Consider the following 57671-nt stretch of genomic DNA (forward strand, 5'->3'; position numbering starts at 1 on the left):
AGTTTTACCTTCGCCACCGCCATGAGGGTGATCTACAGGATTCATTGCTACACCTCTAACATGCGGTCTCCAACCGAGCCATCTATTTCTACCTGCTTTGCCTAAATTAATATTTTTTTGATCCGGGTTAGATATACTACCTATAGTAGCTTTACAATCTAAAGGTACTAACCTAAATTCACCTGATCTTAATTTAATCTGAGCATACCCTGAATCTTTACCTACTAGATCTACTGAAGTACCTGCAGATCTTGCAATTTGGCCACCCTTACCGACTTTCATTTCAACATTATGTAAAGTAGTACCGATAGGAATAAATTTTAAAGGTAAACAATTTCCTATTTTTATATCAGCATCTTGACTTGATATTACTTTATCACCTACAGATAATTTTTGCGGTGCTAGAATATAAGAATATTCCCCGTCTTCATATTTTATTAAAGCAATAAAAGCAGTTCTATTAGGGTCATACTCTATTCTTTCGACAATAGCAGAAATATCTATTTTATTTCTTTTAAAATCAATAACACGATATAATTTTTTATGTCCTCCACCTCTGTGCCAAGAAGTAATTCTACCTTGATTATTTCGTCCACCGGTTTTAGATATACCTTTGGTCAAAGATTTTAAAGGTCTGCCTTTCCATAAACTAGTTTTATCAACTTGAACTAACTCTCTAAGAGAAGGAGTAATTGGATTAAAGTTTTTTAAAGCCATTTTATTTAATTCCTCCGACAAAATCGATATTATGGTCTTTTTCTAATGTAACAATAGCTTTCTTTCTATTGATTTGAGTCCCTATAATTCCTTTAAATCTTTTCTTCTTACCTTTAACGTTTAAAATATTCACTTTTTTTACTTTTACTTTAAATATTTCTTCCACAGCCTTTTTAACTGTAAGTTTTTCAGCAAATTTATCTACATAAAAAGCATATTTATTTTGTTCCGAAAGGGTTGTAGTTTTTTCTGTAATAATAGGTTTTCTAATTAAATCGTAGTATTTACAAGAACTCATCTTAACCTCTCTTCTAAAACGCTCACTGCTTCTTGTGATAATAAGACATATTCATGTCGTATTATATCATAAACATTTGCTCCTATTTGCGGAACAATCATAGTATTATAAATATTTTTTGCAGCTAAAGAAAAATTAATATCTACTTCATTTCCGTCTATTACAAAGAAACTTTTTCCTTGAAACTTGTTTAATATATTTACAAGAGCAGAAGTTTTAGGCTTATCTAGCTTTAAAGAATCTATTACTAATAATTTTCCTTCAGCGAATTTCTCGGATAAAGCATGAATTAAACCAAGTTTTCGTACTTTTTTAGGTAATTTTGTTGCATGACTACGTACTCTAGGTCCGTGAGCTACACCACCACCACGCATCTGTACCGATCTAATGGAGCCTTGTCTTGCATTACCTGTACCTTTTTGCTTAAAAGGTTTTTTTGTAGTTCCTGATACTTCTGATACTGTTTTAGTTTTGTGGTTACCGGACATTGCTTTAGCTCTCTGCCAATCAATAACCTGCTTTATTATATCATCTCTGATAAATTCAACAGCAAATATATCTTCATTTAAGCTAATCCCACCAACTTCTTCATTAGCAAGACTTAATATTTTAGTTTTCATCTTTATTTAACCTTATACAGTCTTATATAAAACTTTTATATAAATAATATTGCATGGCGTTTTGTTAATTTAATAATCTTTAACCTCAACAAACATGTCTAAATATCTATTATACAGTTATTGAAACCTTTTTTATTGCATCTTTTACTGAAAGATACGAATTTTTGTGACCGGGTATACTACCCTGAATCATAATAAGCTTACGCTCTTTATCAACGGCAAATATTTTCAAATTTTGAATAGTAACTTGGTTACATCCCATATGACCGGCCATTTTTTTGCCTTTGAAAACCTTTCCTGGATCTTGTCTTTGTCCTGTAGAACCGTGCGAACGATGGGATATAGAAACACCGTGAGAAGCTTCAAGACCTCTAAAATTATGTCTTTTCATACTACCGGCAAACCCTTTACCTATAGTAGTTGCCGTTATATCCACAAATTGTCCTGCCGTAAAATGATCTACTTCTAGACTTGCTGCTATATCAATAAAATTCTCTTCAGAAATTCTAAATTCTTTTAATTTAGTTTTAGGAGATATTTTAGCATTAGCAAAAACTTGTTTCATAGGTTTGGTTACTCTAGATATTTTTTTATCTTTTACACCTATAACCAAAGCATTATATCCATGTTTTTCTAGAGTTTTATGCCCTACTACTTGACAATCATCAACTTTTACTAATGTTAAAGAAATTCTTTCTCCTTTATCATTAAAAACACTAGTCATCCCAATTTTTTGAGCAATTATACCGGTTCTCATTTATTCCCCACTCTCTAATTCAATTACTACATCGACACCTGCTGCTAAATCAACTTTACTTAAAGCATCAACAACCGCCGGATTCGGATCATCTATAACTAATAATCTTTTATGCTTTCTAATTTCAAATTGCTCTCTTGACTTCTTATGTACATGAGGAGACCTATTTACGGTAAATCTTTCAATTTTTCTAGGTAAAGGAATAGGACCATTAATGTTAGCAAATGTTCTTTTAACAGCACTAACTATCTCTTTTGTAGCTTGATCAAGACTACGATGATCAAATGATTTTAAACGAATTTTGATTTTATTTTTCATTCAGTAAACCTAATATTTAAACAGCAAGATGTTTTTAGACATATTCCCAAACTTCACTTTTAGAGGTAATTTGTACGTCGAGCCGGTATTCGAATCCTCACGTACTTTTATGTACACTGCGATTCTGCGTTCCGTGTCTTCTTCAAATTCCTCTCTATAAGCCGGTTCAGAAAGATGTCTATTACATCTTAAAATATAAATACCTATTATTAAAAAATAATAGGTATCTATAAAATTAATTATTTATTTTAGTTACTACGCCGGCCCCCACTGTTCTACCACCTTCACGTATAGAGAATTTTAACCCTTCCTGCATAGCAATCGGTTTAATTAATTCCACTGTAAAAGTAGCATTATCTCCAGGCATAACCATCTGCTTACCAGCAGGCAATTTTATTGTACCAGTAACGTCTGTTGTTCTAAAATAGAACTGCGGACGATAGTCATTAGTAAATGGGGTATGACGCCCACCTTCTTCTTTACTAAGCACATACACTTCAGCTTCAAACTTATCATGCGGTTTTATGCTACCAGGTTTTGCGAGAACTTGTCCTCTTTCAACTTCTTCTCTTTTTGTACCGCGTAGTAATATACCGACATTATCTCCGGCTTGTCCTTCATCAAGTAATTTTCTGAACATTTCTACACCGGTACAGGTAGTTTTGTGCGTATCTTTTAGACCGACTATTTCAATTTCCTCACCTACCTTAATTATTCCTGACTCTACTCTACCGGTTACAACAGTACCTCTTCCTGAAATAGAGAACACATCTTCTATCGGCATTAAGAAAGGTTTATCCGTAGCTCTTACAGGCTGCGGTATATAGCTATCTACTGCATCCATTAACTCATTAATAGCTTTTTCACCTTCAGGCTTTCCTTCTAAAGCTTGAAGTGCAGAACCTTTAATAATAGGTATTTCATCACCTAGGAAACCATATTTTGATAATAATTCCCTTACTTCCATCTCTACTAGTTCTAATAGATCAGGATCATCCACCATATCTACTTTATTTAAGAATACTACCATAGCAGGTACACCTACCTGTTTTGCTAGTAATATATGCTCTCTAGTTTGCGGCATAGGACCATCAGCAGCAGAAACTACTAATATTGCACCGTCCATCTGAGCGGCACCGGTTATCATGTTCTTTACATAGTCAGCGTGTCCCGGACAATCTACGTGTGCATAGTGTCTATTTTTAGTCTCATATTCTACGTGTGCAGTAGAAATAGTTATACCTCTTTCTTTTTCTTCAGGAGCAGCATCAATTTGATCATACGCTGTAGCTTTTGCTCCACCTGTCTTAGCAAGTACTATAGTTATTGCTGCCGTTAAGGAAGTTTTACCGTGATCTACGTGACCGATCGTACCTATATTAACGTGCGGTTTAGTTCGTTCAAATTTTGCTTTTGCCATATTATTACTCTCTACAATTTTTTAGGTTTAATACAAGTTAATTTTTTATAAGTGCATTTTTTTGCTAAATTTATTTGTTACCACTATCTCTGGAGCGGGTGATGGGAATCGAACCCACACAGCCAGCTTGGAAGGCTGGAACTCTACCATTGAGCTACACCCGCATTGTGGCACTGTTAATAAAATAATTTCAAAGCTATTTTGTTAACAATGCTATATCAATTTTATTCAGACTTATAAATATACACAATTATGTTTTATTTTTAAATAAAATTAAACATATATACATGAAATCTTTTAAAATAAAATGATATGCTTCCCTGAACCATTTAAGTGGTGGAGGGAGAAGGATTTGAACCTTCGAACGCTTACGCGGGCAGATTTACAGTCTGCTGCCATTGACCACTCGGCCACCCCTCCTAAAGAACTTTACTGTATTAAATAGACTAATTCACTGTAAAATACAATATATAATTAGTATTAGGACTTAATAAAACTTCCTGCCGAACCATCAAATAAACAAATAGCAGCTTGCACATTTATTTAGTTGTAACTTTCTATAATAAATAGTAATTTCTGTCAAGAACAAATTACTGACGGTTTTCAATAAGATGCAAAATAAAAAACTTGATTCTAAAAATTGTTATTATATGTATGGGAAACATCCTGTATTTTCTGCTCTAAATAATCCAAAACGTCAAATTGAAAATATTTTATGCACTAGAGAAATTTTTGATACAAACAAAAAATCAATAGGTACTAGATCTTATGAAATTGTTAATAACGATATTTTATCTAAATTACTGGAAAACCAAACACATCAAGGAATAGCTGCAAAAGTTAGACCAATTTTTTCTTACAATCTAGAGGACATAGATATAAAAAACCCAAAATGTAAAATTGCGATTCTTGATCAAATAACAGATACACAAAATATTGGAGCAATTATTCGTAGTGCCGCTGCTTTTGATATAAATGCTATAATATTACCTCAAGATAATTCTCCGAATGAAAGCGGCGGCATTGCTAAAGCGGCTTGCGGTACTTTAGAATTAATACCTATAATTAAAGTTACTAACTTACGCTCATGTATGAATTATCTTAAAAAACACGGCTTTTGGATTATAGGCCTAACAGGTTCTGCAAATGACTACTTTACCGATAAATTAATTTCCGACAAAATAGCATTAGTATTTGGCTCAGAAGATAAAGGCATGCGAAGATTAGTTGAAGAAACATGTGATTATTTAGCCAAAATCCCTATTTCTAAGAGAGTAGAAAGTCTTAATGTATCAAATGCCGCTTCTATAATTTTTCATTCATTACATAAATAATATTTTTAATAAATCAAATATTGTTTTTTATTTACTTCGATATAAATATTTAGTCTACTAAAATTAAAGTCATAAACTTTTATTATATAAATTAATTTGAGAGAAAAGTCATGAAAAGGGGACCAAATGAACAAATTATCGAGAGTTTTGAAAAGCAATTAGACATATTTATAAATGAACTTACAGAAGAAGAGATAACAACGGCTATATTAAACAATTTTTTTGATAAAGTGATAAATAACCTCAAGAATGAAAGATTAATTAATAATACTATATTTGATATATATAAAGCAGTAATTACTAAACCTATATATTCCGATTATATAGAATCTTCCGAACCTAAATATAATGAACATTGGCAAAAATTTTATAGTTTTAATCGTAATCTTATGATAGAAAGCACATTAGTATTTATTGCTAAGAATCTAAAAAAAGCTTCTTTAACAGACAAATTATATTACAACTTTGCTAAATTAGCCGAGCAATTAGACTTGAATGCAGTAAGTGATCATTTTATGAAAAAAATAGATAATTATATAACATTTAACAATTTATGAAAAATTACAGAACCGAAAGCGATTCTTTTGGAGAAATTCAAATAGAAGAAAAATTTTATTGGGGGGCTCAAACTCAAAGATCTTTAGAAAATTTTAAAATAGGCAAGCAAAAAATGCCTGAAATTTTAATTCGTGCTCTTGCTATTTTAAAAAAATGTACAGCACAGGTTAATTATGAGCTTGGTGATTTAGAAGCTAAAATAGCTACAAGTATCGATAAAGCCACGGATAGAATCTTAGAAGGCGAATTTGAGGATAATTTTCCTTTAGTAGTTTGGCAAACAGGTTCAGGTACACAAACAAACATGAATATGAACGAGGTTATTGCCTCTATTGCTAATGAAGAATTAACAAGCAAGAAAGGCGGCAAATCTCCAGTACATCCTAACGATCACGTTAATAAAGGACAATCATCCAACGACTCTTTTCCAACCGCTATGCATATAGCAACCGTACTTGCAACTAAACAGCAACTTATACCGGCTTTGAATAATTTATTTACCTCTTTGCAAGACAAGTCAAAAGATTGGGATAAAATCATAAAAATAGGACGTACCCACTTGCAGGATGCAACTCCTTTAACTCTTAAACAGGAATTCTCCGGATATATTGCACAAATAGAGTATGCTTTAGAACGCATAGAAGATGCACTAAAAAAAGTTTATCTACTTGCTCAAGGTGGAACAGCAGTCGGCACAGGTATTAACTCAAAAATAGGCTTTGATATAAAATTTGCTGAGAAAGTGGCAGAGTTTACTAAACAACCCTTTAAGACGGCTCCTAATAAATTTGAAAGTCTAGCTGCCCACGACGCACTAGTAGAATTTTCAGGAACTCTTAATACTATAGCAGTTAGCTTAATGAAAATAGCAAATGATATAAGACTGCTCGGCTCCGGTCCAAGGTGCGGTCTTGGTGAGCTGCATTTACCTGAGAATGAACCTGGTTCTTCGATTATGCCCGGTAAAGTAAACCCTACACAAGTCGAAGCTTTAACAATGGTGTGCAGTCAGGTGATGGGAAATCATGTTACGGTTACTATTGCCGGCTCAAACGGACATCTTGAACTTAACGTATTTAAACCCGTAATAATATACAATATCCTACAATCTATAGAGCTGTTATCCGATAGCGTAAATAGCTTTGTTACTCACTGTGTTAAAGGATTAGAACCCAATATAACACGCATTAATGATTTACGTGATAAATCGCTAATGCTTGTTACAGCTCTTAATCCGCATATCGGCTATGATAATGCCGCAAAAATTGCTAAAGAAGCACATAAGCACAGGATCACTTTAAAAGAAGCAGCTAAAAAACTCAATCTTTTATCCGAAGAAGAGTTTGATAAAATAGTAGTACCTGAAAAAATGGTTGGTCAATCCTAGATTTTAGATAAAGATATTAGTTTAAACTATTAATATTACTGCACAAAATCTTATAAATAGGATAATATTAAATTAATCTATTTATTATATTATCTATTTAATATTATCCTAATGTGAAACAAAATTTATCTAATCAAATTAACCTACTCGAAGCAAAAACTCATTTCTTAAACCTCATACAACGTGTGCAAGACGGAGAGCAAATTACCATTTGTAAGCATAATACGCCGGTTGCAAAAATTATACCTATAACTCAAAAGCCTAAAATGGATAATATAGTAGAAAAATTCGCTGAATTTAGTAAGGGTAAAACATTAGCTCCTTATACTATTAAAGAGCTTAGAGATGAAGGTAGAAGATGAATAACCGCTCTTTTATATTAGACTGCTAATTATTGTATGAAGCATGGAGCTACAGTACCATATCTTTGGAAACTTGAAATAACTAATACACTATTAGTATCAGAAAAACGTAATAGATTACATATAGCAGATACAGTTAAATTTATAGATTTATATAATTCTATCCCCCTTAATATATCAAATTTTAATTTTTCCATACATGAAATTATACAAACCGCAAGAGCCAACAATCTTACTGCATATGATACAACTTATTTATTAACTGCCATGCATTAAGGACTTCCTATGGCCACTAACGATAAAGCATCCCTAATTCAAGTTAATTCACTATAAAAGAAAATAATCCACATTTTTCATAAAAAGTTTATGGAAATTTCTAAATCTTTTATTATACTTAAACATTAATTATATAAAATAAAAGATTATCATGGTTTTAAATATAAAAGCTCCTGAAAATATAGTATTAAAGCCGACCATTACGGTTTTCGGCGTTGGGGGTGCAGGTAGTAATGCAGTAAATAATATGATTAGTGCTAATCTGCAAGGTGCTAATTTTGTAGTAGCTAATACTGATGCACAATCGCTTGAACATTCTTTATGCACCAACAAAATACAACTCGGTGTTTCTACGACTAGAGGTCTTGGGGCAGGAGCTTCTCCTGAGGTTGGAGCACTTGCTGCTCAAGAATCAGAAAGCGAAATTCGTAGTTACCTAGAAAATAGCAATATGGTATTTATTACGGCAGGTATGGGCGGTGGTACAGGTACCGGTTCTGCACCGGTTATTGCACGCATTGCTAAAGAACTAGGCATCCTTACGGTTGGGGTAGTAACTAAACCTTTCCATTTTGAAGGCGGTCATCGTATGAAAACTGCCGATAAAGGACTTATTGAATTACAGCAATTCGTTGATACTTTAATTGTAATACCGAACCAAAATCTATTCCGTATTGCTAATGAACAAACGACGTTTGCCGATGCTTTCAAAATGGCAGATGACGTATTGCATGCCGGCGTTAGAGGAGTAACGGATTTAATGATTATGCCGGGACTTATTAATCTTGATTTTGCTGATATTAAAGCAGTAATGAGCGAAATGGGTAAAGCAATGATGGGCACGGGTGAAGCTAGTGGCGAAGATAGAGCTATTAAAGCGGCAGAATCTGCAATTTCAAATCCGCTGCTAGATCATAGCTCAATGTGCGGTGCAAGAGGTGTATTAATCAATATTACCGGTGGTTCCGACATGACCTTATTTGAAGTTGACAACGCTGCTAATAGAATTAGAGAAGAAGTAGATAACCTTGATGCTAATATTATTTTCGGTTCAACATTTAATCCGGAACTAAAAGGAATTATCAGAGTATCGGTTGTTGCTACCGGTATTGATGCCGATAAAGTACCGACATATAAACCCGCAATAGCTGAAACTACCAATACAGTTCCTGAAGAAACTTATTCAGGAATTTCTTCTAATGAAGCTATAGCACAACCTACACAAATAGAAGAAATTCCTGATTTTAACAGCTACAGTACCGAAAATATTGAAATTACCGACTCTCCAATGAATCAAAATTTTATCGGAAATGAAAAAGAGCTAGGGTTACATGCAAATACTTTCAACAAATCTGAAGATGACTCACCAAAACCATCATTTTTAGGAAAAATATGGGGTTCTCTGCGTGCTTCAAATAATCAAACTTTAGAACGCAAAAACGTTGTTGTTAGTACTCTAGATCAAGATAATAAAGAATCTGATATTTATGAAATACCGGCTTTTTTAAGAAAGAAACGGGATTAGAATATGAATATAATTTCAGAACAGAATAAAAAAGAATTATTAGAAATAACTGAAAATTTTCCTGCAGATATTGCATCACTAATAAATTATATAAATAAAACATTTAAATGTCACATTCATGATTTATCTTTATCGGATCAAAAAGATTTAAAGTTTTTTATAGCAAAAAGCTTTGCAAATCAAATTGATGTTTGTAAAACTAAAGAACATGCTCAAAATTTTTTACAAGAGATATTGGAAGATAAGCCTGTATATAGTTTAGACATTGACGGAGCAACATACTATGCCGAATTAGATTTTACCGAATTAAAAAATAATATGCTGAATACAAGATTTAGCGGGACCTCTCTTGATTTTAATTTAATAGAAACACTACCTAACTTTTCTAGTGATAAACAAAAATATAAGGCTGAACTAGTTTTTACAGAATTAAAACAAAATAATTTTGCAAATATAAAATATATATTTGGAAAAACAGCAATATAACTCTCAAAGTATTCTTATTTCAAATATACAAAATAATCACAATAATTACATATTATTTCCTAAAATTATAAACCTTGAAGAACAAGTTACCATAGATGTATTAAATAATTTATTATTATTAGGTGCTTATAATAAATGTAATTTTTTTGAATCCAATAACGGATCAGAAATATATTTTAGATTACCTAATAATGAAAGGTTGAAAGTAGAATTACAAGCTACAAAAGATGCAATGAAAGATTGTAATCGTGTTTGGTTTGGCGGTAAGCTGGAAACAAAAACTTTAGAAGGTTGGGGATATAATTATTATGTAATCGATCAAGTTAGCGATCACCCTGCTAGTACAATGATGGTATGCCCAAACGTAAAAGCAACCATACAACCGGTTAGTGTATTTTTAGGCGATGAAACATTTTTAAGATATAATAGCAAACTACCTATCGTAGTATCTGCTCCAAAAGATGTTGAACTACATTACGTTATTTGGGCATCAAAATGATATAATCAATTCTGCAAAGGAAGAATAGCTTCTTTAACGTGAGCGTTCACGGGTTTTTCACTGTCACCCTGTGGCTTGACCACGGGGTCTAGAAAAAATAACTTCAACATTGTTATCTACACTACATGTTTAACAAAATAAACATATAAAAATAAATTTTTCTATGTTTTACTGGATCCCATGAATAAATCACGGGATGACAGAGAGGAATAATAAGCCACTCAACACCCGTGAACGGTCACTCTTTAACACCAATATAAACATTGCCCCGTTAAATCCAAAAAATCTTTTTGAACATCGAAGTAGTTCTCTTTTAAACTTGTATAGTAAAAGGATTTACATTGGCCATTGCTTAGAAAAAGTTATTTTATATTCGATGTCATTCCCGCTTTTGCGGGAATGACATCGAAACTTTAGATTAACTCTTTTTAGTCAATGCCTAAATTACTCAAAATCTTCCTCTACAGCTTCAACCTCTTGCACTTCCGGTACAAAATGTTTAAGCATGGACTCAATACCGTTTTTTAAGGTAATAGTGGAACTAGGACATCCAAGGCATGCACCACGAAGTGCTAATTTAACTATACCGTTTTCAAAGCCTTTATATATTATATCACCGCCGTCTTGTGCAACAGATGGACGCACCCTAGTTTCAATAATCTCTACGATTTGCTTCTCTATTTCTGAAAGCCCATCAAGGCTATGATTTACATTATCTGCTTTGGTGCTTTCTTCAAATACCGGAAATCCTGCAACAAAATGATCCATAATAACCATTAAAATTTCAGGCTTTATAACTTGCCAATTACCTTCAGCTTGTTTAGTTACTGTTATAAAATCACTACCAAAAAATACTGATTTTACATTATTAATATGAAATAGCGATTCTGCAAGTTTGCTTCTTCCTTTTACTTCAGCAAGCTCACTAAAAAATACCGGCTGATCACTACTTATTTCCTGCCCCGGGAAAAATTTTATTGCATCAGGGTTGGGAGTATCCTCAGTTTGAATAAACATAATTAAAGCACACTAATAAATTTGTTGATTATTATAAATTGATAGTACTACTTTTACAATATATTTGTATTTATCTTGGGCATTGTTGCATGGCTCTCAAAAGCCGTATATGTCATTCCTGCGGAAGCAGGAATCCAGTACTGCCTATCCCCATTATTGCGAGAAAGCATTTATACCGACGAAGCAATCTCATGAAATTTAAGAGAGATTGCCACGTCGCTACGTTCCTCGCAATGACAAGTATAAATATTTTTTTAGATTCCCGCTTTTAGCTAGGAATAACATAAGGCGGTAAATATCTAATTAATATATAAGCAGGTATAAAACAAAATCCTGCTACAATAAAGAAATAAGTCCAACCTAAATAAGTAGCTGCATAACCTGAAATACTACCAAACAATATGGTACTAATATGAGCAATAGAAGTAATTAAAGCAATTTGGGTTATACAATATTTAGAACTACAGCATCTTAATTGGTAAGAAAAAAACAGCGACATAGTTAAGCCATTGGTAAATTCTTGAAAAAAGACCGCTATATACAGACTTGTAATATCTCGATTATAAAAATAGAGAAATAAAAAAGATAGGCTAGATAAAGCATGATATATTAATGCTCTTTTAAGCAAATAAGAATATTCATATTTTCGGCACAAAAACCCGCCTATAAAACCTCCAAGGATTGCAGCACACATACCGAAAGCTTTATAGCCAAGCGCTAAGTCCTTTTTCGTATAACCGATATCGAGATAAAACATATTCGGCATAATTGAAAGAAAATTATCTTGAAGACGATATAGAAGCATAAAACTAACAATTATTAGCCATTTAGGTTTCTTGATAAAGTCATAAAAAGCATGCCAAAATCTATCAAAATCATTAATAATTATCTTATCTTTAAATTTAAGCGGATAGAATATAATTAATAGTAATGACGGTATACATAAAATTGCCATAACACGATAAACATCTTGCCAAGATATGATAGTAGATAAATATAACGCTCCTAAACCTGCTATAAGTATACCTATTCTAAAGCCTGTAGTACAGGCTGCTTCACTTATGCCCCAATTTTTATTTGTAATCAGTAACATCTGTGATGATTGAAGTAACATATCATAAATGGAAGAAAAAAATGCCACAGCTACTAAGCATAAAACAAATGGTATAAAATGAGTGTTAGGGTTAAAACTTGTCAGAACATATATACAAAAAATACAACTAACCAAAGCAATAATTAAACAATATTTATATCCTCGCTTACTTAAAGGAGCAAAACTTACTTTGTCAAGTAAAGGACCCCATAAAAATTTAAATATATGAATAAAATTAACTAAACTAAAAAGCCCGATAGTGATTTTATCAAAACCGGATTCTCGAAGCCAAAAAGAAAGAGTTGAACTGGTAAGTAAATAAATTAAACCTCCGGGAAAAGAAATTATTAATATAAAGAAAATATTAGATATATATTGAAATCGTGAAAAATTTAAACTTATGAACTTATCCTCCTTTTTTATATTTGTCATCCCACGACTTGACCGGCGTTGCTGCATAGATCAATTCCACTTCTGTCATCCCGCGACTTGATCGCGGGATCCAGTTTAAAATACTAATAATATTAGTATTTTAAGTTGTTTTTTGGACCCCGTGGTCAAGCCCACGGGGGGTGACAATGTAATAACCACCCACGCGATCAAAGATCACTCACAATGACGTAAATCTAAACTACGATACTTTCTTTCTTTTATTACCGTAGCTGTTACCGTCAAAGGTTCTTTTACGGCTACTATCAAAAGAATTAAACTTTTTACCGTCACCGCCGGCTCTTTTACCGAATGATCTTTTACGATTATTTTTATCACTTCTAAACTCACTACGTGGCGTAGATTCTCCTTTATTTACTAGACGATCGATTGCACGCCATCTAATAACATCACCAGGAGAAATAAAAGACAACGCATGTCCGGTAGCCCCTGCTCTACCCGTTCTACCTATTCTATGTAAATAATCTTCAGGACACATAGGTAAATCATAATTAATAACATGCTGTGTATGAGGAATATCAAGCCCACGAGCCGCTACATCAGTTGCTACCATTATTCTATGGTTTGACTTACGAAATGATAAAATTACTCTTTCACGTTGATGCTGACTTAAATCACCGTGTATAGATTCTGCTTTATGATTTTCATATTTCAACATTTTAGCTAGTTGATCGGCAGAGCGTTTAGTTTTCACAAAAATAATTACCGATCCTTCCCTATTACCAAGTTGTTTAGTTAATTCACTAAATTTTTCTTTATCAGAAATATGTAATGATTCCTGTTTTATTTCTGCAGCTGCTTTATTAGTAGCACCTACCGTAATACGTACCGGATTGTTTAGATATTTTTGAGAAAGAGCAATAATATGTTTTGGCATAGTAGCGGAAAACATTAAAACTTGTCTTTTTTCCGGTAAAAATTTATTGATTTCTTCTAACTGTTCTTTCATCCCCATATCAAGCATTCTATCCATTTCGTCAAGTACAGTTATACCTATGCGATCAATTTTTAGACTTCCCCTATTTAAGTGATCGATAATACGCCCCGGCGTACCGATAATCACTTTCGGATTCTTTTTTAATTGCATAAATTGTTTAGGCATCGGTTCACCGCCTATCAAAACTGCACTATTAATTTTATAGGATGTAGTTACTTTATTTAAAGTACTGTGTATTTGTGTTGCTAGTTCTCTAGTCGGAACAAGAATTAAAGCAGTAGTTTTATTTTTAATAAATGAATCAATTAACGGCAATAAATAAGCGAGAGTTTTTCCTGAACCTGTTTGGCTAGAGGCGAGTATGTCCGACCCCGCTATTGCAACCGGAATCGATTGCTTTTGTATTTCAGTCGGCTCAGTGATATTCATTGTCTCAAGAGCAATAATTAATTCTTCAGATAAATTAAAATTTTTCATTATATAATCCAATATAGTTTTAAATCAAAATATGCACATTATTGATTAGACCTCTTACATAGCCCATTTCTAAAGATAATTAAGACATCGACTCTATCCTCTCATCCTCACGCACTTAACTATAGTACGCTTGCGTAAAGTAGAAATCTCTTAATTCCTTTTATAAGACAAATTATGCAAAAGGTCTATTGTATAATTTATTATACTTAAATTATATAGGTTATTATAAGACAAAAACAAAATATTTACTATTTTGATAAAAACGACTAGGCTACCCTAAATTATAAACAATTTTGGATAGCTTCTTTTGGTATTATAAAATTTATTTAATTCTGAGGTTAACAGCATAGGCTTTTCCTTGCTTTTCTTCAAGATCAAAAATTACATCTTGTCCTTCTTCAAGGCTATGTAAACCTGCTGCGTCTACGGCTGATTTGTGTACAAACACATCTTTGCCGCCATTTTCCTGTTCAATAAATCCAAAATTCTTCGTAGAATTATACCACTTAACTTTACCTACTATATTTGTAGCCATAAAAACCTTTATTAGATAGAAATTACTTATTTGAACTTAACACACGCTTATAATAACTAAAACTTAAATTTTACTTTAAGCCTTACTTAAATATAAGAGCCGATAAAATTCATTATGCAAAACTACCTTACCTTGCGGCATTTGTCAATAAACATGTCAATAACATGCAAAAGAAAGTATTACTTTCTGAAACTAATCTATCATATTATTACTATTTTGTCACTATTTAAGTTAATTATCTAATAAATTAATGAGTAAACTAACTATTTTAAAGGTGTTTAATAACTTTTTCATATCAGACTAATATATTAACGATAAAAGTACTTGCTTTTTTGTATTTTTTTTATTAACCTATCACCGTGAATTAAATAGTATACAATATACTATACACTGATCTTGCCCGCGTGATGGAATGGTAGACATAACAGACTTAAAATCTGTGGAGCGTAAGCTCTTGCCGGTTCAAGTCCGGCCGCGGGTACCATTAAAATTAAAACGTACAAGGCTCAACTTTCAGCTATAATCCTAAAGGATTTAATAAAGACCCAATATTATCAAAACTTGGGTTACCTTTGCTAGATAACACTTTTTAATAATTAGTTTATAGAGTATAATTAACATTTTAATAAGTTGTAAATGTTAATATGTATTATAAATGATAATATCGTTAATCAATATAACCCAAAACTTACTGTATAGTATAAAAATAAGATTAAATCCTAATGACCCTAAAGTTTATTATGATAAAGGTAGAACATTAGAAAAGTTAGGAAAGTATAAGGCAGCTCTTAAATGGTTTAATAAGGCTCTTGAATTAGATCCTAGCAACACTGAAGCATACATGGAACATGGCGCGAGGCTGATGTTCTTTAATTTAAATTCAGCACTTCCTAACAAGAATGAACTAGCACTTGAAGCATTTGAGAAAACAATAGAATTAAATCCAAAACATTTTCATGCATATCTTAATAAAGGTATGGTATTAGTTAAGCTAAAAAAATATGACTTGGCTTTAGATGCTTACTCAAAAGCAATAGAGTTAAACCCTACTCATCCTTATGCTTATCATAATAAAGCACAAATTTTAAGGCAACTAAAACAATATGATTTAGCATTAGAGTTTTTTGATAAAGCAATAGAATTAGCCTCTAATAATCCTACACCTCATATTGATAAAGGTGTTACACTATTTAATTGGAAAAAATATAACTTAGCCCTCAAATCATTTAATAAAGCGTTAGAATTGGACCCTGATAATCCAGATGCAAGTACTAGAAAACAATTACTATTAGATATGCAGAAATAATTTATATACTAAAAAGATCCTTAACGTAAATCATGAGTATTACCAATAGTTACAAACTATCCGACATAGCTAAAACATTAGGATTAACTACTCATAGGATTCAGCAATTAGTAAAAAACGATATATTACCAAAGCCCATTAATAGCAATTATGATTTAGCGGTATATATTAGAACTTATGAGAAGTATTTACAATAGTAGAATCTAGGCAAAAACAATTCCGGTAGGAATGGTAAGTACTAGATTAACAAACAAAAAGGATATTTTACAACAACAATCCTTAAAAATACGCAGCTTAAAAAATTAGGACAAGGCAGAGTTTAAGGTTCTCTGTATTATATTCCATGCTATTCAAAACAATTAGCTAATTCTGATAAATTTTGTTGCATAATAAAAGTATAGTTTATTTGTGTTCTAAAGTTTGTTGTAGTTACTAAACAGTCCTACTTACGGGTGCAGAACTTGAGCGTGACGCATCAAGTGAAGTAGTAAAAAGAATCAGCTATAATGCTGTGTTGCGTGGTCACTTAAAACAAACAGAAAAACCGAACATTTCTATCAAACACCCTGAATCTTTTGCCGTTGCTAGGAAATAATCAACTAGCTTTTCTTGCTACTTCCATAGTACGAATACGATGTTTAATATGAGACCACTCGTTACGTTCTGCAACCTCTAAATCATAATGCGATTGTAGGTTAATCCACATTTGAGCCGAGGTTTGAAAATACTTACCGAGTCGCAATGCCATATCAGCAGTAATTGATTTTCTACCGTGTACTATTGCATGGATACGGCTAGGCGGTACATCAATATCACGAGCTAACCTGTTTTGACTTATATTTAAAGGCTTCATGAATTCTTCTTCTAATACCTCACCAGGCGTTACAAGATCTAGTAATTGGTGCATATAACCTCCTTAATGGTAATCAACAATTTCAACATTATGGGCGTTTCCGTCATGCCAAGTAAAACATATACACCATTGATCGTTAATACGAATACTATGCTGATCTACTCTATCACCTTTTAATGATTTAAGATTATTACCAGGAGGAGAACATAAATTATTAATAGCCGAATTTAATAACTTAAGCTTTCTTTGAGCTTGACGAGAGACTGCACTAAAACATTTTGTAAATTTATTATAAAATAACTTTTCAGTATCAGAACAAGCAAAAGATACAATTATGTTTTAGTATTATTTTAATAGTATTAACAAAAATATAATGCTTCAAATTTTATGTCTTTTTCAAGAAGATTTATACGAGTTTTTAGATATAGAAGAATTACCGGTATTGTTATTTAGCCATAGCTATAATCCTGAGGTATTAGTAAGAATTAGCACGAGTATTATGAGCGAACCCGATGGATGAGTTAATGCTATTTAATTAATCTCTACTAGACGAGCATTTACATAAAACTGTAGGATCAAGTTCAATTGCTTTATTATAAGACTCAAGAACTAAATTGTATTTACCTAAATAGTATAAAGCAATACCTTTATTGTTATATGCTTTAGAATAACCAGGATTTAACTTAATGGCTTCATTGCAAGCCTCAAGAGCTAATGCATATTTACCTAGTAAATAGAAAAAACCGTATTTTTGAGTAAGATAGATTTATTAAATATATAATTATTACAATTAACAATTATATTTATTGACTTCTTTTAATTCCCCCTATAAATTACTTCTCTCAAATGATAATTAAACTCTATCATTAATATATAAGCTAATTTTAAAGAGTTAAAATATGAAAAATAAAGAAGAAGGAATTTTAACCTCTGAGTCTTATATTGATGAAGAGGAAGAAAAGAAATTAAAAGCTCAAAATGCAAGGAAAGAGCTTAAGTTAATACTAATAACTCTTGGAATAGTTTTGACTAGTTTTTTAACTTTCTGTTATTTCTTTTTTAATTATGCAGAAGAAGAAGCAGAGTATAAATTACAGCAAGAACAAGAAGCCAAAGCAACTAATAAAACAGAATGATAGTAGCTAAAATACCAAAAGTTAAAATTATTAATACTTCTTTAGGATTTAAAAATTATTTATTATTGCAACTTTTTAATTTTTACTTTAATTGTAATCAACTATTATTAACAAAAATAAGAAATAACTTTTATGGAAGATTTAAGCTCTTGGAAGGAAAAGTTTGAAGTTTGCGTTTACACTAAAAAGCTGATTGATAAACTCGAATATTTAAACACTAAAGTAAAAAATCCTGTTGATATAGAGGAAGTCAAAAAAGGTATCTACTACGCTCATAAATATCATGGTTCGCAAATGCGTCAATCAGGCGATCCTTACTATTCTCATCCGATTGAGGTGGCGATTATGGTAGCAGAATTTGTAGCAAATGAAGCTAGTAAACTTTTTACCCATGTTATAATGCAAGCGGCATTGTTACACGATACAATTGAGGATACAGAACTTACTAAAGAAATAATTACCGAAACTTTTGGGATAGAAGTAGCAAAACACGTAGAAGGGTTAACTAGGGTTAAGCCTTATGGAAAAATTAGTGCAGCAGAAAGCTTAGACTTATTAATAAAGGATATTAATGAAAGTGCATTAATAATTAAATTCTTTGATCGCATGCATAATATGCAAACTATAAGTGCTAAATCACCTGAGAAAATAAAAAAAATTGTTGAAGAAACGTTACAATCTTTTTTATCACTTGCAGTGTCTTTTGATGTGTGTGAATTAGAACAAGAATTTATAAAATTATGTTTTAAAAGCTATGCAATTGAAAGACCTATTTTTTGATTAAAATCAATTTCTGTTTTATCGAGTTTTTCAAAGTGATTTAATCCAAACATAAACCCTATGCTTATAGGTATCATAATTACTAACATTCTCCAATGTCCGAAAAATTCTGTTAAATAAATAAACCCAAAAGAAGTAAGAACATACATCATAGCACGGGATAGAGCATATATAAAACTGGTATAAGTAAAGCGTTTAAATACTGGGAAATGTCTATAAAATATAGGCATTGCTGGTGTATCACCAAATCTGAATAAAACTATAAATGATTGAATTAATAATATATCAAAACCGCTTGTACTATTAAGTTTAATAAATATGGAAATAACAGTATAAAAATTCCAAATATAATTGCTTTTACTCTTAGTATAATTAAAGGATAAATGTAATAGCTTAAATATGTTATTATTATGTAGCTAGCAACATGTACTATAGAAACTAAAAAGTTTTGATGGATTATTTGTGCAGGAGTATAGTTAAAAGAATTTTTTAAAATATTTCCACAATGTACGTATATAAAATAAAAACATACAGGACCTGCACACTGAATACAAAATAAAGCTAAGGAAGTTTTTATACTCACTTTCTGGTTCCATAAAGGATTTTCTTCTAATTTGCTTATATCTAAATTAGCTTTTTCAAGTATATTTTTTACTCTTCTTTTTGCATCAGCAAATTCAGGCGTCTCTCTGAGGCGTGTTCTAGCTAATCCTCCAATCATTGCAATACCTATACCTATCCAAAAAGCATATCGCCAATTTGCTCCTATCGTAGTTGTTAAATATGCTACAAACAATGCTCCCATCCCTCCTAACGAAGTAAAAACAGAAGTTAAAGCTACTGCCGGATATTGAGCCAGTGGTTTTATAAGCTCTGTTAGATAAAGTTCTGCTCCTACAGTTTCACCCATTGACGAAAAACCTTGAGCAATTCTATACATTGTAACAATCCAAGCTGCTTTTACCCCTATTTCAGCGTATGTAGGTAAAATTGCCACTATAAAGCAAGATAAAGCCATAATTATAAGTTGTTATAACTACAGTAGATTTACGTCCTAAGTGATCAATATAACCTATAATTATTGCCCCTACAGGTCTACAAAATATATGTAGAACAAAAGGCAAAAGCAAAAAGTAAGAAAACAACTTGAGGATCTGAAGTTGGAAAAAATATATCGTTGAGTAATACTGCCATATGAACATATAATAGAAGATCAAAATACTCTAAAAAAGTACCAATAGACAATAATCCTACCGCTTCTCGCTGTTCTCTATTTAACCTTACTTGCTTTTTTATAGGTCAGCATAATTTCTTTACAAAAAATTAAATTGTAAAGAAATCTATACTGTTTTATATAAAAGTCAATAGGATTTTTCGCCTTATACGATAAATAGAGAAATGAAGTGCAACTTAACGCACTTCACATGTAGTGGAATGTAAGAAGTTAAGATATTTCGCAACTTTCTTTAGATATTTGCCCTATATGTTCTACTTCATACTTTTTTTCTTGAGGTACTAGACCATGATGAACAAAATATCTTTTTATAAACAGCAAATTCTTAATAATAACTGCGATAGATATTCTGCCCTTGAAATGATTAAATCATATTTTAAGTTGAAAACCGCAAGATCGTTATCATATGAAGAACTTGAAATGATGAGCAATTAAGCGAATTATTTAGAGATTCTTTAAACTATTTTATTAATGATTTTATATCAAAATCCGATAAATCAGTTGCAGCAAATAAAGCGTTTAGTATACAAGATGAACATAACAATACTCACAAATTATATGCGTTTTTAGAGAAAAATAAAATATCGGACAAAACACATCAAATGCTTATATATGTCAAAGTACCTTATATAATGACCAAAGACGACGAAGAAAGCTTAAACACTTTCATACACTTGGCTAAGATAATGTAGATTTCCCAAAAACAAAATCAGAAACTCAAGAAAGAAGAATAACTAATTTCAAAACTGTCTAGTCTATTAGAAAATTATTTTAAAAAGCACCAGTCATATTAAATCACAACTAATAATTAAAAATTGTTGACTTATTTTAAGTATCTTTATACCATAACTTACTTAAATGATATTTAAACTCTATCATTAATTTTTAATAAACTTAAGATATGGTAACACATGGAAAATAAAGAAGAATCAAATATATTACCTGAGTTTATAATTGATGAAGAAGAGGAAAAACGATTAAAAGCTGAAAACTCTAAAAAAGAACTTAAGTTAATATTAATAACGTTTGCAATCATTTTAACTAGCTTTTTAACATTTTGTTATTTCTTTTTTAACTATATAGAAGAAAAAGCAGCAGAATATAAACTACAGCAAGAAGCAGAAGCAAAAAAGTTAGATAAAGCTGAATGATGCAAGCTTATAATATTTCAGCAATTTTCAAATAATCTTGAGGGGTAAGGTTTTCAGCACGATAATTATCATTGATTTTCAACTGAGTTAATACTTCATGTATATTAGGTACAAGATTTTTCAGTGATGACTTGATCATTTTCCGTCGTCCTGCAAAAGCAAATTTTGTTATTTGCTCAACTTTATTTATCAGAGCAATAGACGGCGGATTTTCTAAAGGTATTAGTTTGACTATCGCAGAATATACTTTAGGAGGTGGATAGAAAGCAGTCGGTGCTACGTCAAAGCATTTTTCCACTTTAGCAATTAACTGACATATTACCGATAACCTGCCATATGCTTTAGTTGATGGCATAGCACAAATACGTTCTACTACTTCCTTTTGTAACATTAGCGTCATATTAGTAATTAGTCGTGCTTCTTTCAGCCATCTAATCACTAACTCAGTACCTATATGATACGGTAAATTAGAAATTATAGTTACTTTATAGTCAATTGATTTGGACTCGCCTACATCGTTACTCGTCACTCTCCTATTAGTTATAGGCTTCGCTTCTCGCTCCTTGTATGCAAATCCAACTGAATTGACTATATCATAGCTTAAATCGGTTAAATTTATTTTAAGCGCATCTTGTTTAATAATATTTAGATTAGGATAATATTCTTTAATCTCATTAAGGAGCGGGATGCATCTCTCATCTGTTTCTATAACAGTTAAGGATTCAGGTTTTTTTTGCAATATTGACCTAGTTAACCCTCCGGTGCCTGGTCCTATTTCTAATACTCGGCTATTTTCTGCAAGGTTACTCGCACGTACAATTTTATCACATAGGCTACTGTCAAAAATAAAATTTTGTCCGTGCTTTTTAAGAGGATTAATTTGATGAGATGCTGCATGTTTTGCAATTGAAGGAAGCATGGAGTAATGCTGTTCTAGCTAAAAAAGTTGCATGAATCGATTTTCATCGTCACTGCGAGCGACTGAAAGGAGCGTGACAATCTCATGAAATAGTATAAAATCCTGAGATTGCCGCGTCGAGGCTTTGCCTCTCCTCGCAATGACGAAAAACAGGTACCTCAAGATGGCAACATTATTTTTATAGCTGCCTTTTTACGCATATTTTCAAACATTTTTTGTGCTTTTTGCGAAATCTTTTTATTGGTTAGGAAGTTTACTACATAATTATTTTCATCTTCATTAACATTTAAGATTTTTTTGCTGCACACTAATATTATTTCAAATTTGTTATTTACTTCAAAAACATTGCTTGCTTTATCAGGAGTTAAGTCCTTTACAATAGTTTGTTTTACGCCTTCTATCTTGCTAAGCTTATCGGTAATAATTTGCATAGTAGCAAAATTATCATAAAACGATTTTTTAACATCCGCACATTTTTTTAGTCGATTTTTCAAATTATTCATCTGCGTAAACGCTTTATTACCACCATCTTTAGATATAAATACTTGCATTGAAACTTCTACGTCTTTTTGATCGCTAGATAAAATTGCGACATCTATTTCTTTATTACTTACTTGTACCGATCTTGATAGACTTGATAAAATATTCATTTTAATCAACTCGGATTTAATTTGGGAAATAAAACTATCAGGATTAACCGATCTGCTTTTTAGATACTGAAGAAGAGAACCGTGAGGCATTTTATTACGATCTTCAATAGATTTAATAGCGTTATCTATCTCTTCTTGCGGAATTTCTCTATCTCCGGCATATTGAAAAAGCAAAGATTCGTCAATTAAGCTCTTGATTGCTAAGTCACTTAGCTGCTTATCTTGAGCAGGCGTTAGACTTTCAACATTATTTAGTGCCATAATCATTTTTTTTCTAGCACGGAACTCATTAAGAGTAATAGGTTCATCATTTACGGATGCTACTATATTCGGTAATGATGCTTGTGCTACATTAAAAGTAAAAAAAACGGTAATGATTAATAATAATTTTCTCATGTGATACTCTGAATAAGTGACCAGTAAGTAGACGAAGTTTTATTTGGAAAAGAGCAAGGAGTCTATAAGTCAAGGAGCGGAGCGTACATTTAGTACGTGAGCACCGCAAAACTTATAAGACGACGTAGCAAATTTTTCAAATAAAACGAGTATACTCACATGTTTAAAACTTTTAAACCGATAGAAATAGTCGGCGAAGAGGTAGTCTTTTTGATTCCTCTACTTCCATCGGCTAGATAATCGGAATAAATCTTTGCAGTAATTCTAACACAATCTTTCGCATATGTCACCCTAATAGTTCGAGTAAGCAAATTTGGAGATCGTCTAGAGAGATCAATACGTGCACCAAAGCCTATAGTCCAATTTTCCTCTAGCTGATAATTCATGTCCCCATAAAATTGTCGCACTCTATTATTTGAAACCTTTATACTTTCTACGGAATAATATTTTTTAAGATTGGTAAGCTGAATAAAACTACCTAGAAAGTTAATCTTATCATAGTTAAAATTTCCTCCCACTTCATCTCTAATAGGTCTGAAATATCTATCTTTCCGAAAGCTATAAAACACTTCTAAATTATCAGAAAGATTACCTAGAACCTGCCCTACATTTTCCGTATTATCAGCAGGCAAATCTATACTATATCTTGTATTACGCGACTGTCCTAAAAATAATTTTAAATAATTTTCTTCTTTAGCAATACTAGTATTTAAGCCGTAACTTAATCTATTACCGAAATCATGACAATCAATACCGCTATAACGGTTGGATAAAAAGATATTTTTTTCGGATAATTCATATTTAGCAGGATCAATTATAACAAATTTTTTATCTTTCTTAGATAGTTTACGTCCCATAGTAAAAGAAACTACCGGCTCAATAAGTAAATTTATCGTTTTTGTTATATTACCTACTAACGGATAACGCCATAAAGTTTGCAATTCCGGTATATTCCTTTGAAATGATTTACTTTCTCTCGGCTTATCTAAATAAGCCCGTCTAGCAAGATAAAAATCGCCTCTATCTTTTGCTACAAAATCAAAAATTTGCCCTGAAGAAGTCAGCACATTATGCATAAAGGATAATTGTAAAGAGGTTCTAGCAAGTTGTTTTCCTATTCTTTCTTTGTACATTAACGTATTATTTTCAACAACGATATGGCTGTTGTCATTATCATTCAAATTTATCACGTTTTTTGTATTGATTTTCGGTAATACTAGAGGATCGGTATATTTACTATCATTACTACCTAAGCCTTGAAAACTTAATCCTTCCGCCGAAAAATAATCAGTCTCATGAATTTTATTTAAGAATATTTTAGAAGTTAAATATGAAGCGTAGTTATTATAATAATTTTTTAAATAAGCTTTATCCGATGTACGTTCCACCCTGAAACCGTAATCATAAACTTTATCGGTACTAATAAAATTACCGCTTGCTATATAATGATAAGAAGAAACTTTTTTATTTTTCACTACACTTCCGTCTTTTTTTAGAAAATACGGTAATTCACCGTAACTACCTTGAAAATTCATATTATCGGTATCATTCGGGCGATAGCGTGCTTCTAGCTCATAAGTTTGATATTTACTAAAAATCCTTGGAGTGAGAGTAAAATCCATATTAGGTTTTGCACGTAGATATAGAGGGATACCAAACCCTTTATTTTTGACGTCAGGCACTAATAATCCGGAAGTTGCAGGTGCCGTAGGAGTCGGATGGAAAAAATACGGTAAGTAAAAAATCGGTACGCCATATACTTCAAAAAATACGTTTTTATAAACTACTCTATGTTCTTCGGAATGAATATAAGTACCCTTAGCAGCAATTTGCCAAATAGGGTTTCTATTACAAGTAACATCGCAAGGGGTAAATTCGGCATGGTGCAGCTTAAGATTATTTTCATCTATTCTTTCGGCAAGTTTAGCAATTAAAAGATTATTATCACCGGAAAGCAAAATGAATTCCGATATGATACCTTTCTTAAATTCATCTTTTAAAACCGCTTTGTCTCCCTCTATTATCCGGTTTTGTTTATCCTTAATTCGGATATTACCTTCTGCCCATAAAATATCGTTTTCTATATCATAAAGTAAATTATCTGCCGTTAATAAATACTCATCCGTGATAATTCTTATATTACCTTTAGCATATATCAAATCCTGACTTTCATTATACTCTACGAAGTCGGCTATCATATTGCTTATTTTAATATTTTGACCATTCTTAGAAAGATCGGCAAAACTTACCAAAGAAAATATTATGATAATAAGCAAGCATATTATTCGCAGTAGCATTTATATTAATAAATATATTTTAATAGTAAAAAATAATAGCAAGCTATTAGCAATATATCAAATAATAAAAAATTTTGCTTGCTCTTTTGCAGTGCAAGATTATTCTATGGAGATGATAACCGTCATTGCGAGTGGACATTGTTGCGTGGATCGATTCCACTACTGTCATAACGTGGTCAAGCCACGGGATGACATCGGAACGTTTTTCAAGAACCATGCAACAAAGCCACTCTCAGCTCAAAAAACCAAGTACTAATAAAATGCTAGACAATTTCATTGCAAATCAAGCAACTAAAGAGTTTTCAGTTAGTGAGATTTCTAATAAAATTAAAGAATTATTAGAAAATAATTTTAGCTATATTAAGATAAAAGGAGAAATTTCAGGTTTAAAAATAGCAAGCTCAGGTCATGCTTATTTTAACTTAAAAGAAAATACCGCTATTTTAGCCTGTACTTGCTGGCGTCCTATTCTTGCTAAAATCAAATTTCCTTTAAATGACGGTATGGAAGTGGTGATTAGCGGCAAGCTTTCAAGCTATGCAGGTAATTCACGCTATCAATTATCGGTAGATAATTTGCAACCTGCAGGACTTGGTGCTATGTTGCAAATTCTAAATGAACGCAAAGCTCGTTTAGAAAAAGAGGGACTATTTAATAAGAAACGTATTCCTATACCTTTTTTACCTGATAAAATAGGCGTTATCACTTCAATAACCGGTGCTGTTATTAAAGATATTATTCATCGCATTCGCGAACGTTTCCCAACTCGGATGATAATATGGCCGGTTAGCGTACAAGGCGAAAATTCCAGCAATGAAATTGCTGAAGCAATTGAAGGATTTAACAATTTAGAAGAGATAAATAAACCAAGTGTTATAATTGTTGCTAGAGGTGGCGGTTCTATAGAAGATCTTTGGTCATTTAACGATGAGATATTAGTACGTGCCGCTTATAACTCAAAAATTCCTATTATTTCCGCAGTAGGCCATGAAGTGGATTATACTTTAATAGATTTAGTAGCCGATAAAAGAGCTCCGACGCCAACTGCTGCCGCAGAATTTGCCGTACCGGTACAATCTATTTTAAATAATACTCTACAATCTTATGAAAAAATATTATTGAATAATACTAGCCGGTTAATTAAATATCACGAACAAAATATAGTAAATTACGATAAAATACACAGATATCTCTCTCACTATATAAATAATAGGCAACAATTACTAGACGAAACCAGTTTTAATTTACTAGATGCTTTACCGTGCTTTATTGAACTACAAGAAACAAAGCTTAAATCTTTTTCTAAAGAAAGAGTTAACCCTGCTAAAATACTCAATTACAAAACATTAGAATTAACACATCAAACAGCTTATCTATCAAAATCGGCAAATAATACTTTGAAAAATTTTGAGTATAAATTAGAATTAAATAGCACGTTACTTGCAAGCCTTGATTATCATAACGTATTAAAACGAGGTTTTGTTATAGTTAAAGGAGAAACGGGTAATTTTTTATCTTCTAAAATTACTGCTGCAAATGAAAAAATTTTTAATATTAAATTTTCTGACGGCGAAATTAAAGTAGTTCGTAATTAAAAATGTCATCCTGTGGCTTGACCACAGGATCTTGTATCACAGGCTGTATCCTGAGATCCCGCAATCAAGTTGCGGGATGACATTAAAAATTACTAGATTCCTGCTCTCGCAGGAATGACAAAACATAATTCTAAAAAATACAAACCATGAAAATTTTAAAGCTTTTTATTTTTATACTTCTCATTTCTAAAAATTTTTATGCTTTGAGCATAGGTACAAACGAACAACAAGCAATTTTAGAATGCAAAGGGACAGCCGATAAAAAAACTTTGATAAATGCATGGTATGTAAATGAGCCTTACCAATACTTAATTGCTACTTCAAACGGTCGCACTACCGTTTCCGGTATGGATATAGAATTAATTAACGCTATTGCCGCAAAAATAGGTATCAATATTGAGTATAATCAAGATAGTTGGTATCAAGATCAATTAGATATTCAAAGCGGCAATGCCGATATGGCTGCAGGAGCTACTTATACTGCTGAGAGAAGTAACTACGCTCATTTTTCAAAACCTTATCGCTTAGAAGAACTATCATTATTTATTATTGAACCACTTGCCAAAAAGTTAAATTTTCAAAATGTTAATGAACTAACAGCACAAATACGCTTATTTAATCTTCATTTAGGAATAGTGAAAGGTACCGTATACGGAGACCCTAAATTTACGGATTTTTTATATAATGAGAAAAATCGGGATATAATTGAAATATATCAAAATGATATAGAATTAGTAAATGGAATAATAAAGAAAGAAATTGACGGTTTTATTAGTGGTAGAATAGTCGGTTCCGTTAATATACTCGGAAGAGCGATAGACAGGAACATATTAGAAGTTCCTTTAAATATTAAAACTCCTATACATTTGATGTTTAGCAAAAAAACCGTATCTTTAAATATAATTGAGCAATTTAATTTTGCGATAGATGATTTTCTTACAAGTAACGAATATAAAAAAATTATTAAGACATACATATACCATATTCTATTACCTAAATCTATAGATTCTCGTTGGTGTCATATTATAGGATTACTTGGCTGCCTTGCTTTTGCTTTTTCAGGAATTATTTTAAGTAGCAGAAAAAATAGTACTTTATTCGGTACATTTTTATTTGCAGTATTACCGTCTATTAGTAGCTGTATAATACTCGACTTAATAGTAAATCATGATACCGGACATTTAAACTTCTATTTTACTCCTTCTTATTTCTATTATATATTTATAGTAGTTTTACTTAGTTTTACAATTATTAAATTATTCAGCTATTATAATAAACAGATTACTGAAGATAATTATTTAGAACAATCACTAAATAATATAGTAGCAATTTGCGATTCATTCGGACAAGCAACTTTTATAATTATAGGAGTTGCAATGGTTATTATTCACAAAATCGAGCCTCTAAGTTTTTGGGGACCGTTTTTTGCTTTTATTACAGCTAATTGCGGTGCGATATTACGAGATTTTATTATGAAAGAACATTCAATTAAGAGAATACCAAGAGGAGTGAGTATTGAAATAAGTATATTATGGGGTGTAGCCTTTAGCGTATTATTAGATATGTACGGCAGTAATCCAAATTACAATACCATAAAATATTCAATGATTATAGTAATTTCCGGAGCATTCATTACTAATCTTTTAGCTTATCATTTTGGTTTTCTTGAGTGGCGATTCCGTAATGAAAACACAAGCTTAGAAAAACAAACATGAAGATAGTTACTTGGAATATTAATTCCATAAAAACAAGACTTAATTTATTGCGTAATTTTTTATCTAAAGAAAATCCGGATATTTTATTATTGCAAGAAATAAAATGCGAAACCGAGAAATTTCCTTTTGATGAATTATCCGATCTACCTTATAATTTTTATGTTCACGGACAAAAATCATATAACGGCGTTGCTATAATTTCAAAATTTCCTGCCGATGAAATAATTAAGGATTTTCCGAATAATTACTACAGTGATCAAGCAAGATTCTTAGAAATAAAATTATCATTACCTATAGGATTCTGTAATATAATCTCGCTCTATGCTCCTAACGGTTCATTTGTCGGTAGCGATAAATTTGTAGCAAAGCTAGCATTTTATGATAATTTTATTAATTATCTATCAACTAAAAAATCTTTTGACGAAAAAACTATCATTGGCGGTGATTTCAATATTGCACCGTTCGATATAGACGTATATTCACCTAAGCTACTTGCTGAAACTACTTGTTTTACTGAGATTGAACAAAAAAAATTACGTACTATTCTAAATTCCGGGTTTGAGGATTTATATAGATTGATGCATCCATGTAAACAAGAATTTTCATGGTGGGATTATAGAGCCGGGTGTTTTGAACAAAATAAAGGTATGAGGATTGATATGATCCTTGGTTGTAATAATACTATTGACTATTTAGAAAATTGCTATATGGATTATAATCTAAGGACTCAAGAAAAACCTTCAGATCATATACCGGTAATTGCGAGTTTTAAAAAATAGTCAGTGAATGTCATTGCCTGCGTGGATACCAGACCGTCATTGCGAGGAAAAACTGCAAGTTTTGACGAAGCAATCTCATGCTAAAGTCCTGAGATTGCCACGTTCCTTTTAGTCGCCCGCAATGACGATTTGCTATCCATGCAACAATACCTACGAAAATGACATAAATCACTTTTTAAGAAATAAATATATGTCTCCAAAATTCATGAAATTTTACGAAAAATATATGACGATTGTCGGTATAATCGGCAATTTTATGTTTTATATACAGGCTCATAAGATTTTCACCTGCAAATCTTCAGCTTCCGTTTCTATGCCCGCCTTTACTATAAGTGCTATTGCTCTTTGTAATTGGCTTATATACGGCATATTAATAAAAAATACACCTATTATAATAGCAAATATAGTAGGTTTTATCGGGGCATTATTAGTTTTCTTAACCATAATAATATTTAATAATGACTAAGAAAATCATTACTTTAGTTGGCCGTCCGAATGTAGGCAAATCAACGCTTTTCAATAGATTAAGCATACGTAAAAAAGCTATCGTTCACGATTTGCCGGGCGTCACTAGGGATAGAAAATATACAGAAGGCAAAATTGGCTCTTTTGAATTTTTGTTAATTGATACCCCAGGACTTGAAGAGAATCCTGATAGTATGGGAGAGAGGTTAATGGAACAGACTACTAAAGCAATTTTAGAAGCAGATTTAATTTGCTTTATGGTTGACGGTAGAAGCGGAATATTGCCCGATGATAAGCTACTTGGTAGCTTTGTTAGAAAATATAATAAGCCTGCTATATTGGTAGTTAATAAATGCGAGAAAGCTTTTGATTTTGATAAAGAGTACTACAAATTAGGGTTTGATAGTGTGGTGGCTATCTCTGCCGAGCATGGCACAGGCTTAATTAATTTATATGACGAGATTATTGCCAAGTTACCTGAAGAAGAATCAATCGAGACAAATATAGCCGATCCAATTAAAGGAGATTGTTTGCAGATAGTAGTTAGCGGCAGACCCAATGCCGGAAAATCTACTTTTATAAACGCTCTTATTAATGATGAAAGATTATTAACCGGTCCTGAAGCCGGCATTACTCGTGAATCAATTGAAATTGATTGGCAATACAAAAATAATCATATTAAATTAATCGATACGGCAGGGCTTCGCAAAAAATCTACTATTACAGAATCTTTAGAAAAATTATCGGCATCAGATGCTATTAACAGTATTAAATTTGCTAATACCGTAATCTTAATGATTGATGCTTTAGCCCCTTTAAAACAGCAAGATTTAAATATTGCAAGCCATGTGGTAAATGAGGGAAGAAGTATAGTTATAGTAGTGAATAAATGGGATTTAGTTAAAGAATCCGAAAAAGAAGCATTTCAGGAAGAATTTTATTATCAGATAAATACTCATCTGCCTCAGGTTAAAGGGGTACCAGTTCTATTCATTTCAGCAATAAATAAACAAAATATAGAGCAGGTTTTAGATGCTTGTCTTAAAATCTATAAAATTTGGAATAAAAAAATAACTACCAGCAAATTAAATGAATGGCTTAATTTTACTACGGAAGCACATCCACTACCTCTACAAAAAGGCGGTAAAAGAGTGCGTGTAAAATATATGACTCAAACAAAAACCCGCCCACCTACTTTCAAATTATTCTCTAATAACCCGGAAAAAATTACCGATAGCTATACTCGTTATCTAGTAAACAATATGCGTGAGGCTTTTGACATGCCGGGCATTCCTATTAGATTCACTTACGTAAAAACTAAAAATCCTTATGTGTAGTTTAAAATTAATTAATTTACAAAATTTAAATTTACGTATATACTTGTTTATACAATAATCAAGTATATTATTATGCAAAGTCAAATTAAAAAATGGGGAAATAGTTTAGGTATTAGAATACCTAAATATTTAGCTGGAAAATTACATGTTAGTGAAGGCACATTAGTTAATTTAAAATTAACTAATAACGGTTTAATTATTAGCACAGAAGAATCTGAATTAGATATATTACTAAATAATATTACTGACTCTAATCGTCATCATGAATTATTAAGTAATGATAAGACGAAAGGTAATGAAACATGGTAAATTATATACCTGAAAAAGGTGATATAGTTTGGCTTGATTTTGAACCGCAAAAAGGTAAAGAAATTCAAAAGACACGCCCTGCGGTTGTACTTAGCCCTTACAAATATAATCTTAAAAGCGGTCTTGCTTTATTTGCTCCTATTACTAGTCAAATAAAAAATTATCCTTTTGAAGTAATAATAGATTTTCAGCAAATAAAGGGGGCGGTATTATGTGATCAAGTTAGATCAATGGATTTCAAAGTACGTAAAGCAAATAAAATTCTAACATTAAATGAAATACTTATAAATGAAATAATATATAAATTAAAATTACTTTTATAAAATATTCATTCTATAGTTAATATAAACTTTTTCCTTTAGTATTACTATTTTGTAATATAATACTTATTAGTATAGAAAGCAATAGTATAGAAAGCAATAGTATAGAGAAACTGCTAGAAAACTTGTTAGTTGATTATCAAGCCGCCTGATTGTTCCAAACACTATTAGATTGACTCGTAATTAGTACACTTTAACCAAGCTGTAAATTAGATAAGTTCTCTATTCCAACTACACTTATTTTTTCTGTTTTTTTATATGTATTATTCCCAGCATTATGGTACTTCGTCCTTGTAATTTCATAATGATACTTTGAATTTACAATATAATTTTAATCAAATAATAGCAAGATTTTCTATGCTCCTCTACCGGATTTTCCTATCTCTCTTTGTCTTTCTCTAATACCTTATTTGTATGCGGTCCTACCGCTTCTTTATCTTTACTAAATTTACTTTTTCCTAAATTAACTATAGTTTCTGCTACTACTCCTAGAACTTTCGGGTCTGATAATAATTTTAACGCCGGCACTATAATTTTACCGTATTCATGTTTGCTAAATTTATCGGCAATTTTAATTAATTCAGGTGCATGTTTGCCGGCTATCTTTATTAAGATCTAGATATCGTTTATTTAACTCATCATATTTTTTATTACCTGTTTCAGCCCCAAGAGCTAAATATCCAACTTGAACCCACGAAAGGTTTTTATATTCTTCATCAAGCTGTTGCCTTATATTATGGATTCCTGCTCTTGGCTTTTAGACATTTAAATACCTTTATATAATTTAATATTATTTTACTATAATTATTTAAAGGTTTATAAAATTTTACTTTTTAGTTTTTGTTAATTTTTAAAGTCATGGTTATCTTGCAATAGAATTTTTTACTATAATTCTTCCCTTTCATTCAAAAAGTCTCTAGGTTTTGTAGACATTTGATTAATGATTATAATTATGAGATATTTTTAAGCGAAAATTAATAAGATTTTTGCCGGAATAGCTACTCCTATTTCAAAAAAATCTTATAATTTGCAGCAAAAAAGAGTCATAATTATGATTATTCTATTAAATGTCTACAAAACCTAGATCTATACTAACCTCTCCACATAATGAAACAATATTATCCATTATCTTTGGGTCTATATTTGGATTGTTGCACGCTGTATTTTTCTTAAGCCAGTTAGGGTCATGGTAATAGGAAGGCTTTGGCCATAGCTCGATGATTTTTGGTAGAGGCTCTATTTTTCTAATACCAGTCCGATACCCAGGCATTAAAGCTTTAACCGGCATCCACCCTACATCACCGATAAAATATATTTCCAAGTAATGCCAAATCAATTTAACCTTATTATTTGTATCCACAAAGATTTTATAATATTCACGTTGTACATCATTAAGAAATTCCGTTGCTATAAGCGATATATCGGGATGCGTTTCTATACTTACTAAAGCTATATTTTCTAAGTTTTCGGGGCATTGAACAATTCTATCTGAAGCCGTTAATTTCTTAAACTCTTCCTCTCCTATTTTTTCTTTTAGGCTACTTTTGTATTCTTGCTCTTTATCTGAAGGAAATACTAATTTATCATTTTTACAATCAACCGAAAAAGGAGTTTCAATAACATATTTAATAAATAAATCTTTTAGTTTCATAATAAAAAATTTCTTAATATATAAGGCTATAATATTAATAATTTTTATATGTCAAATAATATCCTCTAGGCTATCTAGGTAATGCTTTACCAGTCGTAACAACTTCGCTTCAGGGCTTAGATTTTTCACTGCCCATTTTTTAATCCAAGGTTCGGCGAGCTGCCACATATTAACATTACCGTCTAACTGTCTGCCTATCCCTTCCACCATTATCAAAGTCTTTTGTAATAGCAACAACTCCGGTTGTACTTCCATGCCGAAATCTTCCGTGATTTTAAATAAATGTGCAAGCAGCTTACCTATGGAAATATTTTTCGTGGGCGTACCTACTATAGGCTCGGTGACTGCTCTACAACTTTGAGCGAATAAACCTAAATCGGTATTTGATGGGATGTAGCCGGCTCTTAAATGTACTTTAGCAACTAATTTATAATCACGTTTTAAAAAGCCGAATAGACTTTCGGCAACGGCTAAACGATCTTTTTCTTTAAGTCTGCCCATAATACCGAAATCGAGTAGAATTATCTTACCTTGCTTGTTTACTAAAATATTTCCTGCATGTAAATCAGCATGAAAAAATCCGTCTCTATAGGCTTGATTGAAAAACATTACGGCAAAATCCTGAGATATTTTTGCAGGTTCTAATCCCATTTCCTTTAGTAGCAAAGTATCATATATAGAAGTTCCGTCTAACCACTCGGTGGTTAGTATATTTTCTGATGTTAAATCCCAATATATTTTAGGGATTATTACATTAATATCATTACGCATATTGTCCATAAGCTCGGAGCTAGCTGCCGCCTCTAAACGTAAATCAAGCTCAAATTTCATAGTTTCATGAAATTTATCGACTACTTTAGTCGGTTTTAGCCTTTTTGCTTTAGAAAATTTTGAGATAATTTTTGCAAGAAAATATAACAGCTTAATATCTCTATTATATCTTTTATGAATATCAGGACGCAAAATTTTTACCGCAACATATTCACCGGTTATAAGTTGTGCTTTATGTACTTGCGAGATTGAAGCAGCGGCGATTGGGGTGTCGTCGAAGTGTGAGAAAGGGAGGGCGTCATGGCTACTCTCTCTTATGTCATTCCCGCGTAGGCGGGAATCCAGTATTGTTTTTTCTGGATCCCCGTTTTCACAGGGATGACATAATGGAGTGCGAGAATGACATAAAAACTCCTTCGTTATCAACTTTCTAGCCACCCCACCATCAAACGGAGGTAGCTTATCTTGCAATAACCTTAAATAATCTGCTATTTCTGCTCCTACTAAATCGGCTCTTGTCGAAAGAGTTTGTCCGAATTTTATATAAATAGGTCCAAGATCGCTTAAACAATCTATTAAGCGTTTGCCGTAATCTTCCCGTGATTTTTTTATTAACGAGACCGGAGCAAAAAATAAGGTTAATATATAACCGATAAACCTGAAATATTTAGGGCTTCTTGAATCAATTAAGATTTGCTTTTTACTGATGATACGAAAAATACGTATTAAATTAAAAAAATTACTTATCATATTTTATATGCACTGTGAATAGCAACTATTCCGCCGCTCAATTTTTTATAACCGACTTCCTCAAAACCGGCTTCTTTAATCATTATTCTAAACTCGTCTTGTGAGGGGAATAAATCTATACTTTCGACCAAATATTCATACGCCTCTTTATTACCCGCTATCATTTGACCAATACTCGGTATAATATTAAATGAGTAGAATTTATAGAAATCTTTTATGTACCCTTCCTTTACTTTTGAAAACTCAAGACATATAAACTTACCCATCGGTTTTAGAATTCTATAAGCTTCTTTTAAAGCTTTATTAATGTCAGGTACGTTTCTAATGCCGAATGCTATAGTATAATAATCGAAACTATTATCCGGAAACGGTAGTTCTTCAGCACTTGCTACAGTAAATTTAAGGTTCTGAAATAAATTAAGATCAATTGCTTTTTTCTTAGCTTGCTTTAACATTTCTTCATTAATATCACTTAAAGTTAAAGCGATATTATTACCTCTATCTCTTGCTTTTTTAGCAAGCTTTAAAGCAATATCACCGCTACCGCTAGCGACGTCTAATATATGAGAGTTAAGATTTGGGATTTGCCTAATAAATTCATCTTTCCATAAACGATGTAATCCAAAACTCATTAAGTCATTCATTAAATCATACTTATCAGCGACGTTAGAAAAAACGTTATTTACTAAACCTTGTTTTTTAGTGTAGTCTACTTTTTTAAAGCCAAAATTTGTTTGGTTCATAGTTTTTTATTATAAATATTAGCATCAAATGCCGGAACTTCCTGAAGTAGAAACTCTTAAAAACTCCCTAAAAGATAAGCTAATCGGGCTTATTATAGAAAATGTAGAGTTAAAAAGAGATAATTTACGTTATAAGCTATCCTCGCTTTTAGCTACAGAAATCTCAAATACTAATATACTGGATGTTAGGCGTCGTGCAAAATATTTAATTATAGATTTTAATAATGATTATTCTTTAATAGTTCATCTAGGCATGAGCGGCAGATTTACTCTGCAATCTGCTAATTATAAAACTCAAAAACACGATCATGTGATTTTTGATTTAAATAACTGTGAAAAGCTAATTTTTAATGATACTAGACGATTCGGAATGGTTTATAGCTTTAAAACTAATTTCTTGGAAAAAGAATTTTTTAATGATTTAGGAATAGAACCGCTTTCTGATTCATTGACGCTAGAATATTTAAAAAACAAGCTAAAGATTAGAAAAATACCGATAAAAAACTTGATTATGGATAATAAAATTATAGTTGGAGTCGGTAATATTTATGCTTCTGAAAGTCTTCATTTAGCTAGAATTCATCCGGATAAATTAGGTAACGATTTAAATGACGATGAAATAGAAAGTTTAATTAAATCGATTAGAGAAGTATTAACTAAAGCTATAACTGCCGGCGGTACTACTCTTAAAGATTTTGTAAACGGCGATAACAAACCTGGCTATTTTACCCAGCAACTTACGGTTTACGGTAGAGAGGGACAAAATTGTTTAAGCTGCTCTAGCACTATTATCAAGACAAAACATTCAGGCAGGAGTACTTTTTATTGTAAAACTTGTCAATATAGTTAATTCACTTGACATATTTTTTAAAACTATTTATAAAGCTCTCTATTGCTTATTCAATTAATAGTTGAAGGAGACTCCTTGCATAACCTATCTTATAAAGAGGAATTTGAAGGAGACACGAAACGCAGCACCGCAGCGTACAAAAAGGTACGAGAGGATGCGAGTATCGGATCGACGTACAAATTACCTTTAGAAAGAGGTTATGCAAGAGGTCTAATAAAGCCGGTGATTATGGCAGGAGGCAACGGTAAAAGACTATAGGCCTTTGTCATCTAAGGATAAACCGAAACAATTTAAAAAAATATTGAGTGATCTAACTTTACTTCAGCAAACATTAAACCGAAATAAATTTTTAGGGCAACCTACTGTTATTACTTCCAAAAAATATGAATCAATCACTAAAGAACAAGCAGCAGAAATAGATGTAGACATAGAATTAATTACCGAGCCTTTACAAAAAAATACTGCCGTTTGTGCCATTATTACGGGATTATCGGCTAAAGCACAAGGATTTGATATTGTAGTGTTACTACCTTCAGACCATCATATAGCGGATAATATAAATTACCTTAATACTATAAATAAGGCTTTACATTATGTTAATGAATTCGGTATTTGCACTATAGGTATTCCTATAAATGTTATAAGTGCCGAGTATGGCTATATAAACACAGGATTATCAATTGCAGAAAATGTTTATCTAGTTGATCATTTCATTGAAAAACCTATATTAGAGCAAGCAAAAAAACATTTTCAAAGTAATGAATATTTTTGGAATTCAGGAATTTTTGTATACGATATTAACTTCTTCTTAAACTTAGCAATGAACCTTCAACCTGATTTATTTTGTATTGCAGAAAAAGCATTTAATACTGCTGTAAAAAATGAGAATAGTTTGGCAATAGATGATGAGGCTTATAATGAAATCGAAGCAATTTCTATAGACAATGCCATAATGGAATATATTTCGGGAGTGGTTATGATAAAAGCCGATTTTGCTTGGAACGATCTTGGTACTTGGCATTCCTTATTACAGGTAAAACACCGGAATATAAACGATAATTATTGCGAGGGAAACGTAGTAACAAGTAATACCACAAACTCTTTCATTAGTTCTAATAATAAATTAACCACCGTAGTAGGTCTTGACAATGTCATAATTATCGATACTATGAACGGTCTTTTGGTTACCGATAAATCAAAAATAAATGATCTAGAGAAAGCTAAAATCCTATTTACCGCTCTTTTTAACGAAAAATCTGATTCATCACCGAATTATGAAATATATGAAAAAGCTTTTCTAAATAATATTTTATCTTCTGAAGAAATAAAATTAGAAATTATGAAAGGAAATAACGAAGCTTGTTATATTCTTGCTAAAACTTACTAAATAATTAATCGTAATCCCCAAGATGAATATAACTCTATGTTATTAACATTGATTGGAAGTAAATTAGGAAATACAGAATGTACACAGCTTGTTTATTCATATCCTACAAAATATACAAGCTTTGAATCTACTGTTAACAATTTTATTCAAAACTATATAGGACAGCTTAATATCACTTTTGATGATGCTATATTATCAGCTGCTTACTCCGATACTTTAAATACTTCAATGTTAGGAGACCCAAATTATAATAATATGTATAACCCTGGTTGAACACATATTATTACATAATTTACTGCTAATATTCAAGGCTATTGACATAGTATTATTGCTTATATATCCTATTTTGATGAGGCTTAAACCTCATCATTAAAATATAGCTAATCTTATAAACTTCAAAAATCTGTAAGTTATAGGAACAACTTAGTAATAAAGAGGTTCACTTTAGTTGAGTTACAACATGGAAAATACTACAGAAGAAGAAATAATAATATCTGAATTCAAAAATGATGAAGAAGAGAAAAGATTAAAAGCAGAAGATTCACGGAAACAACTTAAAGCAATACTAATAACATTTGGTATTATTTTGACCGGTTTTTTAACTTTTACTTATTTCTTTTTTAATTACATAGAAGAAAAAGCGGAAGAATACAAACAACAGCAACAACAAGAAATTCAAAAAACTAATAAGAGTTGAATATTAGATTACCACACTTCTCCTTTAATTATGGTCTTGTTGTATAACTGCTATGTCATTCCAGCAAGGCATTGTTGTGTGAATACCACCCCGTCATTCGAGTGACTGCAAGGAGCGTGGCAATCCAGAAAAAATAATAAAAAAATTCTGTAAATCAGAATTTTTTACTGGATTGCTTCGTCAATTATTTCATAATTTCCTCGCAATGACGAAAAAAGGTATATTTGAACAAAGTTTTAAAGCAGCTTTTGTTTGCCCTACCGCTGCAATATCATCTAATTCCCCTTCAATACCGAGTAAAGCACATTTAGTAATATGTTTTAAATTGATCGGACGCTTCTCAGAAACTAATTTGCCTCTTGCTAGCGAAAATTGTTGGAATACTTTATCTATAGTTTGTAAGTAAAACTCTGCCGGCATATCCATACCTGCTAAATACTCATCATAAAATTTAATAGTATGATCGGCTTTTTTATAATCAGAATTTAATAAACTTTGCCATAATTCTAAATGTGAATCTATATGACGGAATAAGTTTAAACTCATAAAGCCAGCAAGTTGGAGGAGTCCAGGATATACTTTTCTTCCATGTCCGGGATAGTTTGGCGGCACCTGCATTGTAACCATTTTGCAGAACCATTCTAAACTTTTACTTTGAGCGAATTCATTAACTGCCGTGGGATTTTTTCTAGCATCTATAGGACCGCCCATCAAAATCATCGAACTCGGCACATTTGGACTATTACTCTCCGACATTAAGCTAATGGCGGCAAGCAGTGGAACAGTAGGTTGGCAAACTGCCATAGTGTGAACATTCGGTCCTATAAAATTGATAAACTCCATTACGTAATCAATATAATCATCCATATCAAAATGCCCTGCTTCAAGCGGCACATAACTGGCTTCCGTCCAATCTGTAATATAAATATCGGTATACGGTAATAATTTTTGTACGGTTGATCTAAGTAAAGTAGCGTAATGTCCCGCCATGGGTGCTACTATTAATAATTTAGTAATTCTTTTTTAAAACCTATTTTCTGAAAATGCCTTAGTTCACAAAAAGACTTTTTTAGTATAACTTTTTCATTAATGTTATAGGTTTTATCATCAATAATTGTTTCAACAATATTAAATTCAGGTTTTTCATATTTTCTAGTCATGCGTTCACAAAGCGTTAAATAAGCATACATAATTCTTGCAAAACCGTTATCTTCTAGAGACTCATGTTCATATGCTTCTTTTAGAATTTTTATACCTAAATGCATTGGAGCAATTTGTGCTCTAAGCCCCTCTAACATATAATATGTATAATTAGTACTTAAATCACAGTTAATCATAATTTATCCACAAATTTAAAAATAATTAATATATATCTAGTTTAGCATCAAAAATTTCATAGTAACATTAATTTTAGGATTCACGGCTTAAATTTTTATAAATGCGTGATAATAATAGTCTATATATAAATATGTTTATTTTTTCTTCTTGTTTTGCTTAGGAATCACATGTTTATCAATATTATACCATATACTCTCCACCACTTCTTTTGTTGGTTTTTTACAAAACATATCAACCTTATTTAGATAATTCTCAAAATCCTTATTTTCTTCTGCCAACCTATTAGCCATATTCCAATCTATTTCAGATTTTTCTCTAGCAGGGATTAATATTTCACTATCTTCAGGAAATTCCATATTTATTAAAATAAAACCTATCCCATGCCTAATACATAACATTTCGAATTCATGCCTAGTATTGGACCTAATTTCGTCTAGAATAGGTGCGACTAAATAACCATAATGTGCCCATGATGAACTTGATAAAGCCTGAAAAAAAGACTCTCTTACATTACTACGGCTTATTTTCTTTTTTACTTCAAAGGACCAAAGCCTTGCTTGTTTTCCTCCATAATATTTAGCACAATCTTTAATTAGCGGACTCCATTTTTTATTAAGAACTTCCATGCCTACCCAATCAGGATGTAACCATATATTACTTCCGGCTCCTTGTTTGTTTGAAGAAAAATTATGTTTAATTTGCATATTATTTATAGATACCTAATTCATCAAGATATAATTCAAGTACTTCATATGCTTCTTCAGTTATATTATTTTCTTTGCTTACTTTATTTTTAAGGTTTGTTACTTGTTCTTTATTAATTTGATAATCAGGATTCTGACTATAGTACAACCTTACTTGAGGTTCTGACTCTATTCTAATATTAGGCTTTGATTTCCACTCATTAAACCTACCTCTACTAATTTCACCTGCATAAGCCTTTATAACTTCCTTAATTTTTTCTTCTTGAGTTCTTGCTGCTATTATCCTCTTATTTCTACTTGCCGCCGCTTTACGTCTAGCTTCTTCAGGATAATTTTCTACAAGCCATTCTGCTATTTTGTAGGGGGTAAATTTCTGATCTTCATGTTCTTTTAAAAAACCAATGATGGCATTTTTGCGATTAAATTCCATATTAAATATACTAATAATTGAAATACTATAAAATATACATGTTATTTTAAAAATTTTAACTTTAAATTATCAATCTTGATGATTTTATAAAGTATTATTTATATATTTTTCAAATTTAGAAAATAATGTTTTGAAGTTATGAGTAGTAACATTTGCTACTTCTTTTGATGTGATATTTTTGAGTTCGGCAACTTTTTCAGCGACATACCTAACAAATGCCGGTTCGTTTTGTTTGCCTCGCATAGGCGTAGGAGCTAAGTAAGGAGTGTCGGTTTCTATTAATAACCTATCAAGCGGTATATATTTAACTATTTCCTGCAAATCGGTTGCATTCTTGAAAGTTATAATACCGGACATTGAAATATATAAACCGATATCTAGCATTTTTGTTGCTAGATTTCTTGATGAGGTAAAACAATGGATTAGCCCAGGAAATTTACTATTACGCATTTCCGAGGTTAAAATATCAATAGTATCTTCGTCTGCTTCTCTTGTATGAACAATAATAGGTAGGTTTGTGCTAGACGCCGCATGTATATGTGCTACAAACGAATCTTGCTGTAATTTTTTATCGTAAGGCTGCTGATAATAATCAAGCCCCGTTTCACCGATTCCGATAATTTTTGGATGCTGGGTTAGCATAATAATTGCCTCAGCGTCATTGCAATGACTAATAAAAGAATTCACTTCACACGGATGCACCCCAACACTCGCAAAAACATTTTCATATTTTTCAGCTATCTCTAAAATAATCGGTAAATCTTCAATTTTAGTGCAGATAGTTTGCATATACTGCACATTATTTTCTAATGCTCTTTGAATGACGGAGTCTAAATCCGTATCTTTGGTAAGTAAATTAAGGTGACAATGTGAATCTATTAACATGACACACTATTCAAACTTTGGAAATATTATGGTAGGTTCTAAAATATTGCTACCCGCCGTTAAAGCATAGTCACGTACTAAATGCTTAAATAGACGTTCTTCTTTATTTACCCCTAACTGATCAAGCATTTTATTTGCTGAACTTGGTATAAAAGGCAGAAGCATTATTGCAATATAACGTAAAACTTCTAGTAAAGTGTATAACACTTCTAGCATCTTATCAGGATCGGTTTTTTTCAAATTCCAAGGTGCTTCGCTATCAATATAGATATTTGCCTCTTCGGCCAAATTAATAATATTTTCAAGAATTTTATTAATCTCTGTTTTATCCATCAATAAAATATTCTGCTTGGCAAATTTACTTGCGTTTTTTAAAATCGGTAGTTCATATATTTTATCTATGACATCCTGCGTAAGTAGCGGTACTTTGCCGTCATTATTCTTATAAACAAAAGCTGTAGTACGCTGTAATAAATTACCTATCTTGTTTGATAGATCGCTATTAATCCGAGTAATTAAATTACTACGAGCAAAATTACCGTCCGCACCAAAAGTTACTTCACGCATCAGAAAATACCTAACTTGATCAACGCCAAATTCATCAATTAACTTAATCGGATCAATGGTATTACCAAGAGATTTAGAGATTTTCTGCCCCTCATTCGTCCACCAACCATGAGCCATAATTGTCTTCGGCAGCGGAATTTCTGCAGCCATTAAGAAAGCAGGCCAATAAACGGCATGAAAACATAAGATATCTTTACCGACTACATGTAAATTAGCAGGCCAAAATTTACCGTAATTACTTTGTTCATTAGGATAATCAAGGGCCGAAATATAATTAGCCAGTGCATCAAGCCAAACATAAATTACATGTTTTTCATTATTTGGGACTTTGATACCCCAATTGAAAGTAGTACGTGATACGGATAAATCTTTTAGACCTGATTTAACAAAGCTAACTACTTCGTTACGCCTTGATATAGGTCTGATAAAATCAGGGTTTGCTTCATAAAACTCAAGCAATTTATCTTGCCATTTTGAAAGATTAAAGAAATAGCTAGGCTCTTTAACCCATTCAACTGGAGCACCCGTCGGTGCAAGCTTACCTTCAGTTAGCTCTGATTCACCATAAAAAGCCTCATCTCGCACTGCATACCATCCTTCATAAAAACCTTCATAAATAGTGCCGTTATCTAGTAATTTCTGCCAAAAAACAGCTACAGCTTCTTTATGCCTGTTTTCCGTTGTTCTGATAAAATCATCATTGGAAATATGCATAGCAGTCATCAGATGACGAAAACTCTCGGATGTCTGATCGGTAAATTTTTGTGGGTCAATATTTTTATTAATAGCTGCTTTTTCTACTTTCTGCCCATGTTCGTCAGTACCTGTTAAAAACATTACATCGAAACTGCGAAGTCGCATGAAACGAGCGATTACGTCACTTGCAACACTAGTATAAGCATGACCGATATGGGGAACATCGTTAACGTAATATATAGGGGTAGTAATGTAGTAAGTATTGTTCATAAATGCTTTTTTATTAACTCATGTACTTCAAGTGGACTTAAATCTGAAGCTTTAATTGTCTTTATTCTTTCAGGAAATCTATTACTTAATTCTTTAAAGCAATCATAGATTTTTTTATAAAAATCTATACCTCTTATGTCAAATTTATTGCTCATATTTCGTGAATTGACTCTCTTAATAGCAGTATCCGGCTCTACATCAATAAAAAACGTAATATCCGGCATAAGAGAAGGCATTAAAGTTTTGTACAAATTATAAACTAAATCTATGCCGTTTTCTAGCTCTAATCCTTGATAACATGCAGTTGAGTCAATAAATCTATCACATATTACGATATGTCTCTCTTGTAGAGCCGGTATAATTTTCCGTGCCATATGATCATAACGTGCTGCCATAGCTTGTAATAGCTCGGACATGGGTAGTAATTCTTCATGTACTAGAATTTCACGCATTTTTTCGGCAACTAAGGTACCGCCGACTTCACGAGTTAAAATAACGGGAGTATTTTGAGATTTTAAATATTCATAGAGCATTTGAGATTGGGTAGATTTGCCGATTCCCTCCCCTCCCTCAAATGTAATAAACTTTCCTTGTTTTAAATTATTCATTAATTACAATTACTTTAAGCTATAACTTTACAATCATATCTCTTAAAAAAATATTTACAAGGAAGATTACATACTTATATACTGCTACAAATGCTACAAAATGAAGAGCAGTTATACGAAGATCAACTTGGAAAAGAGCAAGGAGTCTGTAAGCCGAGGAACGGAACGTATATTAATACGTGAGTATCCGAGGACTTACAAAGATGACGCAGCCAATTTTTCAAGTTCATCGAGTATAATCCATTATAAATTTTAAATTATTAATAGATGAACAATTCGTTAAGCAAAAGGGATTTTTCGATCCTAATCGGTAATGCAATGGATCATTTTGATACCGCACTTTATGGGTTTCTAGCCCCTCTACTTGTAGGTATTTTTTTTCCGAATCATGATAAAGTCGTTGCTTTAATACTTACCTATAGTGTTCTTGCTACGTCTTTATTTACTCGCCCAATCGGTTCTTATTTTTTCGGTGTTATCGCTAAAAAATACGGCGGTGTTTTTGCTTTATCTCATTCTTTAATCGGCGTTGCTTTAACAACTAGCCTAATCGGTTTAATACCTTCACATGCTCAAATAGGATGGCTTGCACCGCTATTATTAGTTTTGCTTAGAACGTTGCAAGGAGTATATTCCGAGGGTGAATGTGCCATTGCTAAATTATTTATTTTAGAGAATAAAGAAGAAAAAAAAGCGTTTAAAGCTTCTTACATTTATCAAACATCTACTATGCTTGGTATTATTCTTGCTTCATTTATCAGCACTATAGTTTTAAATATAGAGTATAATGAATATTGGCGTTTATGCTTCATATTTGGCGGGTTTACGGCTCTTATAGGTTATTTTTTAAGGAAGAGCGAGGACATTGTAGTAAAGCCCTCATTGTCATTCCGCGGCTTGACCTCGGGATCCAATAAAAAATATAAAATTACTTTACGTAATTTTTGGATACCGTGGTCGAGCCACGGTATGACACAGTCCTCTCCTCGCAATGACTTAGTATCATCACTATTACAAGACTTAACTACAATTTGGAACAGTAAACTAAGTATCTTACGCATTAGTTTTGCCATAGGTTTCTCATATATGACTTATATAGTGCCTTTCGTCTTTATTAATAGTTTTATTCCGCTTATCACTGATATATCACTGAAAATAATGATGAAATTTAATATCGAGTTTCTGATTTTTGATATGATTATGATTCCGATAATAGGGCATCTAACAAAAAAGCTACATTACCTTAAAATACTAAACGGTACTCTTATTTTAATGAGTTTAAGCATAATTCCTTTATGGCTATTCTTGAATAATTCATCTATATGGTATGTTAATTTTGTACGTATTTGGATTATAATACTCGGTGTCGGGTTCTTGGCACCTTTGAACTGCTGGCTAAATGATTTATTTAAAACTGCCGATAAATATATGTTAGTAGGTATCGGCAGTAGTATAGGTGCTTCATTAATCGGACGCCTTACTCCGTCAATCTGTCTAATGCTATGGCATGTAACCGGCAGCTCTTTATCAATTGCGATTTATATAGCGGTAATATCGATTGTAACCTTGTGGGCTGTTAGCAGTTTTGCCTGTATGGATTGATGTCATTCCCGCGTAGCATTGGCTTTGTTGTATAGCTCGGTTTTTTTGTTGTCATCCCGTGATTTATTCACGGGATCCAGGAAAAATAGACAATTAATGTATATTATAAGTTGTTTTTCTGGATACCGTGGTCAAGCCACGGTATGACAATAATTCATTTTTAACAAAATACCAAACTCAAAAGTACCCCGACATAATTATTAGCTCTGAATCTTGTCATACACTCAGCTGGGTTCTCAATATCAAGAGTTGCTACTTGCAATATTAGTATAATTAAAGCAGCTAAAATAGGTAAATAGTCGATATTATGGTTAGCCATTTTTGTTGCTAGAATAAATAACAATATAAAACCTATATAACATATATAAAGCCAAAGCTTAGGATGCTTGTTCTCTAAATATATACTTAGCGATTTCACTCCTATTTTCTTATCGTCTTTTATATCCATATATCCGTAAATCGTATCATAACCGATTGCCCAAAAACAGCATGCTATATACATAATAATCGCTGCCATATCAAGTTTATCCTGAACTGCCGCATAAGCTATTAATGCCCCTAGCTTAAAGGTAAATCCCAAAAAGATTTGCGGGAAATAAGTAATACGTTTCATTAACGGGTATAGGCTAATCATTATTACCGCAAAAAAACCTGTATATATGGCTGTTTTGTTTAAAAGTAGCAAAATACAAAGTGAGATAACGCTAAGAATAAAGAGTATAAAAATAGCATAAGAAACAGATAAAGCCTTGCTAGCTAAAGGTCGATCTTTAGTTCTTGCGACATGCTTATCAAATTTCCTATCAAATATATCGTTAATAATACATCCGCTAATCCTTGTCGTTATGCTTCCTAAGATAAATAATGGTAATAAATGAGCTAATTCCGTGTTAGAAGGATTTGCAAGCAATAACCCAAATAAAGCAGGAAAAAAAACCAACAAATAAGCTACCGGCTTATCCGCCCGTATTAATTTAATGGTAAGTAAAAGTTTGTCTAGAATTAGCATATTAAACTTTAAATTTAAATAAATATGGATATTATAGATAATTTAAGATAAAATACGCCACAAAATAAAGCTACTAGATTTTTATGGCTAAAAAATTAAAACACGATTCATTAGTAAAAATAATAATGAACGACCCGGTAGCAGCACAAGAATTTTTGGAATATTATTTACCCGATGATTTTAAGAGTTTAGTAGATTTATCAAAAATAACGGTAGAACAAGAAAGCTACATTGAGGAATCTTTAAATAAGAAATATAGTGATATAATATATAAAATTAGCACCAATAATAAAGAAGAAGCATTTGTTTATGTATTAGTATAGGCCCAATCAACAATTGATTATTGGACGGCTTTGCAGTTATGGAAATATACACTATTATTATGTGAAAGACATAAGAAAGGAAAGGATAAATTGCCGCTAGTTTATAATTTAGTTATTTACAACGGTAAAGAAATTTATAATGCTCCAAGAAATTTGTGGAGTTTATTTACTGATAGTGTGATGGCAAAGAAATTAATGACGGAAGATTATCAATTAGTAGATTTGCAAGCTATGACAGATGATGAAATCGTCAAGAAAAAACATTTAGGTATGCTAGAATATATGATAAAGCATATCCATATGCGGGATATGATAAAACTATGGGAGAAGTTTTTAACAGAGTTTAAGCATATTATAATATTGGATAAAGAAAAAGCTTATATTTACCTAAGATCGTTCTTATGGTATACTGACGCAAAATTATCAAAACAAAAACAACCGGAATTAGTAGAAGTATTTACTAAGCATTTATCATCTAAAGATAAGGATAGCATTATGAAAACTATAGCATAAAAATATGCAGAAAAATATATGGGAGAAGGTCTGATACGAGGAAGACAAGAAGGTATTAAGATAGGAGAGGCTAAAGGCGAACATAATAAGGCAGTAATTATAGCAAAAAAAAATGCTCTCTCAAGGATTCAAAATTCCTATGATTGCTGAACTTACCGATCTTAAAGAAAGTGTTGTCCGCTCAATTGTAAAAAGTAATTAATTGTGCAAGCACCACTTGCACAAATCCTAAATTCCATATCCTTCCAAAGAAAAGCATCTATTGTCATAATCACATATAACCTTTATAATAATATTCTTGAATCAACTACAAAATCTATGAAAGAATTTCCAAAAAATTATAATTTTACCGAAAATGAAAAAAAGTGGCAGCAAATTTGGCAAGAGAAACAAATTTATGCTTATAATCCAAACGTTTCAAAAGAAGAAACCTATGTAATCGATACTCCACCTCCGACAGTTTCGGGGCAGTTACATATCGGTCATGTTTATAGCTATACGCAAACAGATTTTATTGTACGCTTCCAGCGTATGATCGGTAAAAATATCTTTTATCCTATGGGTTTCGACGATAACGGGCTACCGACTGAGAGACTTGTTGAAAAACAGAAGCAGATCAAAGCTTATAATATAGATCGATCTGAATTTATAAAAATTTGCGAAGAGGTAGTAGCAAGTGAAGAAGAAAAGTTTAGAAGTCTATTTACCCAAATAGCTTTATCGGTTGATTGGAGTTTAGAGTATCAAACTATCAGTCCGTTATCACGAAAAATATCACAAATGTCTTTTCTTGATTTAGTACAAAAAGAGGAAGTTTATCGTGCTAATCAACCAATTTTATGGGATCCAGTAGATGGTACAGCTCTTGCCCAAGCCGATATTGAGGATAAGGAAGAAACCTCTTTCATGAATTATATTACGTTTAAAACCGAGCAAGGAGACCCGCTTACTATAGCAACTACCAGACCTGAGTTATTACCGGCTTGCGTAGCCGTATTTTATCACCCTGACGATGGACGTTATAAGCATCTAGCAGGTAAATCAGCTATAACCCCGCTTTTTAATGAGAAAGTTCCATTGCTTGCTGATCCTTTAGTACAACAAGATAAAGGTACGGGGCTGGTAATGTGCTGTACGTTTGGTGATCAAACGGATATTACTTGGTGGAAGACGCATAATCTACCTTTAAAAACTATTATCACTAAAAAAGGTACAATAGACTTCCAACATGAAATTTCTATAGACGGATTGAAAATTAAAGAAGCTCGAACAAAAATAATAGATATTTTAAAAGAACAAGAGTTGCTTATTAAACAAGAAGAAATAACTCATACCGTTAAATGTGCTGAGAGGTCAGGTGCTCCTCTTGAGATACTAACCGTACCGCAATGGTTCGTTAAAACTATATCACATAAAGAAGAATTGCTTAAAAGAGCAAATGAGTTAAATTGGCATCCTAAAAATATGAAGATTCGTTTAGAGAATTGGATTAATGCCATTAGTTGGGATTGGTGCATAAGTAGGCAGCGTTATTTTGGCGTGCCTTTCCCTGTTTGGTATTCTAAAAAAGTAGGTGAAGAAGGCAAGATTTTATATGCTGATATTTCACAGCTACCTGTTAATCCATTAAGAGATTTACCTATAGGTTACAGTAAGGAAGAAGTAGAGCCTGACTTAGACGTTATGGATACTTGGGCAACAAGTTCCGTTTCGCCTCAACTTTCTACTCATGGCATTTCTGATGATTTCGCTGTTAATAAAGATAGACACGATAAATTATTTCCGATGGATTTAAGACCCCAAGCACACGAAATTATCAGAACTTGGGCGTTCTATACTATTTTAAAAGCTCATTTACACCAAAATACTTTGCCGTGGAAAAACATCATGGTAAGCGGTTGGTGTTTAGCTGAAGATCGAAGTAAAATGTCTAAATCTAAAGGCAATGTTTTAGTTCCTGAAAAGCTGCTAGAACAATATGGTTCCGACGTAATACGTTATTGGTCGGCAAATTCAAAGCTAGGTGCTGATACCGCCTATTCTGAAGACGTTATGAAAAACGGCAAAAGGCTTGTTAACAAGCTATGGAATGCCGCTAAATTTGTTTCTATACATTTTGATAAACTGAAAGGTGAAGATAAAAAAGCAAAGCTTTTAGATGTTAAAGAAAAAATCACTAACGAGTTTGATCAGTGGATAATTAATAAACTAGTAGAACTAGTTAAGCTAGCTACAAATGAGTTACAAAACTACGAATATGCAAATGCTATGCATCTGACGGAAAAATTCTTTTGGGCGGTATTTTGTGATAATTATTTAGAAATAAGCAAAACAAGAAGCTATGACGAGGAAAACAAAAATCCACAAGGACAATATAGTAGCATATTAACTTTATATCATGTTATGCAAACGTTACTGAAACTATTTGCACCTTTCATGCCGCATATTACCGAAGAATTATACCAAATATTATATAGTGAAAATTCTATTCATGTTAAAGGTAGCTGGGTTAATTACGGTGACTTAAATTATGAAATCGATGCAAAAGGAGCAGAAGGGCTGCTTGAAATACTAGATATCGTCAGAAAATTCAAAGCTGAGAAGAATCTATCTATAAAAGCTCCAATAAAATTGCTTGAAGTTAGCGGCATAGTATTATCTGCAGAATTAGCAGAAGATTTAAAAAACGTCACATCGGCAGAAGAAATACAATTTGAGATGAAAGATGATAAAATTAAAGTCAATGTTATTCTTTAAAAATATTATAGGTTTAATATTACTTATATTTGCCGGGATATTTTTTTATGCTTATATATTAGAATATGACTGGCGATATGTAACCTTAAGTGATGAACAAGTAAAAAAATACAGGATTAGCGAGAAAAAAGCTATTGCCCTTTATCAGTTAATGAAAGACACTCATGAGCTACTTGGTAAGAATAATATTAATTATTGGATAGAAAGCGGCACTCTACTTGGAGCCGTTAGACATCAAGGCATAATTCCTTTTGACGATGATTTAGATATCGGTATTATGCATGAAGACGAAATATTTCTGCAACAAATATTACCGCAATTTGAGCAACTCGGTTATACTGTTTCCTACGAGAGAGCTTATAATATATGCAAAAAAGCTTGTTTAGATATTTTCATTTTTCATAAAGAACAAAACAAATTTATACATACTAATTTAGCGACTCGAGATAAGTATCCGAAGAATTCATTTTATGATAATGAATTATATCCTTTAAAAAAATATAAATTCGGTAGTATAGAGGTTTACGGTCCCGCTGATCCTATAGGAAATCTAAATAGGCAATATCCAGAATGGGATAAATATGCAATAATATACAGCCCTCATAGCTTACATTTACCTTTTTTATCGAATATCGAGAAAAAAACCAAATTTATACTTACTCCGGAATTGTTAAAACCTGCTCAGCCTTTTAGTCCTTTAGAGGATAGAATAAGCTTTTAGACAAGTTGAGATAAAAAAGTAATAACCGGTTGTTTTATATAGATTTAAAAAAATATTATATCAGCAGGGAAAATGTAATTTAAGGTTCAAGGTGATAAAATTAAAATCGATTTAATTCTTACTATTTTCGTCGGTGTATTGTGTTATGCTTATCTACTAGAACATAATTGGCGATATGTAACCTTAAGTGATAAACAAGTAAAGAGATATAGAATTAGTGAGAAAAAAGCACTTAGCCTTTATCAGCTAATGAAATATACTCATGAGCTACTTGGTAAAAATAATATTAATTATTGGATAGAAGGCGGCACTCTGCTTGGAGCCGTTAGACATCAAGGCATAATTCCTTTTGACAATGATTTAGATATCGGTATTATGCATGAAGATGAAATACGCCTACAACAAATATTACCGCAATTTGAACAATTAGGATATCGTGTTAAACATAATAAAATTTATGTAATTTGCGGGGAAAGATGCTTAGATATTTTCGTATTTCATAAAGAAAATGATAAATTTGTTCATTTTAATCAAAGTATACGTAATAAATATCCAAATGATTTTTTTTATGATTATGAGCTATATCCTTTAAAAAAATATAAATTTGGTAGTATAGAAGTATATGGTCCATCTAAAGAGCATTTGAATAGACAATATCTAGAATGGGATAAATATGCAATAATATACAGCCCTCATAGCTTACATTTACTTTTTTATCGAATATCGAGAAAAAACTAAATTTATATTAACGCCGGAATTGTTAAAACCTGCTCAGCCGCTCGGACCGCTAGAAGATAAAGTGAATATAGTCAATTCAGCTACATTTATTGGTATGTGCGAGGATACAGCTTATAATTAAATGTCGAATTGGTAATAACTTAAGCAACGAAATAGTCATATGATTTACATTTGACTAGATTACTTTTTTGCAAAAATTCATATCAAACAAGTTGAGATAAGAAAGTAATAGTCGGTACTATCCATAGCCCGGTTTATCAAAGCAAGAGTCGGAAATAGCTTGTTCATCTTGAATTACTTGAAAACTAAACTCAGGTTTAAGTGATTCATGAAAATATTTTAAGCTTGAAGAAAGGCTTGTATCACTTACTTTTGCTTCCACTAAAATCCAAGGCTTCTCATCTTTTGTTATTACTAAATCGACTTCACGTTTTTGTTTATCACGAAGATAGTATGAGCCAAAATCACCAAGCCCTGTTTCGTTCCAAAAATATACGGCTTTTAACAGGTGAGAAGCTACAAGATTTTCAAATCTAGCTCCTATATCTTTTATTTGCGACCAATCCCAAAGGTAGTATTTAGGCTCTTTTATTAAGCTTTTTACAACATTTTTAGACCAAGGCTTGATAGCAAAACAATAATAATGCTTTTCTAGCAAAGAGAGCCATTTTCTTATTGTTTGGTCTGAAACCCTAACTTTGTTAGCAAGATTCGTATAGCTTATTAAGGCCTGTTCGTTTATAACGGTAGCAAGTAATTCTAACGCATAAATATTGTTGATATCTTCAGTATTTCTTACATCTTCTCTAAATAATTGTTCGAATCTTTGATTACTCCATATTCTATAAAATTTAGCAGTTGCTTTTAAATAGCTTTCCGCAAATCCTCCAAAATTTATTAGAGCTTCAAATTCATCTATAGTGATATTTTTGGGGCTTTTTATATAATCAATATTATTATCAAAATTTTTAGCTATTTCAGATACCGATAACGGATACACGGTTAAATTTATATAACGCCCCATTAGGCTATCGCCGCCTTTTTTATATATATTTAATTTGGCACTACCTGTTATAATAAATTCAATATTTTCTCCGAATTTATCATAAAACCCTTTTACAAGATTTTTTCAATCTTTATATTTATGAATTTCATCTAATATTAAGCACGGTTTCTTATCGGATATAGTAGACAGTAGATTTTCAAAAAGTTCGGTGTGTTTGTTTAGGATTTTATTTCTATCTTCTAGATAATCCCAATTTAGATAAATTGAATTGGGATTAGGCTTGATTACTTGTTTTGATATTGTAGTTTTTCCTACTTGCCTTGCTCCGCTTATAAATACAAGTTTACCATAGTTTGTTAGATATTCTTCAACTTGCTTTTTATATAACCTATCCATTATAATATTTCTATAAGTTTACAAAAGTATTATAGGCTGATATCGAAATGGTCAAGACTATTTCGATATCAGTAACGAAATAGTCTTACTTGGTAGCAAAACTGAACAGCTATACTTTATTATAACTGATCGCCCATCAGGGGAATTTCATTTATATACTCATTAATATCTACCTGAATTAAACTACTCTCTTGATGATGTTCAATACTACCATCAAGCAACGGTTGTAAATGCTTAGATATTATTCTAATAACCTCAGGCTTACCTGTGCTATTTGCTATTTCCATATACTCACCTTTTTGAGGCATATACGGAGTAAGCTGCTCAATATATTTTAAATAAGATTTTATTAATGCTCTTGAAGTTGCTATAATACAGTTTATTAACAAAATAAATTATTAATTTTTTAATATTTAAAATAATTAGTGCAAAGTATGAGGTACTTTAGTATTATTTAACATTAAACTTTGCTTCATTCTATGCCTTATTTATTACCAACTATTATAACTACGCTACTTATTTTATTAGCTCTAATAATTTGGTTTTATGTAAAAACTAAAACCTTAAGGACGCAGCTACAATTTTTATCAGAGCAGAATCTAGAAATTAGCAATAACAACCAATTATTAAATCAAGAAAAGATAGGATATTTACAGAAAATTGAGCAATTGAAGTGTGAAGTAGAATATCAAGAACAGACTATTAAGGATTCAGAAAAAATAAGAGAAGAGTCGTTTTCATTGGCTAAAGCTGCGTTATTTGATTTAGGTAAAGATTTGTCTAAGCAATTAATAGAGATACATAAAATGGAAAACACGGCGGCAAGAGAGCTAGCCGAGAAAAATATCGCTACTGCTTCAGGAAAATTTAATAGTGAGTTTGAGCGGTTGATTACGATGGTGGGAGCATTAAATAAAGATATAGAGCAATCAAAAGGTACGGTTGATTTGATAAAACAGTCGCTGCTTTCTCCGATCGGGGCGGGGTTGCTTGCCGAAATTACGCTTGAGAATATCCTAAAATCTTCGGGCTTACGTCCTAATTTAGATTTCATTATGCAATACGGCTTAACTACAACAGATAGCGGAAAGTTAAGACCCGATGCTCTTATTTTTCTTCCTTCCGGTAATTTAATGGTTATTGATTCCAAAGCTTCCAAATTTCTAGTTGATGAGCAGGATAATAGCGGGAATCTTAGCAAAACTATGAATTATCATTTAAAATCTCTAACTAATAAAGACTATGCCGAAAATATTTTAACTAATCTAAACAAAAAGGATCAGAGCTTTAACAATGTTATTACTTTAATGTTTTTGCCAACTGAACAAGCGGTTGAGAAAGTTATTGCAGCCGACCCTGAATTTTTACGAAAAGCTTGGGGCTGTAATATCTTTCCGGTAGGACCTAGCGGACTTATGAATATGCTATCATTTGCAAAATTTCAAATTACCGATCATCGCCGCTCGGAAAATTATAAGGTAATCATTGAAGAAGTGAGAAAGCTGTTAAGTTCTATCGGTACTATGGCTGATTATTCTCAAAAGATCGGTAATAACCTGCAAAATATGGTTACTAATTATGATAAATTTGCTGCCTCGTTTAATCGTAATTTTATGTCAAGAGTAAAGAATATTCAAAAACTCGGCATTGATTCAGGGAATAAAGCCATGCCGGCTACCTTAGAGCGTTATCAAATCGTTTCCTCCAAATCAGAGATTATTGAAGTAGAAGCAGAAAATCCACCGCAAATAGAGGAAAAATTATAAATAAATTTTTCTCGTAATAGGTAATTTAAATGTTAAAAAAACTTCCCATAGTTTGTATAGCCAAGCATATATAAGATTAAAGCTCCTGAAAAAGAAAACAAACATGTTATAAGAGTGAGCTTTATTAATATGTGGCCGGGCTTTACAATAGACGAGCTACCGATGATAAAAGAAATCATTGAAGAAAACGGACGAACAATTGTTATAGATCATAACAATTATGACCTTATTATTGATAGTGTTTTTGGTCAAAGAAATATTAGTAATAAAGATAGTATAAAGATATTTTTTACCGGTGAATCTGTTAGACCAAAGCTAGAAAATTATGATATATCTATAGGTTTTGATTATATAGATCATCCAAATTATATAAGAATACCTTTATATTATAGTATTTTACTAATAAAGTCAGTACTGAATATAAACGATCAAAATGCAATCCAAACAAACCGTATTTTACTTGTTTCTTAGTCTCTAACGGTTAGAAGATCCTGAAAACGACGGCTGCATAGCAAGAAATCGATTTTTTCATAAATTGTCGCTGTATAAAAAAGTAGTAAGCGGTGGTAAATATTTAAATACCGAATCTACAATTATACCAAAAGAAAAAACTCGTGAATGGTTATCTAAATGTAAATTTGTTATTGCTTTTGAAAATAAAACATATGAGGGGTATGTTACTGAAAAACCTTTTCAAGCTTATTTAGCAGGAGCAGTACCTATATATTATGCAGATAAAAGTTATATCAAAGATGTAAACCCTAATGCAGTAATATTTGCTAAAGATTATTCAGAAGAAGATTTATATAATTATATTATTTCTGTTGATAAAGACGATGAAAAATATTGTAAGATATATAACAATCAGATTGTACCGACTTCAGAAAATAATTACATCGCAGTAAACGAAAAATTAAGAAAAAAATTATTACCTTTATTAAATAACCTATAATGCGACAAATTAAAAAATATTTTTTTATAATATCAATTATAATTATTTGTTTATCATTGATTTTCATATTTTTAAAAACTTATCAAATAGGTTCTGCTCCACTTGAAGAAAAAGATATTAAAATTTTTATAGTAAACCTAGATCGCAGCACTGATAGATATAACAATATTAGTAAACAATTCAACAATAATAATTTATCCTATGAAAGGTTTAGTGCAGTAGACGGTTATAATTTATCCATAAAAGATGCAGCGGGAAAAAGATTTACCGGCTTAGATGTAAAAAATAACCCTGCTCTTTTATCCCTTGATAACGGTTATACTGTACTTTGTCCTTCAGAAAATATAAATTATTTTTCCGATAGCAAAATATTAAATCATACTTTAACGGCAGGTGAACTCGGTTGTTATTGCAGCCATAGAGAAATTTGGCTTAAAATGGTTAAAGAAAATATACCTTATGCCCTAATAATAGAAGATGATGCTATACTAAATGACGATTTCCGTAATAAATTTTTAACAATGCTTAAGCATTTACCTACCGACTGGGATTTAATTTATTTGTCCTTGTCACATTCTAAAAACAAAATATTTTATAATATTTACAATAACCCGTATTTAAAGAAGATAGGTCATGGTGGTTACTTTAATACAACTACAGGTTATTTGATACACTTAAAAGCTGCTCAAAAACTTCTTGAATATAGCAAAAACCTTACTTTAGAGATTGATAATGTAATGTACCAAGCTTTTATGCATAACGAAGTGCAAGCCTATGTCACTTCGCCTTTTTTAATACATGCAACATTTAATTATATTTGAAATGGGAAGAGCACATTAAATAACGTAAATTTTACAACCTTAATCTAGGTTTTGTGGACATTTCTAATTGATTTGCTATTTTGAGGTATTTTTAGCTGCAAATTATAAGATTTTTTTGAAATATGAATAACTATTCCGGCAAAAATCTTATTAATTTTCGCTAAAAATACCTCAAAATAGCAAATCAATTAGAAATGTCCACAAAACCTAAGCATGGTACTTCTTCTGTAGGATCAATATCAATAACTGTATCATCGTTTGTGCCTAAGGCAACCTTATTAAGCCAAGTAAGGGTAGTAGCGGTTTTCTCGGCAATATTCTTGCCTGCACTACTAATTGCCTTGCCGACATTTAAATCCGATATAGTAGTTGTTAAAACATCTATTAAAGTCGCAAGACTTAAGAATTTTAA

General features: G+C 31.7%; 63 protein-coding genes, 3 tRNA genes and 7 pseudogenes (2 of these 73 cut by a window edge). 38 read left to right on the plus strand and 35 right to left on the minus strand.

All coding sequences use genetic code 11. The annotated features are described in order from the left end of the window. The 8 genes from rplB to MB29_RS02475 form a co-directional block, all read right to left on the minus strand. Positions 1-717 carry the 5' portion of a 50S ribosomal protein L2 gene (gene rplB, locus MB29_RS02440; protein ID WP_032138903.1) on the minus strand. The gene continues 105 nt to the left of window position 1, outside the view, so only the first 717 of its 822 coding nucleotides appear in the window; the start codon lies at positions 715-717; its stop codon lies beyond the left edge, outside the window. 1 nt (position 718) lies between these two features. Further along, the gene (gene rplW / locus MB29_RS02445) at positions 719-1015 is read right to left on the minus strand and encodes a 50S ribosomal protein L23 (protein ID WP_032138904.1); all 297 of its coding nucleotides are present in this window, start codon (positions 1013-1015) and stop codon (positions 719-721) included. Then, positions 1012-1635, minus strand: coding sequence for a 50S ribosomal protein L4 (gene rplD / locus MB29_RS02450; RefSeq protein ID WP_032138905.1), 624 nt, complete (start codon positions 1633-1635; stop codon positions 1012-1014). Before rplD ends, rplW begins: the two co-directional genes overlap by 4 nt. 109 nt (positions 1636-1744) lie before the next feature. Beyond that, positions 1745-2392 carry a 50S ribosomal protein L3 gene (gene rplC / locus MB29_RS02455; RefSeq protein WP_032138906.1) on the minus strand — a complete coding sequence of 216 codons (648 nt, stop codon included), beginning with the start codon at positions 2390-2392 and terminating at the stop codon, positions 1745-1747. Beyond that, on the minus strand, positions 2393-2710 hold the full coding sequence (gene rpsJ, locus MB29_RS02460) for a 30S ribosomal protein S10 (RefSeq protein ID WP_011270629.1): 318 nt from the start codon (positions 2708-2710) through the stop codon (positions 2393-2395). A 235-nt stretch (positions 2711-2945) separates the two neighbouring features. Further along, positions 2946-4130: an elongation factor Tu gene (gene tuf / locus MB29_RS02465; protein ID WP_032138907.1), complete on the minus strand. Its 1185-nt coding sequence runs from the start codon at positions 4128-4130 to the stop codon at positions 2946-2948. Positions 4131-4220: 90 nt separating this feature from the next. Next, positions 4221-4294, minus strand: a tRNA-Gly gene (locus MB29_RS02470). A 170-nt stretch (positions 4295-4464) separates the two neighbouring features. Continuing rightward, positions 4465-4550 (minus strand) — tRNA-Tyr (locus MB29_RS02475). 191 nt (positions 4551-4741) lie between these two features. Between MB29_RS02475 and rlmB the strand changes: the two genes are divergently transcribed. From rlmB to MB29_RS12490, 8 genes are all read left to right on the plus strand, one after another. Further along, the gene (rlmB, locus tag MB29_RS02480) at positions 4742-5464 is read left to right on the plus strand and encodes a 23S rRNA (guanosine(2251)-2'-O)-methyltransferase RlmB (RefSeq protein ID WP_032138908.1); all 723 of its coding nucleotides are present in this window, start codon (positions 4742-4744) and stop codon (positions 5462-5464) included. Between the two features lie 110 nt (positions 5465-5574). Next, complete coding sequence (locus MB29_RS02485; RefSeq protein WP_032138909.1) at positions 5575-6021, plus strand: hypothetical protein; 447 nt, start codon at positions 5575-5577, stop codon at positions 6019-6021. Next, complete coding sequence (gene fumC / locus MB29_RS02490; protein WP_032138910.1) at positions 6018-7409, plus strand: class II fumarate hydratase; 1392 nt, start codon at positions 6018-6020, stop codon at positions 7407-7409. Before MB29_RS02485 ends, fumC begins: the two co-directional genes overlap by 4 nt. Positions 7410-7522: 113 nt before the next feature. Further along, positions 7523-7771, plus strand: coding sequence for a type II toxin-antitoxin system Phd/YefM family antitoxin (locus tag MB29_RS02495; protein WP_032138911.1), 249 nt, complete (start codon positions 7523-7525; stop codon positions 7769-7771). A 36-nt stretch (positions 7772-7807) separates the two neighbouring features. Then, entirely contained in the window at positions 7808-8047 is a 240-nt protein-coding gene (locus MB29_RS02500; protein WP_084686756.1) for a type II toxin-antitoxin system VapC family toxin, read from the plus strand. A gap of 151 nt (positions 8048-8198) precedes the next feature. Beyond that, the gene (ftsZ, locus tag MB29_RS02505) at positions 8199-9572 is read left to right on the plus strand and encodes a cell division protein FtsZ (protein WP_032138912.1); all 1374 of its coding nucleotides are present in this window, start codon (positions 8199-8201) and stop codon (positions 9570-9572) included. A gap of 3 nt (positions 9573-9575) precedes the next feature. Continuing rightward, complete coding sequence (locus tag MB29_RS12485; RefSeq protein ID WP_233418874.1) at positions 9576-10058, plus strand: hypothetical protein; 483 nt, start codon at positions 9576-9578, stop codon at positions 10056-10058. Then, a complete protein-coding gene (locus tag MB29_RS12490) occupies positions 10039-10557 on the plus strand; it encodes an ecotin family protein (protein WP_233418875.1) in 519 nt (172 codons plus the stop codon). Before MB29_RS12485 ends, MB29_RS12490 begins: the two co-directional genes overlap by 20 nt. A 444-nt stretch (positions 10558-11001) precedes the next feature. Here the strand turns inward: MB29_RS12490 and MB29_RS02530 are convergent, their stop codons facing one another. From MB29_RS02530 to MB29_RS02545, 4 genes are all read right to left on the minus strand, one after another. Next, a complete protein-coding gene (locus MB29_RS02530) occupies positions 11002-11574 on the minus strand; it encodes a NifU family protein (RefSeq protein ID WP_032138913.1) in 573 nt (190 codons plus the stop codon). A gap of 268 nt (positions 11575-11842) precedes the next feature. Further along, positions 11843-13099: an MFS transporter gene (locus MB29_RS02535; protein ID WP_032138914.1), complete on the minus strand. Its 1257-nt coding sequence runs from the start codon at positions 13097-13099 to the stop codon at positions 11843-11845. Positions 13100-13298: 199 nt separating this feature from the next. Continuing rightward, complete coding sequence (locus tag MB29_RS02540) at positions 13299-14531, minus strand: DEAD/DEAH box helicase (protein WP_032138915.1); 1233 nt, start codon at positions 14529-14531, stop codon at positions 13299-13301. A gap of 322 nt (positions 14532-14853) precedes the next feature. Beyond that, a complete protein-coding gene (locus MB29_RS02545; RefSeq protein ID WP_008579233.1) occupies positions 14854-15066 on the minus strand; it encodes a cold-shock protein in 213 nt (70 codons plus the stop codon). A 398-nt stretch (positions 15067-15464) separates the two neighbouring features. On the opposite strand from MB29_RS02545, the gene MB29_RS02550 reads away from it, so the two are divergent. The 3 genes from MB29_RS02550 to MB29_RS11350 all read left to right on the plus strand — a co-directional run bounded on the left by MB29_RS02550 (position 15465) and on the right by MB29_RS11350 (position 16569). Beyond that, a tRNA-Leu gene (locus MB29_RS02550) sits at positions 15465-15550 on the plus strand. Between the two features lie 171 nt (positions 15551-15721). Then, positions 15722-16372 (plus strand): tetratricopeptide repeat protein, encoded by a 651-nt coding sequence (locus MB29_RS09860; protein ID WP_084686758.1) that lies wholly within the window; start codon positions 15722-15724, stop codon positions 16370-16372. A gap of 32 nt (positions 16373-16404) precedes the next feature. Beyond that, positions 16405-16569, plus strand: coding sequence for a hypothetical protein (locus MB29_RS11350; protein ID WP_215426183.1), 165 nt, complete (start codon positions 16405-16407; stop codon positions 16567-16569). Positions 16570-16967: 398 nt separating this feature from the next. Here MB29_RS11350 and MB29_RS02560 read toward each other — a convergent pair whose 3' ends face one another. Continuing rightward, the gene (locus MB29_RS02560; RefSeq protein ID WP_032138916.1) at positions 16968-17279 is read right to left on the minus strand and encodes a HigA family addiction module antitoxin; all 312 of its coding nucleotides are present in this window, start codon (positions 17277-17279) and stop codon (positions 16968-16970) included. 9 nt (positions 17280-17288) lie between these two features. Beyond that, positions 17289-17561 carry a type II toxin-antitoxin system RelE/ParE family toxin gene (locus MB29_RS14070; RefSeq protein WP_084686821.1) on the minus strand — a complete coding sequence of 91 codons (273 nt, stop codon included), beginning with the start codon at positions 17559-17561 and terminating at the stop codon, positions 17289-17291. Positions 17562-17598: 37 nt separating this feature from the next. Here MB29_RS14070 and MB29_RS11355 point away from each other — a divergent pair, with 37 nt between their 5' ends. Then, positions 17599-17745 carry a hypothetical protein gene (locus MB29_RS11355; RefSeq protein ID WP_215426184.1) on the plus strand — a complete coding sequence of 49 codons (147 nt, stop codon included), beginning with the start codon at positions 17599-17601 and terminating at the stop codon, positions 17743-17745. A gap of 15 nt (positions 17746-17760) precedes the next feature. Here MB29_RS11355 and MB29_RS09870 read toward each other — a convergent pair whose 3' ends face one another. After that, the gene (locus MB29_RS09870) at positions 17761-17991 is read right to left on the minus strand and encodes a tetratricopeptide repeat protein (RefSeq protein WP_084686823.1); all 231 of its coding nucleotides are present in this window, start codon (positions 17989-17991) and stop codon (positions 17761-17763) included. Positions 17992-18124: 133 nt separating this feature from the next. On the opposite strand from MB29_RS09870, the gene MB29_RS02565 reads away from it, so the two are divergent. Next, positions 18125-18361: an RC1041 family protein gene (locus MB29_RS02565; protein WP_032138917.1), complete on the plus strand. Its 237-nt coding sequence runs from the start codon at positions 18125-18127 to the stop codon at positions 18359-18361. 132 nt (positions 18362-18493) lie between these two features. Further along, on the plus strand, positions 18494-19141 hold the full coding sequence (locus MB29_RS02570) for an HD domain-containing protein (RefSeq protein ID WP_032138918.1): 648 nt from the start codon (positions 18494-18496) through the stop codon (positions 19139-19141). Here MB29_RS02570 and MB29_RS13670 read toward each other — a convergent pair. Beyond that, on the minus strand, positions 19114-19371 hold the full coding sequence (locus MB29_RS13670) for a hypothetical protein (RefSeq protein ID WP_324607270.1): 258 nt from the start codon (positions 19369-19371) through the stop codon (positions 19114-19116). The genes MB29_RS02570 and MB29_RS13670 overlap by 28 nt on opposite strands. A 44-nt stretch (positions 19372-19415) precedes the next feature. Further along, on the minus strand, positions 19416-20159 hold the full coding sequence (locus tag MB29_RS13675) for an MFS transporter (RefSeq protein WP_324607271.1): 744 nt from the start codon (positions 20157-20159) through the stop codon (positions 19416-19418). Positions 20160-20666: 507 nt separating this feature from the next. Between MB29_RS13675 and MB29_RS13680 the strand changes: the two are divergent. Both MB29_RS13680 and MB29_RS02580 read left to right on the plus strand, forming a co-directional pair. Further along, positions 20667-21067 (plus strand): annotated as a pseudogene (locus MB29_RS13680) (hypothetical protein); the annotation flags it as partial. A 219-nt stretch (positions 21068-21286) separates the two neighbouring features. Beyond that, positions 21287-21526 (plus strand): RP671a family tick cell line-upregulated protein, encoded by a 240-nt coding sequence (locus MB29_RS02580; protein WP_032138919.1) that lies wholly within the window; start codon positions 21287-21289, stop codon positions 21524-21526. A 7-nt stretch (positions 21527-21533) separates the two neighbouring features. On the opposite strand, the gene rsmA is transcribed toward MB29_RS02580, so the two are convergent. The 3 genes from rsmA to MB29_RS02595 form a co-directional block, all read right to left on the minus strand. Next, positions 21534-22445 carry a 16S rRNA (adenine(1518)-N(6)/adenine(1519)-N(6))-dimethyltransferase RsmA gene (gene rsmA / locus MB29_RS02585; protein WP_032138920.1) on the minus strand — a complete coding sequence of 304 codons (912 nt, stop codon included), beginning with the start codon at positions 22443-22445 and terminating at the stop codon, positions 21534-21536. A 158-nt stretch (positions 22446-22603) separates the two neighbouring features. Then, complete coding sequence (locus tag MB29_RS02590; RefSeq protein ID WP_032138921.1) at positions 22604-23491, minus strand: SurA N-terminal domain-containing protein; 888 nt, start codon at positions 23489-23491, stop codon at positions 22604-22606. 155 nt (positions 23492-23646) lie between these two features. Beyond that, the gene (locus MB29_RS02595) at positions 23647-25788 is read right to left on the minus strand and encodes an LPS-assembly protein LptD (RefSeq protein WP_032138922.1); all 2142 of its coding nucleotides are present in this window, start codon (positions 25786-25788) and stop codon (positions 23647-23649) included. A gap of 260 nt (positions 25789-26048) precedes the next feature. Here MB29_RS02595 and xseA point away from each other — a divergent pair, with 260 nt between their 5' ends. The 7 genes from xseA to MB29_RS02630 all read left to right on the plus strand — a co-directional run bounded on the left by xseA (position 26049) and on the right by MB29_RS02630 (position 32311). Beyond that, a complete protein-coding gene (gene xseA / locus MB29_RS02600; RefSeq protein ID WP_032139049.1) occupies positions 26049-27383 on the plus strand; it encodes an exodeoxyribonuclease VII large subunit in 1335 nt (444 codons plus the stop codon). Positions 27384-27529: 146 nt separating this feature from the next. Beyond that, entirely contained in the window at positions 27530-29098 is a 1569-nt protein-coding gene (locus tag MB29_RS02605; RefSeq protein WP_032138923.1) for a transporter substrate-binding domain-containing protein, read from the plus strand. Further along, on the plus strand, positions 29095-29877 hold the full coding sequence (xth, locus tag MB29_RS02610) for an exodeoxyribonuclease III (protein ID WP_032138924.1): 783 nt from the start codon (positions 29095-29097) through the stop codon (positions 29875-29877). The genes MB29_RS02605 and xth overlap by 4 nt, the downstream gene beginning before the upstream one ends. Before the next feature lie 190 nt (positions 29878-30067). Beyond that, entirely contained in the window at positions 30068-30343 is a 276-nt protein-coding gene (locus MB29_RS09890; protein ID WP_084686762.1) for a SemiSWEET family sugar transporter, read from the plus strand. Then, positions 30336-31679 (plus strand): ribosome biogenesis GTPase Der, encoded by a 1344-nt coding sequence (gene der, locus MB29_RS02620; protein WP_032138926.1) that lies wholly within the window; start codon positions 30336-30338, stop codon positions 31677-31679. Before MB29_RS09890 ends, der begins: the two co-directional genes overlap by 8 nt. A gap of 72 nt (positions 31680-31751) precedes the next feature. Next, positions 31752-31988: an AbrB/MazE/SpoVT family DNA-binding domain-containing protein gene (locus MB29_RS02625; RefSeq protein WP_032138927.1), complete on the plus strand. Its 237-nt coding sequence runs from the start codon at positions 31752-31754 to the stop codon at positions 31986-31988. Beyond that, complete coding sequence (locus MB29_RS02630; protein WP_032138928.1) at positions 31982-32311, plus strand: type II toxin-antitoxin system PemK/MazF family toxin; 330 nt, start codon at positions 31982-31984, stop codon at positions 32309-32311. Before MB29_RS02625 ends, MB29_RS02630 begins: the two co-directional genes overlap by 7 nt. Positions 32312-32686: 375 nt before the next feature. Here MB29_RS02630 and MB29_RS11360 read toward each other — a convergent pair whose 3' ends face one another. The 4 genes from MB29_RS11360 to ubiE form a co-directional block, all read right to left on the minus strand. Continuing rightward, positions 32687-32836 (minus strand): hypothetical protein, encoded by a 150-nt coding sequence (locus MB29_RS11360; protein WP_215426206.1) that lies wholly within the window; start codon positions 32834-32836, stop codon positions 32687-32689. A 535-nt stretch (positions 32837-33371) separates the two neighbouring features. Beyond that, positions 33372-33959, minus strand: a complete 588-nt coding sequence (locus MB29_RS12500; protein WP_233418877.1) for a hypothetical protein — start codon at positions 33957-33959, stop codon at positions 33372-33374. 51 nt (positions 33960-34010) lie between these two features. Continuing rightward, the gene (gene ubiB / locus MB29_RS02645; protein WP_032138929.1) at positions 34011-35480 is read right to left on the minus strand and encodes a 2-polyprenylphenol 6-hydroxylase; all 1470 of its coding nucleotides are present in this window, start codon (positions 35478-35480) and stop codon (positions 34011-34013) included. After that, positions 35477-36223 carry a bifunctional demethylmenaquinone methyltransferase/2-methoxy-6-polyprenyl-1,4-benzoquinol methylase UbiE gene (gene ubiE, locus MB29_RS02650; protein ID WP_032138930.1) on the minus strand — a complete coding sequence of 249 codons (747 nt, stop codon included), beginning with the start codon at positions 36221-36223 and terminating at the stop codon, positions 35477-35479. Before ubiE ends, ubiB begins: the two co-directional genes overlap by 4 nt. A 28-nt stretch (positions 36224-36251) precedes the next feature. Between ubiE and mutM the strand changes: the two genes are divergently transcribed. From mutM to MB29_RS12505, 6 genes and pseudogenes are all read left to right on the plus strand, one after another. Further along, a complete protein-coding gene (gene mutM, locus MB29_RS02655; RefSeq protein ID WP_032138931.1) occupies positions 36252-37073 on the plus strand; it encodes a bifunctional DNA-formamidopyrimidine glycosylase/DNA-(apurinic or apyrimidinic site) lyase in 822 nt (273 codons plus the stop codon). A 48-nt stretch (positions 37074-37121) separates the two neighbouring features. Further along, a pseudogene (locus MB29_RS09895) lies at positions 37122-38052 on the plus strand (sugar phosphate nucleotidyltransferase); the annotation flags it as partial. Beyond that, entirely contained in the window at positions 38050-38460 is a 411-nt protein-coding gene (locus MB29_RS14075; RefSeq protein WP_407690049.1) for a hypothetical protein, read from the plus strand. The pseudogene MB29_RS09895 and the gene MB29_RS14075, both read left to right, overlap by 3 nt. 36 nt (positions 38461-38496) lie before the next feature. Next, positions 38497-38733 (plus strand): hypothetical protein, encoded by a 237-nt coding sequence (locus tag MB29_RS09900; protein WP_084686766.1) that lies wholly within the window; start codon positions 38497-38499, stop codon positions 38731-38733. Positions 38734-38920: 187 nt separating this feature from the next. Continuing rightward, positions 38921-39157: an RP671a family tick cell line-upregulated protein gene (locus tag MB29_RS02675; RefSeq protein ID WP_032138932.1), complete on the plus strand. Its 237-nt coding sequence runs from the start codon at positions 38921-38923 to the stop codon at positions 39155-39157. 105 nt (positions 39158-39262) lie between these two features. Then, positions 39263-39356: pseudogene (locus MB29_RS12505) on the plus strand (lytic transglycosylase domain-containing protein); the annotation flags it as partial. A gap of 20 nt (positions 39357-39376) precedes the next feature. Here MB29_RS12505 and phaZ read toward each other — a convergent pair. The 6 genes and pseudogenes from phaZ to tmk all read right to left on the minus strand — a co-directional run. Then, positions 39377-40494 (minus strand): annotated as a pseudogene (phaZ, locus tag MB29_RS08210) (polyhydroxyalkanoate depolymerase); the annotation flags it as partial. 135 nt (positions 40495-40629) lie between these two features. Continuing rightward, positions 40630-41199 carry a hypothetical protein gene (locus tag MB29_RS02685; RefSeq protein WP_051965289.1) on the minus strand — a complete coding sequence of 190 codons (570 nt, stop codon included), beginning with the start codon at positions 41197-41199 and terminating at the stop codon, positions 40630-40632. Position 41200: 1 nt separating this feature from the next. After that, positions 41201-41629 (minus strand): hypothetical protein, encoded by a 429-nt coding sequence (locus tag MB29_RS02690; RefSeq protein WP_233418879.1) that lies wholly within the window; start codon positions 41627-41629, stop codon positions 41201-41203. An 84-nt stretch (positions 41630-41713) separates the two neighbouring features. Beyond that, positions 41714-42514 carry a TatD family hydrolase gene (locus tag MB29_RS02695; protein ID WP_032138933.1) on the minus strand — a complete coding sequence of 267 codons (801 nt, stop codon included), beginning with the start codon at positions 42512-42514 and terminating at the stop codon, positions 41714-41716. A gap of 6 nt (positions 42515-42520) precedes the next feature. Continuing rightward, positions 42521-44047: a methionine--tRNA ligase gene (gene metG / locus MB29_RS02700; RefSeq protein ID WP_032138934.1), complete on the minus strand. Its 1527-nt coding sequence runs from the start codon at positions 44045-44047 to the stop codon at positions 42521-42523. After that, positions 44044-44655, minus strand: a complete 612-nt coding sequence (gene tmk / locus MB29_RS02705; protein ID WP_032138935.1) for a dTMP kinase — start codon at positions 44653-44655, stop codon at positions 44044-44046. Before tmk ends, metG begins: the two co-directional genes overlap by 4 nt. Before the next feature lie 267 nt (positions 44656-44922). Between tmk and MB29_RS02710 the strand changes: the two genes are divergently transcribed. Further along, positions 44923-46257 carry an MFS transporter gene (locus MB29_RS02710; protein ID WP_032138936.1) on the plus strand — a complete coding sequence of 445 codons (1335 nt, stop codon included), beginning with the start codon at positions 44923-44925 and terminating at the stop codon, positions 46255-46257. 160 nt (positions 46258-46417) lie between these two features. Here MB29_RS02710 and ubiA read toward each other — a convergent pair whose 3' ends face one another. After that, positions 46418-47266, minus strand: coding sequence for a 4-hydroxybenzoate octaprenyltransferase (ubiA, locus tag MB29_RS02715; RefSeq protein WP_032138937.1), 849 nt, complete (start codon positions 47264-47266; stop codon positions 46418-46420). An 83-nt stretch (positions 47267-47349) separates the two neighbouring features. Between ubiA and MB29_RS08215 the strand changes: the two are divergent. From MB29_RS08215 to MB29_RS08220, 4 genes and pseudogenes are all read left to right on the plus strand, one after another. Beyond that, positions 47350-48304, plus strand: a pseudogene (locus MB29_RS08215) (Rpn family recombination-promoting nuclease/putative transposase). Between the two features lie 116 nt (positions 48305-48420). Further along, positions 48421-50859, plus strand: coding sequence for a valine--tRNA ligase (locus tag MB29_RS02725; protein ID WP_032139056.1), 2439 nt, complete (start codon positions 48421-48423; stop codon positions 50857-50859). Beyond that, a complete protein-coding gene (locus MB29_RS02730) occupies positions 50828-51580 on the plus strand; it encodes a LicD family protein (RefSeq protein WP_032138938.1) in 753 nt (250 codons plus the stop codon). The genes MB29_RS02725 and MB29_RS02730 overlap by 32 nt, the downstream gene beginning before the upstream one ends. A 99-nt stretch (positions 51581-51679) precedes the next feature. Then, positions 51680-52439 (plus strand): annotated as a pseudogene (locus MB29_RS08220) (LicD family protein). 117 nt (positions 52440-52556) lie between these two features. On the opposite strand, the gene MB29_RS08225 reads toward MB29_RS08220, so the two are convergent. The 3 genes and pseudogenes from MB29_RS08225 to MB29_RS02745 form a co-directional block, all read right to left on the minus strand. Next, the gene (locus tag MB29_RS08225) at positions 52557-53342 is read right to left on the minus strand and encodes an ATP-binding protein (protein ID WP_233418912.1); all 786 of its coding nucleotides are present in this window, start codon (positions 53340-53342) and stop codon (positions 52557-52559) included. 9 nt (positions 53343-53351) lie between these two features. Next, positions 53352-53720: pseudogene (locus tag MB29_RS12510) on the minus strand (ATP-binding protein); the annotation flags it as partial. A 119-nt stretch (positions 53721-53839) separates the two neighbouring features. Further along, positions 53840-54109 (minus strand): hypothetical protein, encoded by a 270-nt coding sequence (locus MB29_RS02745; RefSeq protein WP_032138939.1) that lies wholly within the window; start codon positions 54107-54109, stop codon positions 53840-53842. Positions 54110-54199: 90 nt separating this feature from the next. Between MB29_RS02745 and MB29_RS02750 the strand changes: the two genes are divergently transcribed. From MB29_RS02750 to MB29_RS08235, 4 genes are all read left to right on the plus strand, one after another. Further along, positions 54200-55486, plus strand: a complete 1287-nt coding sequence (locus MB29_RS02750) for a DNA recombination protein RmuC (RefSeq protein WP_032138940.1) — start codon at positions 54200-54202, stop codon at positions 55484-55486. 129 nt (positions 55487-55615) lie between these two features. Continuing rightward, positions 55616-55957, plus strand: coding sequence for an alpha-1,3-fucosyltransferase (locus MB29_RS11365; protein ID WP_233418880.1), 342 nt, complete (start codon positions 55616-55618; stop codon positions 55955-55957). A gap of 64 nt (positions 55958-56021) precedes the next feature. After that, on the plus strand, positions 56022-56438 hold the full coding sequence (locus MB29_RS11370; protein WP_051965290.1) for a glycosyltransferase family 10 domain-containing protein: 417 nt from the start codon (positions 56022-56024) through the stop codon (positions 56436-56438). After that, positions 56438-57259, plus strand: coding sequence for a glycosyltransferase family 25 protein (locus MB29_RS08235; protein WP_215426185.1), 822 nt, complete (start codon positions 56438-56440; stop codon positions 57257-57259). Before MB29_RS11370 ends, MB29_RS08235 begins: the two co-directional genes overlap by 1 nt. Positions 57260-57443: 184 nt before the next feature. Here MB29_RS08235 and MB29_RS12515 read toward each other — a convergent pair whose 3' ends face one another. Beyond that, positions 57444-57671 carry the 3' portion of a hypothetical protein gene (locus tag MB29_RS12515; protein ID WP_233418881.1) on the minus strand. The gene runs 201 nt beyond the window's last position, so 228 of the gene's 429 nt are visible here — the last part of the coding sequence; its start codon lies beyond the right edge, outside the window — the gene reads right to left on this strand; its stop codon occupies positions 57444-57446.

This window comes from Rickettsia tamurae (assembly GCF_000751075.1).
In the GTDB taxonomy this organism is placed as follows: domain Bacteria; phylum Pseudomonadota; class Alphaproteobacteria; order Rickettsiales; family Rickettsiaceae; genus Rickettsia; species Rickettsia tamurae.

Bases quoted from the DNA above. Each gene is read 5' to 3' on its own strand.
- rplW (WP_032138904.1), bottom strand. From the start codon at position 1,015: ATGAGTTCTTGTAAATACTACGATTTAATTAGAAAACCTATTATTACA.
- rplD (WP_032138905.1), bottom strand. From the start codon at position 1,635: ATGAAAACTAAAATATTAAGTCTTGCTAATGAAGAAGTTGGTGGGATT.
- rplC (WP_032138906.1), bottom strand. From the start codon at position 2,392: ATGAGAACCGGTATAATTGCTCAAAAAATTGGGATGACTAGTGTTTTT.
- rpsJ (WP_011270629.1), bottom strand. From the start codon at position 2,710: ATGAAAAATAAAATCAAAATTCGTTTAAAATCATTTGATCATCGTAGT.
- tuf (WP_032138907.1), bottom strand. From the start codon at position 4,130: ATGGCAAAAGCAAAATTTGAACGAACTAAACCGCACGTTAATATAGGT.
- rlmB (WP_032138908.1), top strand. From the start codon at position 4,742: ATGCAAAATAAAAAACTTGATTCTAAAAATTGTTATTATATGTATGGG.
- MB29_RS02485 (WP_032138909.1), top strand. From the start codon at position 5,575: ATGAAAAGGGGACCAAATGAACAAATTATCGAGAGTTTTGAAAAGCAA.
- fumC (WP_032138910.1), top strand. From the start codon at position 6,018: ATGAAAAATTACAGAACCGAAAGCGATTCTTTTGGAGAAATTCAAATA.
- MB29_RS02500 (WP_084686756.1), top strand. From the start codon at position 7,808: ATGAAGCATGGAGCTACAGTACCATATCTTTGGAAACTTGAAATAACT.
- ftsZ (WP_032138912.1), top strand. From the start codon at position 8,199: ATGGTTTTAAATATAAAAGCTCCTGAAAATATAGTATTAAAGCCGACC.
- MB29_RS12485 (WP_233418874.1), top strand. From the start codon at position 9,576: ATGAATATAATTTCAGAACAGAATAAAAAAGAATTATTAGAAATAACT.
- MB29_RS02530 (WP_032138913.1), bottom strand. From the start codon at position 11,574: ATGTTTATTCAAACTGAGGATACTCCCAACCCTGATGCAATAAAATTT.
- MB29_RS02535 (WP_032138914.1), bottom strand. From the start codon at position 13,099: ATGACAAATATAAAAAAGGAGGATAAGTTCATAAGTTTAAATTTTTCA.
- MB29_RS02540 (WP_032138915.1), bottom strand. From the start codon at position 14,531: ATGAAAAATTTTAATTTATCTGAAGAATTAATTATTGCTCTTGAGACA.
- MB29_RS02545 (WP_008579233.1), bottom strand. From the start codon at position 15,066: ATGGCTACAAATATAGTAGGTAAAGTTAAGTGGTATAATTCTACGAAG.
- MB29_RS09860 (WP_084686758.1), top strand. From the start codon at position 15,722: ATGATAATATCGTTAATCAATATAACCCAAAACTTACTGTATAGTATA.
- MB29_RS11350 (WP_215426183.1), top strand. From the start codon at position 16,405: ATGAGTATTACCAATAGTTACAAACTATCCGACATAGCTAAAACATTA.
- MB29_RS02560 (WP_032138916.1), bottom strand. From the start codon at position 17,279: ATGCACCAATTACTAGATCTTGTAACGCCTGGTGAGGTATTAGAAGAA.
- MB29_RS11355 (WP_215426184.1), top strand. From the start codon at position 17,599: ATGCTTCAAATTTTATGTCTTTTTCAAGAAGATTTATACGAGTTTTTA.
- MB29_RS02565 (WP_032138917.1), top strand. From the start codon at position 18,125: ATGAAAAATAAAGAAGAAGGAATTTTAACCTCTGAGTCTTATATTGAT.
- MB29_RS02570 (WP_032138918.1), top strand. From the start codon at position 18,494: ATGGAAGATTTAAGCTCTTGGAAGGAAAAGTTTGAAGTTTGCGTTTAC.
- MB29_RS13670 (WP_324607270.1), bottom strand. From the start codon at position 19,371: ATGCCTATATTTTATAGACATTTCCCAGTATTTAAACGCTTTACTTAT.
- MB29_RS13675 (WP_324607271.1), bottom strand. From the start codon at position 20,159: ATGGCTTTATCTTGCTTTATAGTGGCAATTTTACCTACATACGCTGAA.
- MB29_RS02580 (WP_032138919.1), top strand. From the start codon at position 21,287: ATGGAAAATAAAGAAGAATCAAATATATTACCTGAGTTTATAATTGAT.
- rsmA (WP_032138920.1), bottom strand. From the start codon at position 22,445: ATGCTTCCTTCAATTGCAAAACATGCAGCATCTCATCAAATTAATCCT.
- MB29_RS02590 (WP_032138921.1), bottom strand. From the start codon at position 23,491: ATGAGAAAATTATTATTAATCATTACCGTTTTTTTTACTTTTAATGTA.
- MB29_RS02595 (WP_032138922.1), bottom strand. From the start codon at position 25,788: ATGCTACTGCGAATAATATGCTTGCTTATTATCATAATATTTTCTTTG.
- xseA (WP_032139049.1), top strand. From the start codon at position 26,049: ATGCTAGACAATTTCATTGCAAATCAAGCAACTAAAGAGTTTTCAGTT.
- MB29_RS02605 (WP_032138923.1), top strand. From the start codon at position 27,530: ATGAAAATTTTAAAGCTTTTTATTTTTATACTTCTCATTTCTAAAAAT.
- xth (WP_032138924.1), top strand. From the start codon at position 29,095: ATGAAGATAGTTACTTGGAATATTAATTCCATAAAAACAAGACTTAAT.
- MB29_RS09890 (WP_084686762.1), top strand. From the start codon at position 30,068: ATGTCTCCAAAATTCATGAAATTTTACGAAAAATATATGACGATTGTC.
- der (WP_032138926.1), top strand. From the start codon at position 30,336: ATGACTAAGAAAATCATTACTTTAGTTGGCCGTCCGAATGTAGGCAAA.
- MB29_RS02625 (WP_032138927.1), top strand. From the start codon at position 31,752: ATGCAAAGTCAAATTAAAAAATGGGGAAATAGTTTAGGTATTAGAATA.
- MB29_RS02630 (WP_032138928.1), top strand. From the start codon at position 31,982: ATGGTAAATTATATACCTGAAAAAGGTGATATAGTTTGGCTTGATTTT.
- MB29_RS12500 (WP_233418877.1), bottom strand. From the start codon at position 33,959: ATGAAACTAAAAGATTTATTTATTAAATATGTTATTGAAACTCCTTTT.
- ubiB (WP_032138929.1), bottom strand. From the start codon at position 35,480: ATGATAAGTAATTTTTTTAATTTAATACGTATTTTTCGTATCATCAGT.
- ubiE (WP_032138930.1), bottom strand. From the start codon at position 36,223: ATGAACCAAACAAATTTTGGCTTTAAAAAAGTAGACTACACTAAAAAA.
- mutM (WP_032138931.1), top strand. From the start codon at position 36,252: ATGCCGGAACTTCCTGAAGTAGAAACTCTTAAAAACTCCCTAAAAGAT.
- MB29_RS14075 (WP_407690049.1), top strand. From the start codon at position 38,050: ATGATAAAAGCCGATTTTGCTTGGAACGATCTTGGTACTTGGCATTCC.
- MB29_RS09900 (WP_084686766.1), top strand. From the start codon at position 38,497: ATGTTATTAACATTGATTGGAAGTAAATTAGGAAATACAGAATGTACA.
- MB29_RS02675 (WP_032138932.1), top strand. From the start codon at position 38,921: ATGGAAAATACTACAGAAGAAGAAATAATAATATCTGAATTCAAAAAT.
- MB29_RS02685 (WP_051965289.1), bottom strand. From the start codon at position 41,199: ATGCAAATTAAACATAATTTTTCTTCAAACAAACAAGGAGCCGGAAGT.
- MB29_RS02690 (WP_233418879.1), bottom strand. From the start codon at position 41,629: ATGGAATTTAATCGCAAAAATGCCATCATTGGTTTTTTAAAAGAACAT.
- MB29_RS02695 (WP_032138933.1), bottom strand. From the start codon at position 42,514: ATGTTAATAGATTCACATTGTCACCTTAATTTACTTACCAAAGATACG.
- metG (WP_032138934.1), bottom strand. From the start codon at position 44,047: ATGAACAATACTTACTACATTACTACCCCTATATATTACGTTAACGAT.
- tmk (WP_032138935.1), bottom strand. From the start codon at position 44,655: ATGAATAATTTAAAACAAGGAAAGTTTATTACATTTGAGGGAGGGGAG.
- MB29_RS02710 (WP_032138936.1), top strand. From the start codon at position 44,923: ATGAACAATTCGTTAAGCAAAAGGGATTTTTCGATCCTAATCGGTAAT.
- ubiA (WP_032138937.1), bottom strand. From the start codon at position 47,266: ATGCTAATTCTAGACAAACTTTTACTTACCATTAAATTAATACGGGCG.
- MB29_RS02725 (WP_032139056.1), top strand. From the start codon at position 48,421: ATGAAAGAATTTCCAAAAAATTATAATTTTACCGAAAATGAAAAAAAG.
- MB29_RS02730 (WP_032138938.1), top strand. From the start codon at position 50,828: ATGATAAAATTAAAGTCAATGTTATTCTTTAAAAATATTATAGGTTTA.
- MB29_RS08225 (WP_233418912.1), bottom strand. From the start codon at position 53,342: ATGGGGCGTTATATAAATTTAACCGTGTATCCGTTATCGGTATCTGAA.
- MB29_RS02750 (WP_032138940.1), top strand. From the start codon at position 54,200: ATGCCTTATTTATTACCAACTATTATAACTACGCTACTTATTTTATTA.
- MB29_RS11365 (WP_233418880.1), top strand. From the start codon at position 55,616: ATGTGGCCGGGCTTTACAATAGACGAGCTACCGATGATAAAAGAAATC.
- MB29_RS08235 (WP_215426185.1), top strand. From the start codon at position 56,438: ATGCGACAAATTAAAAAATATTTTTTTATAATATCAATTATAATTATT.